The organism is Streptomyces sp. NPDC004667, assembly GCF_040609475.1.
Lineage (GTDB): Bacteria > Actinomycetota > Actinomycetes > Streptomycetales > Streptomycetaceae > Streptomyces.
The window spans coordinates 1-54,312 of sequence record NZ_JBEXKC010000032.1 but is presented as its reverse complement, the minus strand read 5'-3'; the positions used below and the strand labels follow the sequence as shown (position 1 = coordinate 54,312).

The following is a 54,312-nucleotide window of genomic DNA, read 5'->3' as shown; positions in this document are numbered from 1 at the left end:
GGGCTCTGCCAGAAACGGAATCAGATCCTCCCCTCCTGTCCGGGGCAACGTGGCTGGTGGCTAGGGGTCCTAGTGCCGCGTCAGGTGCGTGCCCGACCGGCTGCGGCGGGGGAATGCACGATCTTCCGGACGATTCAAGCCACGCCCTCGCGCCCCCCGGCGGTGCGGGGGACGCGGCTTGCCAGGCCGCTGCCGGGTTTCTAAGAATGGCGGCTCCTCCGGCGTCCTCGCGGTCCGGCGCCGGAAGGTTCGCGATCACCGAGTGAGGTCAGGCATGCGGAAGCACCGTAAGAAGACGCACCATCGGAAAATAATCGTCACCCTCGGGGCCCTGGCGCTCGTGGGCATACCGTCTGCCGCCATGGCGTGCCTGGGCCCGCAGGGCTCCGGCCCCGCGTCGGCCGGCGCCGCCGGGCACGACGGCCGGCCCTGGGGCGGCGCCCCTGCCTTCGGGGGCCCGGGTGCACAGCCGCCCGTGGAAGCCCCGGTCCAGGCGGCCGCCCCCGCGGCCCCCGCCGAGCCCGTCGCCGAACCGGCCTCCGAGCCGGCCTCCGAGCCGCCGGTGGAGCCCGCGGACGAGAGCGCGCCGACCGCCGAGCAGCCGCAGGCACCACAGCCCGCGCAGCAGCCGGCCGAGACGGCGGCCCCCGCGGCGCCCGCGACCCCCGAAGCCTCCGCGGCGCCCTCCGGCCCCGTGGCCGAGGTCGTCGCGCTCGTCAACAAGGAGCGTGCGGCGGTCGGGTGTCCGGCGGTCACGGTCAACGCGCAGCTCACCAAGGCCGCACAGGACCACAGTGCCGACCAGGCCGCCCACGCCACCATGTCCCACACCGGCTCCGACGGCTCCGATCCGGGGCAGCGCATCACCGCCGCCGGGTACGTGTGGAGGACGTACGGCGAGAACGTCGCCTACGGCTACCCCACGGCCGCGAAGGTCATGGAGGGCTGGATGAACAGCCCGGGCCACAAGCGGAACATCCTTGACTGCTCCTACAAGGAGATCGGGGTCGGCCTCGCGCAGCCGGGCCAGTACTGGACGCAGGACTTCGGCGCGGCCCGCTGACCCGCGCCGCCATCTCGGCGAACGCAACGAAGGCCCCGGCCTCCCTGAGGAGGCCGGGGCCTTTCGGCAGAGCGCTGGGCAGGCCTTGCACCTGCATTCCCCCACGGGAAGTGGGGTGTCTTTCCTTGGACCACCAACGCCGGTCCCACCACCGTGTTTCCACGGCTGCGAGAACAAGATCAGCATAACGCACGGATCCGGTCCCGCGCACCGGGCGGTCAGCGGCCCGTGGACACGGACGGCTTGTGACCCGGGTAGACGTGGCCGGGGGTGACGACGCTCGTGATCGCCTCGCCGAAGAGGGTGCTGGGTTCCTGGCCTCCGACGGTGACGTCGGTGTTCATCAGCACGACCATCGTCGCCTTCTCCTGCGGCAGGTAGACGGTCAGCGACTCGTACCCGGGGATCGACCCGTTGTGGCCGATCCAGCCCTGGACGTCGAAGATGCCCAGGCCGTAGCCGGCGCCGGGAATGCCGATGGGCCGGGTCTTGAGGCGTTCGGCCTGGGTGGCGGGCGTCAGCAGGGTGCCCGTGGCGACGGTCTTCGCCCAGCTGCGCAGGTCCTGGAGGTCGGAGATCATCGCTCCGGCCGACCAGGCCCAGGAGGGGTTCCAGTCGGTGGAGTCCTCGATCTTCCCACTGGCGGTCTGGTTCGTGTAGCCGTGTGCGTGCGGCCTCGGGAACTGCGCGCCGACCGGGAAGAGGGTGTGACGCAGCCCCGCGGGCTTCAGCACGTCCTGTGCGATGACGTCGCCGATCGGGCGGCCGGTGATCTTCTCCACCACCAGGCCCAGCAGGATCAGGTTGGTGTTGGAGTACTCGAACCTGGCGTCCGGGGCGAACCGCACCGGGTGCCTGAAGGAGTACCCGAGCAACTCCTGCGGGGTGAAGGGGCGGTCGGGGTCCGTGGTGAGCGCCTTGTCGAAGGCGGGGTCCTCGCTGTAGTTGAAGAGCCCGCTGCGCATGCCCGCGAGCTGGCGCAGGGTGATGCGGTCGCCGTTCGGCACTCCGGCGACGTACCGCCCGATGGGGTCGTCCAGGCCGGCCTTCTTCCGGTCGACGAGCCGCAGCAGGGCGGTGACCGTGAACGTCTTGGTCTCGCTGCCGATGCGGAACCTGAGGTCGGTCGTCATGGGGGCGGCCGTCGCCTCGTCGGCCACGCCGAAGGCCTTCACGTAACTGCCCTTGCCGGGCGCCCACAGGCCGACGATCACGCCCGGGACCCTGGTTTCGCGCAGGGTCCGGAGGACGGCGGCGTCGAGCTTCGCCGCGACGGCCGGGGTGAGCCTGGGGAAGCCGGTGTCCGCCGGCGGGGAGGGGGCCGCGCGGGTCGGCGCGGGCGCCCCGTACGCGGAACCCGCGGCGACCGGGGCGATGAGCACACCTGCGGCGGCAAAGGCCACACAGGCCCGGCGCAGCCCGACGGGGATCGGCTTCACGGCGCGGCCTCCTGCCGCCGGGAGCGGAACGACATCACCACCGTAGGGCCGCGCCACCCCGCCCGCGCGGTGAGCCGTGGACGACCGTCGGCGCGAAGGGCGGGATTCCCCTCCGCCGGTTCCCGTCCGCCGGCGGTGGGCGCGTCTACTCGCCCTTTCCACCGGCCTCCCGGAACTGCGCGCCGGGGCGCCGCCCCGGGGCGGGCGGGCCCGCGTGGACCAGCGCGGCGTAGCGGCCGCGCCGGTGGAGGAGGCTGGTGTGGGTGCCCGTCTCCACGATGCGCCCCTGGTCCAGGACGATGATCCGGTCGGCGTTGCGGACGGTGGAGAGCCGGTGCGCGATGGTGACGGTGGTACGGCCCGCGGAAAGGGCGTCGAGGGCTCGCTGGACGCTCGCCTCGGTGTACGTGTCCAGGGCGCTGGTGGCCTCGTCGAGGACCAGCAGCGGCGGATTCCTGAGCATGGTGCGCGCGATGGCCAGGCGCTGCTTCTCGCCTCCGGAGAAGCGGTATCCGCGTTCGCCGACGAGTGTGTCGTAGCCGTCGGGCAGGCGCGTGATCAGTTCGTGCAGGTGGGCGGCCTCGGCGGCGGCCGTCAGTTCGCGGTCGCTCGCCCCCGGTTTCGCGAAGCGGAGGTTGTCGGCGACGGTGGTGTGGAACAGGTGGACGTCCTGGGAGACCACCCCGACCGTCTCGGCGAGGTCGGCGAAGCTCAGGTCGCGGACATCGACGCCGTCGATGGTGACCCGGCCCCCGGTGGCGTCGTAGAGGCGGGGTATCAGGTAGCCGAGGGTCGTCTTGCCCGCTCCGGTGGCCCCGACCACGGCGAGTTTCCCTCCGGCGGGGAGGTCGAAGTCGATGTCGTGGAGGACGGGTCGCGTGCCGGGGTAGGCGAAGTGGACGTGTTCGAAGCGCAGACGGCCCGCCGGTGAGGCGATCCGGACGGGGTGGGCCGGTTCCCTGATGGAGCTCTCCAGGTCCAGGTACTCGAAGACCCTCTCGAACATGACGCGGGCGCTCTGGAATCCGATGGCGGACTGGAGGAGGGTGACGGTCGGGCCGAAGAGGCCCTGCTGGAGCGAGGTGAAGGCGACGATCGTGCCGACGGACACGGTGGGCCGCCCGTGGTCCCCCAGGGCCCCGGCGCTCCAGTAGAGGCCGATCGGCATGGCGGCGATCACCATGGAGACGGCCGACTGCCGCCGGCGGCCGACCGCGGTGGACCTGACGCTCAGGTCGGCGAGGTCGCGCGAGCGCCTCGCGAACTCGCTCACCACGGTGTCGGTCCGGCCCATCGTGCGTCCCAGGAGGAACCCGCTGACCGAGAGGGACTCCTCGACCAGGGTGGACATCACCGCGAGCAGGTTCTGCCGCTCACGGGTGAGGGCGCGGCGTTCGCCGCCGACGCGCCGGCTGAGCCAGACGAAGAGCGGGAGGACGGCGACGGACACCGCGGTCAGGCGCCAGTCCAGGGAGAACATCGCCACCAGGGTGGCGACCACCGTGATGGCTCCGGACACCACGGTGGTCGCTGTGCCGGTCACGGTGGCCTGCATGCCGCCGATGTCGTTCGAGATCCGGGACTGGACCTCCCCGGTCCGCGTCGAGGTGAAGAAGGACAGGGGCATGCGCTGGAGGTGGGAGAAGACCGCGTTGCGCAGGTCGTCCATGACCGCCTGGCCGAGGGACGCCGACAGGAAGGCCTGTGCGACGCCCATCGCGATGCCGGCCACGATCAGGAGGAGCATGGTCAGGGCCAGTGCGGTGAGCAGCCCGAGCCGGCCCTCGGGCAGCGCGACGTCCAGCATCGTCCGGAGGACGAACGGCGGCACGACGGCCGTGAGCGCCCCGCCCGCGACCAGCAGGACGACGGCCACCAGGCGGCCGCGGTAGGGGGTGAAGAGCCGTGCGATGCGGAGCAGCGGGACGGGCCGCGCGCCCGTGTGATCGGTGGCCATGCGGTCCCCCTCGTTTCGGTTCTGGCGTGGGTACGGTCCCCCGCTCCGGGGGCGCGGCGTGCGTCAGCCCACCGTCAGCAGGCCCTCGCGGACCAGGGTGTGCACGAGCAGCAGGCGGCCCGGCCGGTCCAGGTCGCCCGTGATCGAGGCCGCCGTGAAGGGGTCGTGTCCGCTCTCCAGCACGAAGCGCACCTCGTCGGCGACGTGGCGGGGCAGGCGGACGGTCTTGTTGTGGAAGGCCAGTTCCACGTGCTCGTGGGTGAGGGACACCCGCCAGCGCAGGTCCGGCCGCAGCCGAACGGGGGTGTCGCCGTCGAGCCCGGGCATCCGCTCCAGGTCGGTGAGGTGGCCGCGCAGTACGGGTGGGGCGATGGAGACGGCCCTTCTGACGGCGCGGTCCGTCAGTTCCCGTGGGGTCAGCCGGGTGCGTACGGCTTCCAGCAGCCCCTCGATCATCCGCTCGGCCTCCCGCCTGCGGCCCTCGTCGGAGGCGAACCCGATGGGCAGTCCCCTGCGCAGGGCCTCGTCTTCCTCCGCCAGGTCCTGCACGGCCTCGCCGAGGAGGGCGGGGAAGAGCACCGGATGGACGCCGAGGGTCAGGTGCAGGGAAGCCGTGTCGGTCGAGGTCGCGGCGTGCACCGTCCCCCGGGGCAGATAGAGCACGCTGCCGGGTTCGAGGTCGAACTCCTCCTCCGCCTCGGGAACGGGACGCGCCGCGCCATAGCGCTGGCTGCGCAGCGGCAGGGCGTCGGGCATGCCGTACAGCCGCCAGCTCTTGGTGCCGTGGGCCTGGAGGATGATGACGTCGTGGTTGTCGTAGTGCGGGTCGAATCCGCGGGCCCGCCCGCCGGGGGTGAGGTAGGCGTTCACCTGGAACCGGGCACCGACTTCGGCGCTCAGCCGGGTGGTCAGCCGTGTGAGGGGGTCCCAGCGCCGTTCCAGCGCGTTGAGGACGATGGTGGAACCGGAGCGGTACCGCTCGTACAGCATTTCCAGCCGGTCGGTACCGCCCAGCGCCGACACCGGAGTCTCCTGGCCTTCGGAGACCACCCGGATGTTGGAGAAATCCGGCCCCGAGCGACTCAGCAGCGCATCGACGTCGGAAAGGGTCAGTAATTCCGCGAAATGCCGCGGATCGTTCCTCGGGATGCGGAGGGGGCGCCGCTCCCAGTATTCGTTCCGGAATACCTCCGGATCCATCGGGCGAATGATGCGGGAAAGGGCGGAAGGGGGCTGCGCGGTGCGCGCAGCCGTCCCCCGGCCCGTAACGGTCGTCACAGGTTTCGAACTCCTCGAGGATTCGGTTCCGTTGCGGTGGCGGCCGGTCCGTCAGTCGGTGTCGTCGCCGAACCATCCGTCGTGACCGCCGGAGTCGTTGCTGTCGTTGTCGTCCCCTTCGTGGTTGCTGTTGTCGTGGGGCGGGACGAGGGCGCCGGCGGGGCGCACCACCGTGATGTCCTGCGGGTCGAGGTTCTTGCCCATTGCGGTGTCTCCTCGTGTCTGTCAGTCGGTGTCGTCCTGGACGGTGAACCGGTCCGCTCCGCCCGTCCGGGCCCGGCGGCCCGGTCATTCCGTGCGCTTCAGGATGACCACGGGCGACGGCGATCGTCTTGTACGGATGCGACCTGATATGGATGATCGGATTCCGCGGGGAACGCATGAATTCGGCAGCGCGGTTGGCTCAAGATCTCCTTTCCGGAGGAATAGGACTGGGACAGCATGTGCGTGCCCCGGAAGCCTCCTGCCCAGGAGAGTGAATTCATGCGCCGAGCGCGCTCGGACTCCAGTGGAATCAATTCCTTCAAGGCATGGCGCGCCCTGCCCGCACCCGGCCTGAGATCCGCCGTCCAGGTCTATGCGTGTTATGAATACGGTCCCGGCCACCACCAGAACCGGCTGGTGCTGCCCGACACCGTCGCGACGATCGGATTCGGCTTCGGTTCCCCCGTCCACACGCTCGACACGGCGGATCCGCGACGCAGCGTCAGCTGCTTCCACCGGGCCGACCTTCCGCTCACGAGCGCCCTGGTGGGCCGGCACGGGGGCGGGGTCCGGGGCATCGTGCTCCGGATGACCCCCATGGGCGCCTACAGCCTGTTCGGAACGCCCATGCACCACTGGGACCTGCCGTACCTGGATCCCGCCGACCTGCTGCCGCCCGCGCTGCGGCACCTGCCGGAGCAGCTCGAATCCGCTACGTGGCACGGCCAGGTCCGGATCCTGGACGCCCTGCTGCTGCCCCTGGTGGGCCGGGGGCCGGCGGTCTCGCCGGAGGTGGCCTGGTCCTGGCGGGAATTGCACCGGACCCACGGCCAGGTGAAGGTCAAGGAGCTCACGGCCGGGACCTACTGGAGCACACGGCACCTGGAACGGCGCTTCAGGGAACAGGTGGGACGCACCCCCTCCGCCATCGCCCGCATCCTGCGGCTCAGCCACGCGCTACGGCTGCAAGGGGCGGGCATGCCGCTGGCGAAGGTCGCGCAGCACGCCGGTTTCCACGACCAGTCGCACTACAACCACGTGTTCAAGGCCATGACGGGCATCACCCCGAGGGCGGTGCCCGCCGATCTCGTCGACTGGTCGCCCTCCACCGAGCCCCCTCGGGACGCGGCCTGACCCGGCCGGTCCGGGCGGCGCCCCGCCCGGCTTCACGGTGCGCCGGGCTCCTCCCCCGCCCCGGACCTGGCCAGGGCGAGCACCCCCGCGCAGATCAGGGCCAGACCCAGCAACTGGGGAACCAGCCACCAGTGCGTGCGCAGGTGCTCCTCGTACAGCAGGACCCCCAGCGCGACGCTGACGCCCGCGTCGCCGAGGGTCAGGGCGGGCTGCGAGGCGACCAGCGGCCCGCCCTGCATGGCGTGTTCGAGGAGCAGCACGGCGCAGATGCCGCTCGCGGCGAAGCCGTAGGTCTCCCAGGTCGTCAGGAACGCCCCGACGCCACCCTCGCTCAGCGCGTGCACCGCCGACTTCATGAGGGCCGCCGTGAGGGCGTAGCAGACGGCGGTGGCCGCGCCGAGGCAGCCGGCCCGCATCCGGCCCGGGGGCCGCCGCAGTCCTGCCGCCGCGAGCACGGCCACCGCCGCGGTGCACGCCGGCAGTGCCATCACCCACCGGTCGAGCGGAACGTGCGTACGGTTGCCCGTCGGCGAGGCGGCCACCAGTACGGTCCCCAGCCCCGCCACCACCGCGGCCACGGCCAGCCACAGCACCCCCGGCAGCCTGCTGCGCCCCACCAGCGAGGCGATCAGCAGGGCGAGCGGCAGCTCCAGCACGAACAGCGGCTGTACGAGGGACAGCGCGCCCGTCGCCAGCGCCGCGGCCTGGCCCACGCCTGCCGCGATCACCGCGAGGATTCCGCCGATCCACACGGGGCGGCGCAGCAGATCGAGGACGAGCCCGAAGCGGAAGCCGTCGCTCTGCGGCACCGTGAGCGAGGCCCTCCGCTGGAGGACCGTCGCGAGGGCGTTGCTGAACGCCGCGAACAGCGCGAAGAGGACCGGCAGTACGAAGCCCATGCCCCGATCCTCACCGCACCCGTGGCGGCGCGGCGCCGTGACACCGCGCGGTACGCGCGCGGCGGCGCCCATTCCCCCGTCCGGGTCCACGGACGGGGCGGCCCGCACGGCCCGTGTCAGGCCAGGTGGTCCGCGACGAGCTCGGCGAAGGCCTCCGGGGTGAGGACCGTGACCCCCAGTTCCCCGGCCTTGACCGCCTTCGAGCTCGGCTTCCCGCTCGGGGACGGGGCGCAGACCAGGTAGGCGGTCCTGGAGTTGACGCTGCTGCCCGCCTTGCCACCGGCCCGCTCGATCAGGGCGTTCATCTCCGAGCGTCCCAGTGTCTCCAGCGGTCCGCTCATCTTGCCGGTGACCACGACGGTGCGCCCGGCCAGGGGGCCCTCCGCGACGGGGCGCGGTTCCCGCGGCTCCTTCATGTTCACGCCGGCTTCGGCCAGCTTGTCGATGACGGGCGCCAGCAGGGCGACCTGCTCGACGATGACCGGGGCCTTCTCCCCGCCGATGCCGTCGACTTCCTGCAGGGCGGCGGCATCGGCCGCACGGATCGCGTCCATGCTCTCGAAGTGCGCGGCGATGCGGCGGGACATGCTCCGCCCGGTGCCGAGCACGCCCAGCGCGCAGAAGACGCGGCTCAGCGGGCGGGACTTGGCGGCCTCGATCTGCCCGGCGAGTCTGGCCCCGCGCTTGGCGCTGCCGGAGGCGACGGTGAGCTGCTCCTCGGTGAGGGTGAAGAGGTCGGCGACGTCGGCGACGTCACCGGAGTCGATCAGGGCCTTGACGTACGTCTTGCCGAGGCCGTCTATGTCGAGCATGTCGCGTCCGGCCGCGTACTCGATCAGGGCGGGCAGTGCACAGGCCGTGCCCTTGGCGCAGCGCCACCGCTCCTGGTCCTTGTTGATCTCGCCCGCGCAGTTCGGGCAGACCGTGGGCAGCGGTACCTCGCACGCCCCGGCGGGACGGAGGCCGGTCACCGGGGCCTGGACGCGGGGGATGATGTCGCCGGCCTTGTAGACCGTCACGGTGTCCCCGAGGTGGAGGTCGCGGCGGCGGATGTCGGCCGGGTTGTGCAGGGTGGCGCGGGTGACGGTGGATCCGTCGATGTCCACCGGTTCGAGGAGGGCCGTCGGGGCGAGGACGCCGGTGCGGCCCACGTCCCAGACCACGTCCTTCAGTACGGTCTGCCGCTCGACGGCCGGGAGTTTGAAGGCCGTCGCCCAGTGCGGGAACCGGCTGCCGAACCCGGCCGCGGCCTGCTCGGCCGCGTCGTTCGCCTTGATCACGACCCCGTCGATGCCGAACGGCAGGACGGGACGGAGCGCGGCGATCTCGTCGACCTTCCGCTGCGCCTCGGTGAGGGTGGCGACGACGTGCAGCCCGGCGGGCGTGGCGGCGGTGGTCCGCACCCCGGCCTCGGCGACGGCGGCCAGGACCTCGGCGTGCGTGGCGCCGGCGGGTGCGAGGGCGACGCCGTCCAGCTCGACCGCCCCGTACGCCCAGAAGGTCATCGCGAGCCGGTACGGGCGGTCCTTGGCGCGCAGGGTGCCGGCCGTGCCGTTGCGCGGGTTCGCGAAGACCTGCGCGCCGTGGGCGGCGCGGACCTCGTTGGCGGTCTCGAACTGCTGCTGGGTGAAGAGGACTTCGCCCCGCACCTCGAAGGTGAGCGGCACGGGCAGTTGCTCCGGCAGGCCCTCGATGGTGCCGATCACGTGGCTGACGTCCTCGCCGTGGGTGCCGTTGCCCCGGGTGACGATCCGTTCCAGCCGGCCGGCGCGGTAGCGGGCGGCGACGGCCGCGCCGTCCATCTTCGGTTCGACGGTGAACCCGCCGGCGGGCTCGTGGCCGAGACGGCGCTGCAGGGAGGCACCCCAGGCCGTGAGGCCGGCCGGGTCGAAGACGTTGTCGAGGCTGAGCAGCGGGGTGGTGTGCGCGACGTCGCCGGCCGGGGCGGCGCCGTCCCCGACCAGAGCGGTCGGGGAATCCGGGGCGACCTCGTCGGGGTGCGCCTGCTCCCAGGCCAGCACGGCGAGGCGGAGCCGGTCGTAGGTCGCGTCGTCGACGGGGCTGTCACCGTCGCCGTAGTACGCCCTCGACGCATCGCGCAGGCGGCCGAGCGCGGCTTCGTAGTCGTCGCGGCCGGACATGCTGGACAGCGCCTCATCGGCGTACGGGGTCTTCATGTCCTTGATCCTGCACCACGGGTCTGACAACGGCCCCCGGCCGGTCGGGGCGTCAGGCGGTCAGGGCGTCGGCGCCGCCCGGGGCGGGACGGACGGCGATGCGGGTGTACCACTCCGTGGCGAGGATCCGGTCCCGGGTTGCGGCGGGGAGGCGGGAGAGGATTCCCGGCAGCGGGCGTTCGCGTGCCGCTTCGCTCCGGTGCGCGGCGATGGCGGACCACTTCCGGTCGAGCCACGGGCGGACGTCGACCTTCGCCGTGACGTGCTCGTCGGGGACGCTGAGTACGGTCTTCCCCGCGCTCCGCAGGAGTGCGCCGAGCTCGCCGACGCCCGAGTGGGGGTGCGTGGCCAGGTAGAGGGCGCCGGGCAGCCACGGCTCCCCCGCCTCGGGGTGGAGGTGCTCCAGGCCGGCGGCGTACACGGCCGACAGGGTCGCCCGGTGGGTGCGGACGTGGTCGGGGTGGCCGGTCAGCTGGCCGTACCCGTCATGGGTGACCACCACATCGGGCCGGAACTCGCGCACCTGGCGCACGATCCGCGCCACCACCTCGTCCGGCGGCGCGTCGAGCAGCCGCGCCCGGCCGGGCGCCGACCCGGGCACGCGCGCGTCGGCGTACCCCAGCATCCTCGGCCCACCGGCACCGAGGAGGCGCAGGGCATCGGCGAGTTCGGGCGCGCGGTGGCTGTCCGGCGCCCAGGTCGTGGTGACGACGGCCGTACGCGCGCCCGTGGCGGCGTGGCGGGCGAGCACGCCGCCCGCGAGGAGGGACTCGTCGTCGGGGTGGGCGAAGACCGCGAGCAGGCTCGGTACGGGCATGGTTCCTCCGGTGCGGGAGCGGGGCCGGTGGCCGGGTCACCGGCCCGCTTCGGGGTCCGGTCGGCCGTCGCGCGGCGGCTGCTGCTGCGGGCCGGGCAGGAACTTGGCCGACTTCGCCGCGAACTGGCGCGCGAGGTACTCGGCCGCGTCGTCCGGCCGCATCCGGGCGAGCGCGACCAGGGCGGTGATGGCGGTGTCCGCGACCTCCGCCTGGACGTCCGACCAGCCGTGGCTGTACCCCTTCCTCGGGTTGGTGCCGCGGGCTCCGATCACGGCCTGGGCCGCCTCCCCGAACTCCTCGCCGATCTTGAGGACCTGGAGGGTCCACTGCTCCTCCGCGGAGACCCCCCGCTCGTCGTCGCGGCGCACGAAGGACGCGGCGAGCCGTTCGATGGCGGGCCAGAGGTCCTGCGTACCTGTCCCGGTCACGGGGATCTCGCTCACGCATGGCTCCCTTCAGGAGCAACGGCCTTCCGGGGAAGGGTAGTTCGGTCCGCCGCAGGCGGGTCGGTGATGACCAGTCTGGCCTGCGGGACGGCCCCGCGGGCCCGGACGGCACCGAACTCACACCTTCGCGTGGACACGGCCGATCGGCGTCGCGGCCCCGGGGGTGCGCGGGCCCGTCGGGGGTGTGGGACTCAGTGGTTGACGAAGGTGAGGTTGGTCGCGTCGTAGCGGGTGCCCGCGATCCGGTCCGGCGAGGCCGCGGCCTCGATGGCGGACAGGTCCTCGGGGGACAGTTCCACGGCCAGTGCGGCGAGGTTCTCCTCCAGGTAGCGCTGCCGCCGGGTGCCGGGGATCGGCACCACGTCCGCGCCCCGGCCCTGCACCCAGGCCAGGGCGAGCTGGCCGGTGGTGACCCCCTTGGCCGCGGCCAGCTCGTTCAGCTTCGCCACGATCGCGAGGTTGCGTTCGAGGTTGCCGTCGGCGAAGCGCGGCTGCGTGCGCCGCACGTCGTTCTCGGACAGCCCTTCGACGGACTGGTACTGCCCGGTCAGGAAGCCCCGCCCGAGCGGGGAGAACGGGACCAGGCCGATGCCGAGTTCGCGGCAGACCGGCGCGATCTCCGCCTCCAGGTCGCGGGTCCACAGCGACCACTCGCTCTGCAGCGCGGCGATCGGGTGTACCGCGTGGGCCCGCCGGATGGTCCGCGCGCCGGCCTCGGACAGCCCGAGGTGGCGGACCTTGCCCTCCTGGACCAGCTCGGCCATCGCCCCGACCGTCTCCTCGATCGGCACCCGCGGGTCGACCCGGTGCTGGTAGTAGAGGTCGATGTGGTCGACGCCGAGGCGGCGCAGCGACGCCTCGCACGCCTGCCGGACGTAGGCGGCGTCACCGCGGATCAGGGTGGGCTCGCCCAGGCGGTTGGCGAAGCCGAACTTGGTGGCCAGCACCACCTCGTCGCGGCGCCCCGCCACGGCCCGGCCGATCAACTCCTCGTTGTGCCCGGAGCCGTAGAAGTCGGAGGTGTCCAGGAGGGTCACCCCGAGATCGAGGGCACGGTGCAGGGTGGCGATCGACTGGGCGTCGTCCGAGGTGCCGTAACCGTGGCTCATGCCCATGCAGCCCAGCCCCTGCGCGGAGACGGCCAGTTCGCCCAGGTGCCGGGTGGGAAGGTCGGTCATGGTGATGCCTCCTGAGATCGCGTTCGTCTGCTCGGGACGCTAGGTGTTGGAGTGCACTCCATGTCAACCGACGTCGACGGCGGGGCGTGCGGCGAGCGGGCCCGGGGCCCCGCGCCCGGCGGGAGCCGGGGATGATGGGTCCATGTCGCAACCGTCCGTACCACGCAAGGCCCTCGGCCGACCTCCCCGCATCTCCCGTGAGGAGGTCATCGGGACGGCCCGGCGGATCGTCACCGACGAGGGGGTGGACCGGCTGACGATGCGCCGGCTGGCCGCCGAGATCGGCAGCACCCCGATGGCGCTGTACCACCACGTCCGCAACAAGGAGGAACTGCTCCTCCTGCTGCTGGACGACCACGCCACCCGGACGCTGCTCCGTCCCGAGACGTTGCCCGCCGACCCCCGCGAGCGGGTCGTCGTCGCCGCGGTCGCCGTCCACGGGGCGCTCGCCGCCTGCCCCTGGATCGTGGAGGTGCTGACGGCCGACGACCTCATGTCCGCCTCCGCGCTGTGGTTCGTCGAGCAGATCGTCGACGGGCTGGTCGCCTGCGGGCTGAGCCCCGAACGGGCCGTGCACGGCTACCGCGCGATCTGGTACTACACCGCCGGGGAGATCGTGGTCCGGGCCTCGGCGCAGCGGCGGCGTACGGACGACGACCGTACGACGCACCGGGAGCGGGTCTTCGCCGACCTCGCTCCGGACGAGCTGCCGCGGCTGGCCGAGCTCGCGGAGCGGTGGGCTCCGCTGACCGCCGAGGACACCTACCGGGACGGCCTGGACGCCCTGGTGGACGGCCTCCTGGCCCGCCGTTGACGGGTCCCGAAGCCGTGGGGCCCCAGCGCGGCCTCAGCCGTGGGGCGGGTGGAGGGCGATCGTCCAGGTGTGGACGGTGTACCGGCTCGAATGACCGGGCCGCGGCTCGGCGATGACCGCGGTGACGTTCCCGCCCTCGCGGCGCAGGGACACCGTCCGGCGGGGGTCCTCGTCGGCTGTGGCGGGCAGGAGCTCCGCGAGTACGGTGGCACCGAGCCGGCGGTCCACGGCGCGCAGCACCCCCGCGTCGAGGACGAGGATGGTGCCGTCCTCCAGGACCACGGGCCGCGGGGCCGACGGCCCGGTCAGGCGGGGGCCGCGTTCGATGACGCCGCCGGGCAGCAGGCGGACGACACGGCTGCCGGTCGGAAGGCTCCGGTCGGTCTCGACGACGCGGATGCCGGTGCCGATGACGTAATGGCCGTAGCTGCGCCAGGAGTCGACGAGGGCGGCGTCGCGGTCGTACTGCCGGGTGTCGAAGGCGTCGTACCCCTCCAGGCCGAGCAGGAAGCGGCCGCCGCCGAGGGCGGCGCCGCGCTTGCCGCGGAGTTCGGCGATCCGGGTGCCGTCCGCCAGGTCGAGGAGGAGGGCCGGGCCGAGGTGGCCCCAGGGGGTGTAGTCGAGGGAGTCCGTGGTGACCAGGACCCGGTCCCCGCTGAGGTGGGCGGCGTTGGGCAGGCCGGCGCAGCGGTGGGTCCATCGGGTGAGGCCCGAGCCGTCGACGCAGGTGATCCGGCCGACCGTGCCGTGGATGCGCAGGCCGTCCCGCGAGGCGAGCGGCCGGGCCTTCCCGGCGCGGTGGCGCCGGTCCGGCGGGAGGCCGGTCGCCTGCCGGTACTCGACGACGCCGACGCGCCAGGGCGCGGGGGGCGCGGGGCGCGCGGGAGACGCGGACGACGCGTCCTGCGCTCGGCCGCTCTGCTCGGGGTCCGCCATGCCCGCGATGGTAGCCGCCCCCGGCCTCCCCCCGGCCGCCGCGTCCGGACGGGCGGTCTCGTCCGCCTTCCGGGCCGTCACATCCGAGCGGCACCGGCCCGTGACCGCCCCCGCGGCCGTACGCCGTACGGTCGGCGTCCGCGCCGGGGCGGCCGGCTCCGCCGTCAGAGCCTGCGCGTTCCGCGCCAGGTCCAGCCCGCCGCGAGGACGGTGTCGCGCAGGGGGTGCTTCATGTCCCGGGTGTCGAGGCGGAACGTCTCGACCTTCTGCCGGCGGCCGTCGGCCCCCTTCTCGAAGGTCCACTCCTTCTGCACGCGGCGGATGGGGCCGCGGCCGTGTTCGCGCTGCACGGTCCGCCCGGGCGGGTTCCCGGCCCGGGTCACCGCCCACTGCTCGTCCATGGCCCGTACCTCGCGCTCCTCGGGGACCAGCCGCATCCAGATCTTGAAGGTCCGCTCCACCTGTCGCCGGGTCACGCCCGAACCGGTGGGGGGCTCCATGACCCGCCATTCCGCCACCAGGTGCGCTCCTTCGCCGGGTGTCTCGCGCACGCCGAACGGCACGCCCGTGCCGGTCAGCGCGAGCAGTGCCGCGCGCAGTTCCGTGGCGGGCACGGCCGGGGCACCGCCGTCCGGCCTCGTGGTGCCCATGTACCTGTCCCAGAGACGGCCCATGGTCAGGCCCCTTCGCCCGTGTCCGGGCGGACGCTGCGCACGAACGACCGGAAGTCGTCGACGACGGCGTCGTGCTGGGCGGCGGTGGCGGTCAGGGCGAGCCGGAGCACGGCCCGACGGCTGGGGTCGCGGGTGTCGACGAGGGCCAGGAACACCTGGGACTGGACCAGGTCGCGCCGGACGTCCCCGGCGACGGCGGAGAAGGTCATCCGCTGGGTGAGGGCGGGGGAATCCGCGGTCCCGGCCTGTTGGCGCCGGACCATCTGGACGGACTCGGCGACCTCGCGCAGCCGCCGCACCGAATCGTCGGCGAGGTCGACGAGGGTCGCGCCCTCGGGCGGGAAACCGCCGTCGACGGTGATGTTGGCGGCGAAGCCGGCGTCGGGCCGCGGGTGCACCGCGGCGAAGGCGACGCCGGGGTCGAACGCTTCCCGGTGGGCCGGGAGCCAGCCGTCGGGCAGGTGGAACTCGATCGGTACCGGCAGGGTGGTGGGCATCTCGGGCCCTCCTTCCAGGGGGGAGTACATCAGTCGAACCAGCCGGTGACGGTGTCCTTGACGTCGCCGGCGGTGTCACCCACGAGGTCGGCCACGTCTCCGGCGGCCTTGGTCACCTTGCCCGGGTCCACGGTGATTTCGAGGCCGACGGCGCCGCCGAGGCCCGGGGCGAGGCCGGCCTTGCCGCCGAGCTTCCACGCGCCGGTGTCCTTGTCCTTGCGCAGGCCCCAGGAGGCTTCCGCGCCCGCGCCGGCCCAGCCCTCGCCGGTCACGCCGACGCCGATGCCGCCGGCTTCCACGCCGGTGGCCCCGGATATCTTCGCTCCGGCGAAGGCCTTCGCGCCGACTCCGACCTCGGTCTTGGTCACCTTCGCGGTGGCCGAGGCCTCCGCGCCGGCGAATCCCTCGACGCGCCCGTAGCCGCCGACCTGTCCGTACTCGGCGCGGCCCTCGACCAGTGCCCTGATGCCCGCCGATGCCTCGGCCTTTCCGGAGACGCCCTGGTCGGTGAAGCCCCAGTTGGCGGTGGCGCGGGCACCGGCGTACATGTCGTCCACGCCGGAGAGCGTCCAGCGTCCGTCGGTCATGGAGCCCTTGGCGGTGGCGTGGAAGAGGTCGGCGTAGGCCTTGACCGAACCCTCCTTGCCGTACTTGGTGCCGCTGATGGAGAAGCCGGCGGCGGGCCCGGTGACCGTGGTGGGGTCGTGCCCGTCCGGCGGTACGGTGTCCGCCGACAGGGTCTTCGGCGCCTTGGAGAGGTCGCCCTCGGGGTGGGCGTTGAACCCGTTGAACGTTGCGTCGGCACCCCTGCCGAAGCCGTCCCTGTTGCTGTCGACGACGGCGGCGCTCAGCGCCGCCCTGACGTGCCGGTCGAGCTCGGACACGGCCCGCACCCGGTCGTCGATGTGCTTCTGCCACGCGCCGACGGCGTCGGAGATGCTCTTCCGGCCGTCGGGGTCGTGGTGGTAGGCGCTGCGTTCGGCCGGGGTGAGCCTGGCGTAGTCGAAGGCGACGCGTCCCTGCTCGGAGACGGTCATGCCGGCGGCCACCGCGTCGTCGCGGGCGCTCTCCAGCTTCTTCTTGAGGTCGGTGAAGCCCTCGTGCGCGTCACGGAGCAGGCTCGCGATGGCCTTGGCCTGCGTCTGCGCGGCGGCGTACTCGTAGCGGGTCGCCGTGAAACCGGAGTGGGCGGCCCCGGCGCTGACGCCGGACCAGTCCGGCCCTGTCGCGATCTTCTGGACGGATTCGCCGTAGCGGGTCTCGACCTTCTTCAGCTCGCCCGCCATCGAGTCCCACTTGCCTGCGGCCGTCGTGAGCAGGCCCAGGTCCGTGGTCATGACCTCGTAGTAGTTCAGCACCGCGGCTCCCCCTACAGACCGTTCAGCCCGGAGTTCGAGCCCGCCGTACGGAGCTGGTCGCCCACTCCCGTGTCGTTGCCGGTGATCAGACTGTTGGCACCGCGCAGCGCGCTCTTCTCGCCCGCCAGCCGGCCCATCAGGGTCTTCACCTGCTGGTCCCACGTGTCGGCCACCGTCTTCAGGCCGGCGGCGGTCTCCCAGCCGTCGAAGCCCTTGCCGGCGGCGCCGGTGGCGTCGTCGGCGTGCTCGGTGGCCTTCTTGGTGTTCGGCTGGAGCTCGGTCTCGATGGTGTTGGCGGCGGCCCTCTTCTCCGCGGGCGTCGAGGCGAAGTCCGGCGAGCCGCCCGGGGCGAACGGCCCCATCGGGCCCGGCGCCCCGTTCAGCCGCGTCCCCACCCGCCGGTCCGCGCCGCCCGCGCTCCCACCACTCCACAACTGGCCGGATTCATCTGGCATGTCGATTCTCCCCGTTGGCAGGCCACTGATCCTATGCATGACAACCGGACAGGAACCAAGCCCCCCTCGGCTCTACGGAAAACCCTCGCCGGATCCTTACGAAGCCGGTCCGGACCGGGCCTCGGCGGGGGTGGCCGACGCCTCCGGGAAAAGGGGGTGCCGGCTCGTTCCGGGCGGATTCCCCCGGGTACCGGACCGGTCGGCATGGCCGGTATCCGCCGCACCCGCGCCGAGGAACGCCGCCACGGTCGCCACGAAGCGGCCGGGATCGTCGATCCACGGGTAGTGGCCCGCTCCGGGCTGGACGACGAACGTGGCGTCGGGGAAGAGCTCCGCGAATGCGGCGACCATCGCGGGCGGGCTGTTCAGGTCGAACTCCCCGGCGAGCAGGAGGACCGGGGCCTCGAAGGTGCCGAGCGCCGCCCGGGTGGCCTCGGGGTCGAACGCTCCGTCGGCGCCGAAGTGGGCGACCGCGTCCGGGTTGCGCGGCTGCCCGGCCTCGTGGTGCTCACGCGCCGCGGCGTCCCACCGGCCGCAGAAGAAGGGGGCGAGGGCCGCCCGTTCGGCCGCTCCGCCGACGCCCCTGGAGACCTTCTCCAGCGCGGCGAAGGCCTCGGGGAACCACGGCTCGTCCTTCCGCAGCAGGGCCAGCTCGCGCCGCGTCGCACCACTGGCGTCGATGCCGACGGCCCGGGCGCCGGGGCCGATGAGGGCGAGCCTGCCGGTCCGCTCCGGGTACCGGGCCACGTACCGCGCCGCGAGGTTCGCGCCGCCGGAGTGGGCCAGCAGATCGGTCCGGGCGAGCCCGAGGTGCATACGCAGGGCCTCCACGTCGTCGACCAGGCGGTCGCACCGGTAGGAGGCGGTGTCTTCGGGGACGGCGGACCGGCCGGTGCCGCGCAGGTCCGGCAGGATCAGCCGGCGGTGCCGGGCCAGACCGCCGAGGTCGCCGAGGTAGCGCGAGTCCGCGGGGCCGCCGGGGAGGCAGAGCAGGGGGGCGCCGTCGCCGATCGTGCGGTAGGCGAGCAGCGTTCCGTCAGGTGCGGGGTACGTGGGCATGGCGTGGATCCTGCCATCCACAACCCGGTTCTACAACCAGGTTGTACACCCTGGTTGTAGAACCGGGTTATGACCACCGTCTCCCCCGGTGTATAACCGAGCCATGACAGGCACGACGGACCCCTCCCGGGCACTGACTGACCGCTCCGGGGCACTGAGCGAGGAGCAGGCGGGGCGGATCCTCGCCGAGATGAACGAGGTCATCCGGGCGGGCGAGGAGATGCGCAGGCTCCGCTCCGAGATGATCAAGGTGCTGGTGGGGCTGGGATGGACCCAGGAGCGGATCGCCCGGCTCACGGACATGAGCCAGCCCGCCGTGTCCAAGCAGGTGGTGAAGTACCGGGCGGAGGACCCCACGCCGACCCCGATGGAACTCTCCCTCCGCCAGCACGACGCGCCCTGGCTCGAAGGACGCCTGTGGGGCCTGGCCGAGGAGATCTCCGAGACCCTCGGCGCCACCGCCCGCTGCACCCGCCACGTCGACGCGTTCGCCCGCGGGCGCAAGCGCTTCACCCCGCGGACGGTGGACGAGCTGCGGCGCCTGGTCGAGGAGGACCTGCGGCAGCACCGGGCCGAGCTGCCCGTCGGCCACAGGGAGGCGTACGACGAGATCAGCCGCGGCCTCGACGTCCCTGCCGGGCCCCCCTCGGCCGCCACGGGGCCGGCCTCCGTCCGGCGTGCGCTGGCGCACCGCATCCAGCGCGACCGGCTCGGGGGTACGGCCTGACCCGGGGGGTCACTCCCCGCGCAGGGCGCCCCGCAGGCCGGACTGGCTGATGAGGATGCCCCCGTCCACGGGAAGGGTCACACCGGTGATCCAGGCGGCGTCGCGGGACGCCAGGAAGGCCACGGCCGCCGCGATGTCGTCGGGCAGGCCGACCCTGCCGAGCGGATAGTGCCCGGCCGCGGCCGCCAGCCCGGCCTCGCGCCCCGCCCAGCCGTCGGTGTGGACCGTACCGGGGGCGACCAGGTTCACGCGGACGCCCCGGGGCGCCGCGTGGCCGGCGAGCGTACGGGTCAGTCCGGCGAGGCCCGCCTTGGCCGCGCTGTAGGCGTGGTTGCCGAAGTCCTGCTCGCCGTTGACCGAACCGACGCTGACGATCGCGCCCCGGCGGCCGGGTGCCGCCGCGAGGTGCGGGAGGGCGGCGCGGGCGCAGCGGTAGGCGCCGGTGAGGGTGACGTCGAGGTCCCGTGCCCAGGTCTCGTCGGTCCCGTCCTCGAAGAGGGGGGTGTCCGGGTGGCAGGAGTGGGCGTTGTTGACCAGCACGTCGAGCGTGCCGAAGTGGCGGACCGCGTGGGCGACGGCCGCCTCGACGGCGGCGCGGTCGGCCACGTCGCAGCCCAGCGACTCGGCGGCGCCCCCGCGCTCCCGGATGCCGGCCGCCGCCTTTTCGGCCCGCTCCCCGTCCAGGTCGGTGACCAGCACCCGCGCGCCCTCGCCGGCCAGCCGTCCGGCGACGGCCTCACCGATGCCGCGCCCCGCACCCGTGACCAGTACGCCGTACCCCTCGAAACGTCGCATGCCCGCCTCCCTACCCACCCCCCGCACGCCCCGAACCGGGAGCCCCCTCGCCCGGCCCGGCTCCGCGCCGGGCGCAGAGGCCTCCGCCTCGAACCCTTAGGCTTGCGTTGATCATTGAGGAATACCGGGGCGGGAAACATGAACAAATGGGTTGCGGTCGCGGGTGTCACCACACTCGCCATGCTCGCCGTGGGGTGCGGTGCGAGCGCTGAGACGGCGCCGGGCGGCGGCGGCAAGCCGGGCGCTGCCGGCTCGCCCGACGCGGCCTCCCCCTCCCTCCCCAAGCAGGCGGACGGCGAGCTGGCGGCCGACAAGGGGACCCGGTACACGCACGTCGGTCTTCCCGTGATGGAGCAGCTCACCTGTGACAAGGGTGACGGCGGCTTCCGCTTCGGCAACGGCAAGGACGTGCGCCTGTCCGCGACCGACGACCTCCCCCTCCGTGAGGACAAGAGCGGCGGCGACCGAATCTCCTGCTTCGGATTCCCCCGCATCCAACTGAGCAAGGGCCCCATCACGGTCACCGCGCCGGACCTCATCGCCCGCACGAAACTGTTCGACCAGGTGGCGGACCCCAAGGCCACCCTGGACAAGGTCTTCGAGGAGTCACTGGGCGCCGGTAAGGGCGAACGGCCGCTCGTCGGCAAACCGACGGAGGTCAGCACCCCTACCGCGGTGATCAAGTGTCAGCAGAACGTCGCCGACAGCTTCCCGATGACGACCTGCTACTGGGCCGACCACGGCGCCGTCGGAGCGATCGACTACTTCCCGCCGGGCGGAAAGCACTTCTCCATGGTGCAAGCGGTCAAACGCACCAAGGAGTTCCTCAAGACGGCCCTGCAGCCCGCGTCCGCCTCCTGAGCCGTGCCGGGGGGGTACACCGTGCGGTGAGCTCGTTTCGGCCCGCGCCCGTCCGGCACGCCGCTACGCCGAAGCCGAAGCCACGGCACCGGCCAGGAGCCGCTCGCGGAAGCGGGCGGCTCCTGGCCGGTGATCCGTGACGGCTTACGGAGCCATCTCGTACGTCCCCGACAGGGCCTCGACCCGCTCCCACACCCGGGCCGAGCGGGCGTCGTCGACGACCGGGCGCCGCACCGCACCGAGCGCCCAGCCCTGCTGCTGCTCGGTGGCGGAGTCCTTGCCGTGCAGTTCCACCGCGTGCCCGGAGAAGTCGCGCACCAGGACGGCGAACAGCTCGTCCAGCACGTCCTCGTCGAGACCGGTCAGGCGAGCCTGCTCCAGGATGAGCTGACCGTGGACCACGAGCGCGAACAGCTGGCCGACGGCGAGCAGGAGGTCGAGGTCGCGGCTCTGCTCCTCGTCCGGAGCGGCGGTGGCGACGAACTCGCACAGGGCGTCGGCCTGCTCGCGGAAGCGGGCGACGTTCGGCACGGCGGCGTACGCGTCGTAGGCGGTGCGCCAGTCGTGGAAGCGTACGGATCCCAGTCCGCGGGCGGGGCCCTGCCGGAAGAGGAAGGCGTCGTCGGCCGCGTCGTGGCGGGTCGGTACGGGGGCGTACTCGACCGGCTCCAGGAGGTGGTTGCGCATGAACTTGAGGATCAGGGCGAGGTTGACGTGGACGGTGCCTTCGAGCTTGGGCAGCCCGCGGATCTCGACGGCCGCCTGGGCGAAGTAGGTGTCCTTCTCGAAGCCCTTGGCGGCGATGACGTCCCACATCAGGTCGATGACCTTCTCGCCCTCCGTGGTCACCTTCATCTTCGTCATCGGGTTGAAGAGCAGGTAACGACGGTCCTCGGGGCCGGCCGAGCGGAAGTAGTCGACGGCGCGGTCGCTGAAGAGCTTCATGCCGACGAGGCGGACGTAGGCGTCGGCCAGCTCCCGGCGCACGTGCGGGAACGCGGTGACCGGGCGGCCGTAGAGGACGCGGTTGTGCGCGTGGGTGACGGCCTCGTACATGGCGTGCTCGCAGATGCCGATGGACGCGGTGCAGAGGTTGAACTTGCCGACGTTGACGGTGTTCAGGGCCGCGTCGAAGGCGGCGCGGCCGGTGTGCAGGACGTCGGCGGCGGCCACGGGGTAGCCGTCCAGGCGGAACTCGCTCACGTACTTGGAGGAGTCCACGACGTTCTTCACCAGGTGGTACGCCGGGTGGCGGCTGTCGGCGGCGAAGAAGACGTACCCGTCCGGGCCTTCGACGTCGGTGCGACGGCCGAAGACGGAGACGAGTCCGGCGGCGTTGCCGTTGCCGATGTAGTACTTGGAGCCGGTGGCGCGGAAACCGCCGTCGCCGTCGGGCTCCAGCAGCATGTCCGTGGAGTAGATGTCGGCGCCGTGGGTCTTCTCGGACAGGCCGAAGGCGAACACCTCCCCCTGGGAGAGGAGTTCCGCCGCGCGGGTGCGGGCGGCGGCGTTGTCGCTCTGCCAGACCGGGCCGAGGCCGAGGATGGTGACCTGCCAGGCGTACCAGTAGTCGAGACCGTAGAAGCCGAAGATCTCGTTGAGGGCGGCGATCCGCGCGGTGTCCCAGCGCCGGTCCTCCTGCCCGGCCGCGGAGGCCGGGGTGAGGAAGGTGGCGAACAGGCTCTCCTTGGCGGCGAACGCGAGGAAGTCCCCGAGCCAGGCGCGGGTGCGGTAGTCCTCGATCAGCCGGCGCTTGCCGCGGGCCTCGAACCAGTCGACGGTGGCACGCAGCAGCCTGCGCGTCTCGGGGTCGAAGTGTGCCGGGTCGTACGTGTGAGGGTTGAACAGCAGGGCGTCGGCCATGGGGTTTCGCCTTCCTGAGGTTGCGGGACGAGGGGTGCGGTGCGGTTCAGGCGGGCGGGAGCGCCCCGCCGAGCCGGTGCAGGGTGGCGAGGACGTCGTCGAGCCAGGCGATGGTCATCCGTTCGTACGCGATGCCTCCGCGCAGCACGACGTGCTGGAGCTCCCGGCCCTGGTCGAGCGGTGCCGGCGCGTCGGGCCCGGTGAAGTCGCGCCGCTCTCCCGCGAGGTAGTGCGCGAGCCGGCCGCTGTGCACGGCGTGGTGGCGCTCGACCTCGCGGATCAGCGCGGCCGGGTCGTCGAAAGCCGCGCCGCGGATCTTCACGGCGAGGTCGTGGCGCATGGTTTCGGGTTCGATCGGTTCGTGGAGCCAACGGGAGAGGGCGGCGCTGCCGGGCGCGGCGACGGAGTACTCCTTCTTGTCCGGCCTGCCCTGTTGGGCCACCTCGCGGACGGCGAGCAGGCCGTCGCCCTCCATCCGCTTGAGCACGCGGTAGATCTGCTGGTGGGTGGCCGTCCAGAAGTAGCCGATGGAGCGTTCGAAGCGCCGGGCCAGCTCATAGCCGGAACCCGGCTTCTCCAGCAGGGAGACGAGGATCGCGTGTTCGAGCGCCATACCCCCGATCTTTCTATGCAACTCGTTGCATAGACAAGCGCGGGCGGCCCGGTGAGACGCGGCTCACCCGTGACCCGTAACCCGGCCCGGGGTGAATCGTTTCTCTCTACGTCGCAGATACACACCCGCGTCCCCCGCGGCATCAGCGGCACGAGGGCCCGGGGACCTCCATCACTCCCCGGGCCCTCGCTCTCCCGCCGGCCTCCGCCGCGCCGGTCCCCGCCGACGCGACCCCCGCCCCTAGAGTGGGCGCGGACGGTCGGCGAGCCGCACCTGGCGGGCGCGGGAGGAGGGTGCGGACACCGTGACGGCCCACGGCAACGGCACGGGCGGGCGGGAACTCTTCGACGTCCCGCGGGAGGTGTCGTACTTCAACACGGCGAGCATCGCCCCCACCCTGACGGCGTCCCTGGAAGCGGGCCGGGCAGCTCTCGCCTGGCGCGCCAGGCCCTGGGAGATCCGGACGGACGACTGGTTCGACGGCGCCGAGCGCCGCCGGACCCTGTTCGCCCCCCTCATCGGCGCGGCCCCCGGGGACATCGCCCTCATCCCGGCCACCAGCTACGGATGCGCCACCGCGGCCGCCAACGTGGCCGTGGGGCCCGGCCGGCACGTGGTCGTACTGGACGGCGAGTACCCGTCGGGCATCTACACCTGGCGCCGCCTCGCGGCCGAGCGCGGGGCGGAGCTGCGCACGGTGTCCCGCGGGCCGGGGCAGGGATGGACCGAGGCCGTACTGGAAGCGATCGGCGAGCGGACCGCCGTGGTGTCGGTACCGCAGGTCCACTGGACGGACGGGGCCTCCCTCGACCTGGTCGCCGTCTCCCGCGCGGCCCGCGCCGCCGGGGCGGCACTGGTGGTCGACGCCAGCCAGTCCGCCGGCGCCGTGCCCCTCGACGTACGCGAGGTCCGCCCCGACTTCCTCTTCGCGGTGGGCTACAAGTGGCTGCTCGGGCCGTTCGGACTGGGCTACCTCTACGTGGACGCCGCACACCACGGCGGCCGGCCGCTGGAGGAGAACTGGATCGTGCGCCGGGACGCGCGCGACTTCAGCCGGCTCGTCGACTACCGCGACGACTACCAGGACGGCGCCCGCCGCTTCGACGTGGGACAGCGCACCGAGTTCGAGCTCGCGCCCATGGCGGTGGCCGCGCTGGAGCAGATGAACGAGTGGACCCCGTCCGGGGTCGCCCGCGTCCTCGCCCGGCACACCGCCCGCATCGGCGAGGCCGCCCTGGCCGCGGGCTGGACGGTACCCGAGCCGCGCGGCCCCCACATGCTCGGCGTCCACCTGCCCGAGGGTGTACGGCCGCGCCTCATGGAGTACCTGGAGGCGCGGGGCATCCACACCGCCGCACGCGGCGACGCCCTGCGGATCAGTCCGCACATGCACACCACCGACGAGGACGTCGACCGGCTCACCGACGCGTTCCGCCGCCACCACTGATCCCGGAAAACGAAGAACCCCGGCCTCCCTGAGGAGGCCGGGGCCTTGATCGAGCGCTGGGCAGGCCTTGCACCTGCATCCCCCCACGGGAAGTGGGGTGTCTTTCCTTGGACCACCAACGCCTGTCCCACCATCGCGTTCCGCGGCGGTGAGCTCTAGATCAACTGTACCGCACCGATCCGGCCCCGGCGGACACCCCCGTCAGTCGACGTCGAGGTGGTAGGCACCGGCTCGGGCGTCGGCGAAGAGGGTGAACTGCACCTGCTCACCGCTCGGGTCGTCACCGGTGTCCACCTCGACCGGTTCGGCGTCAACCAGGACGTACTCTCCGTACCCTTCGAAGTCTCCCGGTCCGTCGGCCACACCGATGTGGATGGGCGTCTCGTCGGGCAGGTCTGCGAGTGCCGCGCGCAGCCGCGCCGCGGTCCACACCTGTGGGGCGTGGTCGAACATGTCAGCCATGCCCCGAGGTTAGGCCCGTTGCCCCTGCGCGCCTCCGCGCCGCGCCGGGCACACGCGGCGGTGGCGGCATACGGGTGGAACGACCGCGGGACGACGGCGCGACATCGGCTTTCTCCGGAACCCAAGAGTGCGGCGGATCTTCACGGAAGCGCAGTTGCGCCCGCGTGTTGGCGGGTAGCATCCGGCAGCAACACCGTGAGGTATGAGGAGAGTGAGCCGCAATGGCGAACGAGTCGGACACCACACCCATCCACAACGTGTACGCACAGCGGTTCGCCGCCGATCTGGAGACCAACCGCAAGGAACAGGAGTACGTCTCCGTCCAGATCGCGGAACTCGAAGTGCGTCTGGCGCAGTTGAAGGCGGACGAGAACTGGCTCCTCGGTATCCAGGGCACCCTGCCCTCGGAGGCGGAGAAGAAGCAGGCGGCCGAGGCTCAGGACGCACCGGCGGCGAACGTCGCGCCCGCCACGCCGGCGGCGTCCACGACCGGCCCGGCCTCCGGCGGTGTGCCGAAGCCCCGGCAGGCGAGGAAGGCCACGGGGGCGACCGCGCGCGCCAGGACGGCCACACCGGCCAGGAAGGCCGCCGCCGCGGCGGCCGACTCGAAGACCGAGGTGAAGACCGAGGCGAAGACCGAGGCCAAGACCGCGACGAAGGCGAAGGCCACCGCTCGCAAGTCCGCCGCCCCTAAGCCCGCGGCGGCCCCGAAGGCCTCCGAGCCGAAGGCCCGCAAGGCCGCGGAACCGCCGCTGCGCGAGCTGGTCCTGACCCTCCTGGTCGCAGCCGCGGAACCCCGCATGGTCAGCGAGGTCGCCTCCGCGCTGGCCGAGGCCCACCCCGGCCGCCCGACCTCCACCCAGGTGGTGCGCAACGCCCTCGAAGCGCTCGCCAAGAAGGGCTCCATCGAGAAGGAGCACAAGCAGGGCTCGGTGATGTACACCGCACCCCGGCCCACCGCTCCGGAACCGGCGGCCCCCGCCGCGGAGGCCGCCGGGGAGCCCGTCGCGGCTCCGGAGCCGGAGACCGTGGCCGCCGAGGCCTGACCTGCCCTCCGGGCACCGCACCCGGCCGGGGGTTCGCGCACGCACCGTGCACCCCGGCCGGTCGCCGGCCGGAGCGACGCCGGGCGTACGCGCCTCCCCCGGGACGGCAAAAGGCCCCGCCCTCCGTGAGGAGGCCGGGGCCTTGATCGAGCGCTGGGCAGGCCTTGCACCTGCATCCCCCCACGGGAAGTGGGGTGTCTTTCCTTGGACCACCAACGCGGGTCCCACCGCCGCTTCCGCGGCCGCAAGAACAAGATCAATGTAGCACGACGTCACCCCGGGCCCAAAGAGGAGCGCCGGGCGGGGTCGTGCCTACAATGGTGGAATGATCTTCATTGTGGTGAAATTCGCCGTCAAGCCCGAATACGTCGACCAGTGGCCCGAGAAGGTCGCGGAGTTCACCCGCGCCACCCGGGCCGAGCCGGGCAACCTGTGGTTCGAGTGGTCGCGCAGCCTGGAGGAGCCGGACACCTACGTACTGGTCGAGGCCTTCCAGGACGACGCGGCGGAGGCGCACGTGACCTCCGATCACTTCCGTGCCGCCCTGGAGGCGATGCGGCCGCTGGTCGCCCGCACGCCCGACATCGTCAGCACCACCATCGAGGGTGCCACCGGCTGGAGCCGGATGGGCGAGCTCCAGGTCGACTGACCGTCAGCTCCCGCCCCTCGCCCGCGCCCCGCCGGCCCACACGTCGGCGCGGGCCCGGGCCACGTAGGGCCGGGAAGCCAGGGTAACGGTGGCGGAGAGCAGGGCGACGAGGGCGATCGTGGCTCCGGGGGCGAGGTACTGGGCGGCGCCACCGGCGATCGCGGCGCCGAGGCCCTGACAGGTCATCCGGCCGGCGGACTCGACGCCCTGGACCTGTCCGCGGACCGCCTCGGGGGTCAGTTCGAGGAGCGCCTCCTGCAGGGGCAGGGTGGCGGCGAACCCGACGCCGGACACGAACACGGCCGCCGTGAGGACCGCGACGGGCGGGGAGAAGGCGAACAGCAGGTACGGGACCGCGAGCAGCAGCCGCAGGGCGAAGGCGTGGCGCCGGCGCCCCTCGGCCGTGAGCAGGCGCCCGACGACCAGGTCCCCGAGGAGCATGCCGGCCGACCCGGCGGCCAGGAGGGTACCGGCGTCCTGGGGTGCGTAGGAGATGAAAAGCGCCTCGCAGCCGACGATCAGTCCGTTGGGCACCCACAGGTTCAACAGCAGCGCCCGTCGGCCCGGGTGGGAGAAGAGCGCGATGTTCGTCGTCCAGGTCTGGCGCAGTCCGGGGCGGCGGGTCAGCCGGATGGAGCGTTCCCGGACGGTCGTCGCGACCACCACCAGGGAGAGTGCGGCCAGGGCCGTGGCGACGCCGATGAGCCCACGCGGGCTCGTGTACCGGAGCAACAGCGCTCCGACGGCGTAGCCGAGGATCGCCGTACCGCCCGAGGTGATGTTGATCAGGGAGCGTGCCAGTGCGTAGGCGGAGGCCGGCACGACCTCGGCCAGCAGCCCCATGCGGGTGCCGGTTCCCAGCGACTGGAAGAACCCGAGCAGCAGGAGCAGGGCGAACCTGACGGTCAGCGGGAGCCCCGGGACCGCCTGCGCGGCCACTCCGGCCAGGGTGAGGCACTGGAGTGCGACGAGGGTGCGGCGGGGGCGGCGGCCGTCCGCGACCGACATCAGGGTCAGCGCTCCGAGCACCGTGGCGAAAGTAGCGCCGTACATGGTGACGGCGGTGAGGAAGGGCGAACCGGTCTGCCGGTCGACCAGCGTGCCGAGGGCGAAGCCCGACAGGGTGGCGGCGGCGGCCGTCAGGGTGAATCCGGCGTAGAGACCGGCGAATTCTCGGGACCGGAGCAGGGCCCGGTATCCGGTGGGGGCGGGTGCGGGGCCGCCGTCGGCGGGGGCGCGGGACACGGAGTGGTCGGAAGGCATGAAAAAAGCCTCCGAACCTGCGCACCGGGTGCGCCGCCGAAGGCCAACTCCTGGATCATAGCAGGCTCATGGGCCAGGATCGGCCCCCGGACCGGGCCGCCCCCTACGCGAGGTCGGCCCGGATCCGGGCGCCGGCCCGGTGGGCCTAGGGTCCGAACGGGCCCGGCGGGGGGCCGCCGGCCGGGAGCGAGGCCTCCCTGAGTGCCGCGACCGCGTAAAGGGTGCCGTCGGTGCGGCCCGCGAGCAGGCCCCGTGGCGTGTGGACGCTCCACAGGTCCTCGGAGCCGGGTTCGGCCCTGCCGACGGGGAACGGGCGGGTGATGTCGGTGACGTCCCAGATGACGACGGCGCCGCCGGAGCGGGCCGCGCTGTAGACGCGGCCCATGCACTTGAAGACCCACGGATTCGAAGTGATCTCGCCGAGTCCCGGGGCGTGCACGCCCCGATCGGGCTTGGCGCCGGGAACCAGACCCAGCATTACGCCTCCATTACACAGTGTGTCTGCCTGGAATCCCATGGTAGTCACAATGCGCGGGCGCGAACCTCCCGTCAGCCTCCGTTCCCCCGCCAGATGTTGTCAAAAGCTGCCTCCTCGATGGCCCTCCGCTGCCGTACGGCGCCCAGTTCGACCACCGCGTCGTTGACGGCGGCCAGCACCGTGGCCACCGAGTCGTCGGCGACGTCCGGGACGTCCGGCGCGTCCGCGTGCGGGTGGCCCGGGATCCCCACGGCCTCCGCGAGCAGGACGAGGACGGGGTCCTCCGATGCCCAGCGGTCCGCGGCCCGGCGGCGGGCGAGCGAATCGGCGGGCACCAGCGGGCCGGCCCGGAAGGACATGCCGCGGCGCTGTTCCCGGACGAGCAGCCCGTCCGCCTCCAGCGCGGCCCGGTAGGCGCCGGACAGGTCGCGGCCCCTGCGCCACAGCCAGTCGGCCACCGGTTCGTAGGGCGCCTCCCGGACGAGCGCGGCGGCCGCCTCCGCCAGCAGACGGTCGGCCGGGGGCGCTCCCCCGCCCGGCACGATGCGGTCGCCGTCGAGGGCGACGGCCCCGGCGGCGAGGAGGTCGACCAGTTCGGCGCCCGCGAGCGCGAGCGACAGGTCGCCCTGTCCGGCGGGCGGTCCGGACGCCCTGTCCATGGTGACGATCAGCAAGTCCCGTGGTGTGGTCATGAAGTGCTCCACGTCCTCTCCTGGACCCGGCCGGGGCGGGCCGCGCCGTCGCCCCGTCGGGTGCGTCCGCGGGCCCTCGTCCGGGCACGCGCGTGCCCGAGCTTACGGAGCGCGGGCGGCCACGGCATGCGTCCGGGGCGGCGCGGCACCCCCGGACGGGGGTGTCGGCGGCGGCGTCGCCGGCGGGCAGCCCGTCCGCCGCTCCGGTCAAGGCCCCGCCTCTCTCCGAGGACGAGGCGCGCGGGGTCGTCAAGGACATCACCGCGAAGGTCGAGGCGGACAGCTTCGACGCCGAGTACTGGAAGGGGATCACCGAGGGCCCGCTGTTGGAGCAGCAGCTCGCCGTCGTGGAGACCGCCCGGAAGTACGGGACCGACCGGAAGCCCGGACCGGCCAACACCCCGGAGACGGACCCGGCCGTGCACACGTGGACCACCGGCAAGGACGACGGCGGCGACCGCTGGATCCTCGGCGCCCACGAGCTGTCCGGCCACACCGTGGGTGACGCCGAGAACGAGACCGTGCTGCGCTGGTCCCTGTTCCACCAGCAGCGGACGGGCTCCCCCTGGCGCGCGGGCTTCGTCGCGCGCGCCGAGGACGCGAAGGACCTGCCGCAGATCGCCGTCGGTGCCGACGGCCGGGCCGCCACCGGCGGGGACTTCTCGGGACTCGCCGCGAACCCGGCGGACGTCTGCGGGCGCTACGGCGACTACCTGCACACCGACGCCGGCGCGGGCGGTGTGAAGTGGAGCAAGGAGGTCGTCTCCCAGCGCGAGGCCTTCGCCGGCGGCCTCGAGGCCGAGCGCAGGAGCCTCGGCGACCCGGCCAGGCTCGAAGCCGGGGCCGAGAGGGGCTGACCGTGCTCAAGGTCCCTGCGGGCGCTGCCGGTGAGGTCTCCGTCGCGGCGCAGTCGCACCTGCCGTACTCCTTCGAGGGCACCAGGTACACCGGCTGACGGCGCGGCCCTACCCCCGGGCCGCTCCGGGATCCCCGGGAGCGGCCGCGGGCCGTCGCGCGCAGTGGCGGGCGACGGTGTCGGCGAAGGTGCGGGCCAGGGGGGAGAGGGCGTCCCAGCGGCGGACGGCCCAGCCCGCTCCCAGGGGCGGGAGGGCGGGGAGCGGGACCAGGCGCAGGTCCCCGTGACCGGGGCCGAGCCAGCCGGGGAGCGCGGGCACCAGGGCGCAGCCCAGTCCCAGCTCGGCCAGCAGGATCGCGGTGTCCCAGTCGGCGACGCTGGTGTCGAAGACGGCGCGGATGCCCGATTCCCTGAGCCAGTGGTCGAGGTGGGAGCGGGAGGTCGAGTTCTCGGGCAGTCCGACGATGCGGATGCCCTCCAGGTCGGCGGGGGCGATGGACGGGTTCGCGGCCAGGGGGTGTTCGGCGCTGACGGCCAGGACCCAGGGCAGTTCGACGACGGGACGCTGTTCGATGCCGCGCACCGGTTCGCCCATCGTGATCCAGGCGAGGTCGACCCGGCCCGCGGCCACCGCCCCGCAGCAGCCCCGGCTGGAGTTCTCCGTCTCGAACTCCAGGCTGACCTGCGGGAACCGGCGCCGGAAGTCGACGACGGCGGCGGACATGAAGTGACGGACCGTCGTGGCACCGGTGGTGATCCGGACGGATCCGCCGTCCCCGCGTACGAGGTCGTCGATGTCGCGCAGGGCGCGGTCGATGCTGCCGAGGCCTTCGTCGACCGCCATCCACAGGAGGTGTCCGGCCTGGGTGGGGGCCACGCCGCGGGGGTGGCGCTCCAGGAGGCTGAGGCCGAGCTCGCGTTCGAGTCGTTTCACGTGCTGGCTGACGGCCGATTGGGTGCAGTCCATGTCGCGGGCCACGGCGCTGAGCGAACCCGCCTTGCACACCGCGGAGAAGAATCGAAGATCGTCAAGGGTCACATCCCCAAGCTATCCCTTGGGTGACTGGAACCAAACCCTAGGATTGACTTGGATATTGGCCCTTGCCATGATCTTTCCCGGGCCCAGGGCGGCAACCCGGCAGGGGCCTGAGCACCGGTCCGGACCACCGCTCAGGACGCTGCCGGGTGTCGACCCGACCTCACCCGACTCGGGAAGGAACGATCCAGATGCCACGATCGGCCGACCGCGTATCCGCCGCCTTACGCCTCCTGGAGGAACTCGGCGCCTCCACCGCCGACCATCCGGGCGGCACCCTCGGCGCACACCTGCGACGCGTGCGGGAGCAGCTCGAACGCTGGGACGCCCGCCCCGCCCTCCAGCTTGCCGGACTGTGCCACGCCTTCTACGGAACCGACGGCTTCGCCACCGCACCCCTGCCGCTCGGACAGCGCTCCCGGCTGGCGGAGGTGATCGGCGCCGAAGCCGAATCGATCGTCTACTTCTACGCGAGCTGTGACCGCGACGCGTCCTATCCCACGCTGGCCGACGCCGGCTCGCCCTTCCGCGACCGGTTCACCGGCGCCCGGTTCGTCCCCACCCCGCGCCGCCGCAGGGACTTCGTGGAACTGACCGCCGCCAACGAGGTGGACATCGCGCGCGTCGACGGCGACTTCCGCGCGAGGCGGGGAGCCGACCTCCTGTCCATGTTCACCCGACTGCGACCGCTGCTGAGTCCGCCGGCCTGGCAGGACTGCGTGACGACACTCGCCCCTCCCCCATAGTTACTCAGACTTCCCTCAGTCATGTACCTTGAGGGAAGTTAAGGGTCCTCCCGTGCAGGGGTGCGGGGGCAGGCAGCGGAGGGCGACTGGGTGGACGGCGTGGCGCGGCAGCAGCTCTACTACTCGCTGGAACAGGTGGCGGACCTGCTGGGGCTGCACGTGCGGACCGTCCGGGGGTACGTCCGGGACGGCCGGCTGAAGGCCGCCCTCGTCGGGCGGCAGTACCGGGTCACCCACGAGGACCTGGAGGCCTTCACCGGCCTTCCCGCCCCCTCGCCCGCGCGCCCGGCGCGGCACACCGAGGTGTCGGGCATCGTACAGATCGACGCGATCGCCCCCGGCTCCGTCGACCGGCTGACCAATCTGCTGATGGCCGCCGTCGCGGGCCGCCGGAGCGAAGACCGGCTGCGCGTGGAGAGCGTCCACGACAGGGAACGCGCCACCCTCAAGATCATCGTCTTGGGCGGCCTGGACACCACGGCCGAACTCCTGCGGCTCATCGACTCGGTGATCGAGGACCTGGAATGATCCGGCGTCCGCCGGACCGCCCCACGACGAAAGGGACGCCTCCCATGGCTGACACGATCGAGGAACTCGCCGGCACCTGCGTCCTCGTCCGCTCGGGCGACGGGACTCCCGTCCACGACGAGCGCGATGCGACCGACCTGGTCGGCGAGGGGATGTTCCGGGGCGCGGAGTGGGTCGTGCTCCCGGCCGAGTGCCTGTCGGAGGACTTCTTCCGGCTGCGCACCCGTCTCGCGGGCGCCGTCGTCCAGAAGTTCGCCAACTACCGGATGGGGCTGGCGGTCATCGGTGACATCGCGCACCACATCGACGCCAGCGACTCCCTGCGGGACTTCGTCCGGGAGAGCAACCGCGGCACCCAGCTGTGGTTCCTGTCCGACACGGAGGCCTTCCGGACCCGGCTGGCGAGCCTTCGGGCCTGAGCGAGCCGGGGGCCCGAGGGAGCCGGGGCGGGTGGCCCGCCGAAGCGGGTGGCCGTCAGCCGAGCGCCGCCGCCAGGAGCGCCGCGGCCTTGGCCACGAGCGGGTTGTCGGCCACCGCGTCCGGGCGGTCGTGGGTCGTCAGAACGGCCATCACCACGGGCGGGCGGTGCGGGGGCCAGGCGACGCCGACGTCGTTGTTCGTGCCGTACGAGCCTCCGCCGGTCTTGTCGCCCAGGGTCCAGTCGGCGGGCAGGCCCCTGCGGAAGCGCTCGGTGCTCGTGGTGTTCGCCAGGAGCCATCCGGTGAGCCGCTCGCGGTCCCGCGCGGCGAGCGCGTCGCCGAGGACCAGCGCTTCGTAGGTCCGCCCGATGGCGCCCGCGGTGGTGGTGTCGGTCGTCCGGCCGGGCTCGGCGGAGTTCAGTTCGGGCTCCCAGCGGTCCAGCCGGGTGGTGCGGTCCCCCACCGACCGGCAGAAACGGGTGACCGCCTCCGGGCCTCCCAGCTCCCGCAGCAGCAGGTTCGCCGCGGCGTTGTCGCTCTGGCAGACCGCCGCGGCGCACAGCCGCTCGACGGTCATGCCGGCCGCCAGGTTCTCGGGCAGGCCGGTGACGGGACCGAATCCGGAATCCTTCACTTCCCGATCGGTGTAGAAGAGGCGCTTCGCCAGGAACTCCCCGTCGCGGTCGAGGTCGCGCAGGACCGCGGCGACGGCGAGGGTCTTGAAGGCCGAGCACATCGGAAAACGCTCCTCCGCCCGGTGGAGCACGGTCCGGCCGGTGGCCGTGTCCCGGGCGTACACCCCCAGGCGGGCGGAGTGTTCCCGTTCGAGGGCGCGCAGCTCCCGCAGGACGTCCCCCTTCGCCGGCGGCGCCGAGGAGGCCGGGGAGGCCGCGGACCCGCCCAGGGGGATCCCCGCCACCACCGCTCCCGCTGTGGCGGTCAGCACGGCACGACGGGTCGGACGGGCTCCTGTGGTCCCCACGATGCGCTCCCCTACGGCTCTTGCGGTCCCCGTACGCCCTTCAGAACGCACCGGGCGGCCCGCCGGTTCCCTTCCGCACCGCCGGTCCGCCGTGCATCGTCGCGTCGAGCCAGGCCCGGTAGGCGGGGACCGAGGTCCATATTCCGGGACCGTCGCCGCACTTGGGGTCCACGGCGTGGTCGCCGTCGCCGGAGGTGGCGCCGACGAGCCTCCAACGGCCGCCGGTCCGCTGGATCTGCGGACCGCCGGAGTCTCCGTAGCAGGCCATGGCGCCGGGCTCCCGGCTGGTCGTGCACAGCTCGTCGGCGGCCTTCAGTCCGAGGCAGACGGTGGGGGCGGCGCTTCGCGTGTCCAGCTCCTGCAGCCGCTCGGACAACACCCAGTCCTCGGCGGTCTGTACGTCGGCCAGGGCTCCGAAGCCGAGGATGCGCGTGTCGGCGCCCACCCGGGGCGCCCGTGCGGCGATCTCGATCGGCTGCTGCGGGACCGGACGGTCCAGCCGGAGCAGGGCGATGTCGTCGTGCGAGCGGCCCTCCCGCCCGTCGTAGCCGGGGTGGACGACCTTCTCGACGATGGTGCGGACCGTGCCGCCCGAGTGCCGGCGCTCGCTGCCGACCCTGACGGTGCCCGCCGGGTGGGAGGTCGCCGTCTCCTCGGCGCAGTGGGCGGCGGTGACCACCCAGTCGCGGGCGATCAGCGATCCGCCGCACACCCCCTCGATCCGTTCGGAGCCGTAGACGTAGGTCATCGGGATGGACACCATGAACGGGTAGGGCCCGGCGGCGTCGTGCCCGTTGACGATGGCCCGGGCGCCGCCGCTCGTCGCGGTCGCGCACAGCGCGGCGACCATCCCGATCACGGCGACCCGTACCGGCGTACGGCGCGGCCGGCGGGTGCGGGCGGCGGCCGGGGGCCGGCACGGGACCGGCTCGGTGGCAGCGGACATGGTGGCGCCCTTCCCTTCTCCGGGACGGGAGCGCCGTGGCGGCTGGGGCCCGGGGCGGGCCCGGAGCCGCGGCGCGTGGACCGGTCCCCGGCGGGTGGTGGGCCGCGCCGGTGGGGAAGGCCCACCATGCCACCGTAAGCGGATCCCGGCCCCGCCGGCCACGCGGCCGGGCCTCGGACCGCTCGTCCGGATCCGGGCGTGACCCCGCCCCCGGACGCTCGTTGAACGGGGAGGTCAGCGAAGTGCACGGAGCCCCGGGATGGTGTCCCGGGGCTCCGTGGTGGGCGGGGGCCGCCGCGGTCCGCGTCCAGGAGGGCCTCAGTAGTCGAGCTTGTACGTCACGTCCTTCGGGATCGGAGTCGGCGAGGCGTAGGGGTAGACGAGCCTGATCTTCGTGAAGCGCCGCAGATCGGGAGCGGCCGGCCACTGGTCCGGGTCACTCAGGGTTACCTTCACCGGATAGGAACGGAACCGGCCGGTCGCACAGTCGGGCCGGCAGTCGTTCGCCATGTCGATTCCGGTGGCCGTCGCGGTCCGCCGACCCCAGCTGTCCCAGTGCAGCCGGACGAGGCGGTTGTTGCCGTCGCCGCAGGCCAGCACGTAGTCGTCGGGGCGCACCTGGGCCTGCTGGAAGCAGTCGACGAGCACCACGGGGTCCTGCTCCGGTGGGGCCGCGGGTCGCGCGGCCGCCGGAACGGCCGCCACGGCCAGGGCGGCGGCCGCGCACAGCACGGTGGCCGTCCGCAGGCCGCTCCGGGGCGTGCGGATGAGCCGTTCGTCTCCTGAAGCGTCCACGGAGCCTCCCTCGCCCGTCCGGACTGCTGTCGGCCCTGAGGCCATGCCCAGCTTCCCCCACTCGGGCGAACCGCGCACCCGCAGGGAACCTCGACGGCTCTGCCGGAACGCCCTGGAGGATCTTCGTTCAGGCCTCCTCCGGTGCGGCGACGGCCTCCTCACCGGCGGCGAGGAATTCGGCGACCCGGCGGTCGATCTCCGCGGGCGCCGCGGTGGGCAGCGCGAAGTGCGTCAGGTGGGCGAGGGTTTCGACGCGGGCGTGCGGTACGGCCCTGCGGGCGCGGGCCGCGACCTTCGCCGCGTCGTGGGCGCCGCTGCGGCCCGCGAGGAGGACCAGGACCGGGACGGCCGGCGCGGCGGGGTCCGGGCGGCGGCCGACGACCAGCTTGCGGTCCGGGAACCCCGATGCCGCCAGCGCGTAGAGCCGCTTCCACTGCGGATCGGTGTCCGTGCCCGCCGTCTCGCGGTCCAGGAAGGCGAGGGCGCGGGCCGCCGTCGGGCGCACCAGTACCGGCAGGGACCGCAGCAGGAAGGCCGGGCGGTAGCCGGCGAAGCACTGGGTCGGGTCGAGCAGCACCAGCCGGTCGACGCGCCGCGCGGCGTGCAGGGCGTACGTCAGGGCGATCCAGGCGCCGTAGGAATGGCCCAGCAGGTGCGCGCGGGATGCGCCGAGGCCGTCCAGCAGTGCGTCCAGCCAGCCCATGAGGTCGGCGGTGGTGCGCAGCGGGCGCCCCCGGCGCGTGCTGCGGCCGGCGTCTCCGAGGATGTCGACGGCGAGTACCCGATGACGCGCCCCGAGGGCACGGGCGTTGGCGAACCAGACCGCACCGGTGGCGCCGCCGCCGTGCAGCAGGAGGAGCGGGGTGGCCTCGGCGGGCCCGTGGGCGTGGACCCGGGTGGTGCCGTACGGGGTGGGGACATCGATCTCGGTGGTGCCCTCGGGCCAGCGGGCGAGCAGTGCGTCGTAGGCGGCGAAGAACTCCTGGGATCCGGTCACGTCCAACTCCTCGGCAGGGGGCATCGGTCGACCGATTCTCCCGTTCGGCGCGGTACCGGGTCGGCGGGAGATGCCGGTGCCGACGGGCGGCGGTGGCGTCCGGTGTGCGGATTCAGGTGAAATGGGCGGTGTCCGTATCCACTCGCCGGTCGTGCACCATCCCGGGGGAGCCCGTGTACCAGCCTCAGCCTCGTCGTCCCGCTCATTCGTTACGCGCGGAGGCGGCGTTCCACACGCGCCTCGACGACGTCGGCGCGCAGCTCCTCGAACCCGTCTGGCTCGGCAACGCCACCCCGCACCGGGTCCGCTGCGCGGCCGGCCATCTGTGCGCCCCGCGCCCGTCGAACGTCCAGCAGGGACAGGGCCTGTGCCGGACCTGCGCGCGCAAGGACCCGGCCGCCGCCTCGGCGGCCTTCGTGGAGCGTCTGGCGGCCGTCGGCGCGGTGCTCCTCGAATCCCTCTGGCTCGGCGTCCACTCGCCCCACCTCATCCGCTGCGCCGCGGGCCACATCAGCCGCCGTCGGCCGTCCGCGGTGCGCCGCAGCGGCCGGGTCTGCCGCGCCTGCCCGCGCTCCGGGGGCGCTCCGGGTGTTGGTCCCTAGCGGTGGTGCGTGCCGCGCGATGCCCGGCCAATCACCGGGGAGGCAAGCGCTGTTGCTGCGGGGCGCCCCCTTCGGACGGGGACGCCGACGGGCGGGGTAGAGTCGCGGGGGATCGTCTCGTACGGGCGATCGCCGCCGTGTCCGCGCTCCGCGGTGCGGCGAGCCGCGGTCCTGACCCGGCCCGCTTCGACCTCTGCCCCCAGGAGCCACCCATGGCGCGCTCGCTCGACGGTCTCGTCTTCGTCCCGGTGGCCGATCAGGCGCCCGGCCAGGTCGGCCTGCAGACCCGTTTCGAGTACCACGAGCGGGACGGCCACGTCTGGGCCGAGTACCGGGGCGGGGATGTCGTCAGGGGGCACCTGGTCGGTACCCGGTCCGGTGACACCGTCGATTTCCGCTACGTCCAGCTCCGGCTCGACGGCACGACCGCGTCCGGGCACTGCGTCTCGCTCGTGAGGGCCCTCGCCGACGGACGGCTGCGCCTGGAGGAGACCTGGACGTGGGAGTCCCAGGAGGGGAGCGGCACCAGCGTCGTCGAGCAGCCTGCGGCCTGAGGCCGCGGTCGTCTCCGGCCGGGCGGCCGTCTCCCGCCGCCCGTCCGCCCGGGACCGCCGGCCGCCGCACGGTCACAGGCGGAGGACGACCAGGGCGGTGTCGTCGGTGATGCCGGCGGGCGGGACCAGGTCGATCAGGAGGGCGTCGGCCAGTCTTTCGGGGTCGGCGCTCCGGTGGCGGATGACGGAGTCGGCGAGCCGGCGCAGGCCGATGTCGATGTCCTCGTGGCGCCGCTCGACGAGTCCGTCGGTGTAGAGGACGAGGGTGGAGCCCTCGGTGAAGCCGGTCCGGCTCTGGGGGCGGCTCACGTGTTCGGGGCGGGCGCCCAGTGGGGGGTCGGTCGCCCGGTCGAGGAAGGTCACGGTGCCGTCGGGGTGGCAGAGCACCGGTGGGAGGTGACCGGCGCTGCTGTAGGTGAGGGTGTGGCCGGACCAGTCGATGAAGACCGACACGGCGGTGGCGGACTCGGCGCCCTTGACGAAGCGGGCGTAGAGGCCCAGGACCTCCAGGGCCTGGGCGGGGCCCTCCGCGACCCGGGAGGCGGCGGACAGGGCGCTGCGGAGCTGGCCCATGACACCGGCGGCGGGCAGTCCGTGGCCGACGACGTCCCCGACGGCGACCGCGGTGTACCGACGGCCGGGCAGGTCGAACAGGTCGTACCAGTCGCCGCACACGTTGAGGGATCCGGTGGCGGGCCGGTAGCGCACAGCGGCGCTGTGGTGACCCAGCGGGTCGGACTCGGGCAGCATCGCCCGCTGGAGGTGGAGTGCGACCTCGCGTTCGCGCGCGTGGGCCTCGCGCAGGCGCTGGTTGAGCTCCTGGAGCTCCCGGGCCCGGGTGTAGAGCTCCGCTTCCAGGACCCTGGCCCGGTCTCCGCCGCCGCGGGTGCCGCGGGCGCGGATGAGTTCCGTGACCTCCTCGACCCGGTGGAGCACGAGCAGCACGGAGGCGTCCGGGCCGAACACCGGTACGTTCACCGGGCTCCAGTAGCGCTCCTCCCAGGTCCCCGGCTGGTCGGGGTCCTCCACGTCGTAGCGCTGCAGGGCCATGCTGTCGGCTTCCCCGGTGGTGGCGACCCTGCGCAGGGACGCGAGCAGGTTGCGCATGCCGGTGGCGGCCGGGTCGTCGGGGTTGTCGGGGAAGACGTCGAAGACGTAGCGGCCCAGGATCTCCTCCCGCGCGCGGCCCGACAGCCGCAGGTAGGCCTCGTTGGCGTCGGCGAACACGAGGTCCCTGGTCAGCAGGGCGACCGCGCCCGGCAGGGCCCGGAAGACCGCTTCGAAGTCGATACCGGTAGCGCCCACACACTCCACCTGCCCGCGTGCGACCGTTCGGCCTTGCACTCCTCTCACCATAGGCAGGACGGGGGAATCCGACCCGGTGGCACGCGCGGCCGACTGCTCGGGGTCACCGGCGCACCGACCCGCCCCCGCGTACGCGAGCCGGGGCGCGTGGGCTCGCGGGGCGGCTCCGGGCGCGAAGGGGTGGGTGTTCGGTGCCCCGCGGCTGGGCAGTCATCCGCGGCACCACCGAGCCACCGAGCCACCGAGCCACCGAGCCACCGACACGAGGGTCGGCAAAGGCGGGGCTCGACAACACTTTACCCACCCCTGATGGCATGCCCGCGTCAAATCTGTAAGGCTTCCGGCAGTTGTCGCCCCGACCCGGGCGCCACCGCACCCATCTCACCACCGCGCTCGCGCGAGCGACGCGCACAGCCCCCGGCCGCCCTCCGGCGCACCCTCGCCGTCCGGGCGGTCACCGAGCAGGCCGGGATCCCGGCCGCCTCAAAGGAGTTCCGTGTGAGATCCACCCCCCACAAGGCCCTCGCGACGACCGTGCTGGCCGTCGCCGCGCTGGCCGCCGCCTCGGTCACCGCCACCCCCGCGACCGCCGCACCGGCCCCCGCCCCGCGGGCCGCCGCCTGCACCCCGGCCCAGGTCGTCACCAACGGCGGTTTCGAGAGCGGCACTTCGCCCTGGAGCCAGTCGCAGGCCGGCCTCATCACCAACCGAGCCGGCCAGAACGCCCACGGCGGGTCCTCCTTCGCCTGGCTGAACGGCGTCGGCAGCACGCACACCGACACGCTGTCCCAGAGCGTCACGATCCCCTCCGGATGCAGCAGCGCCACCCTCACCTTCTGGCTGCACATCGACACCGCCGAGACCACCACGTCCACGAAGTACGACAAGCTGACTGCGAAGATCGGCAGCACGACGCTCGCGACCTACTCGAACCTGGACAGGAACACCGGCTACGTACAGAAGTCCTTCGACGTCTCGGCCTTCGCCGGCCAGACGGTGAGCGTCGCCTTCACCGGGACCGAGGACTCCAGCCTCCGGACGAGCTTCGTGGTCGACGACGTGGCCCTCGACACCTCCGGCGGCACCACCCCGCCCGGGGACTCCACCCGTACCCCGTCCGCCCCCTCGTACACCGTCAGCCTCAGCAGCAACACCGCGGGAACCGGCTGGACCGGGCACGAGAGCGCCACCTTCACCAACTCCTCGGCCACCGCGCTCAGCGAGGTGTACCTGCGGCTGTGGGACAACTACCACGGCACCTGCTCCGCCATGCCGATCACGGTCACCAACGTCACCGGGGGCACCGCGGGCGCGCTCAGCGTCGGCTGCACGGCCCTCAAGATCGACCTGCCCGCCCCGCTGACCCAGGGGCAGAGCGCCACGATCGGCTTCGACCTCGGCATCACCGTGCCCAGCGGCGCCGACCGCTTCGGCTACGACGGTGCCTTCAGCATGCTCGGCAACGCCCTGCCCGTGCTCGCGGTCAGGGACGGGGCGGGCTGGCACCTGGACCCGTACACCAACAACGGGGAGTCCTTCTACTCCCTGGCCTCCGACTTCAAGGTCACCCTGGACCACCCGAGTACCCTGCTCGTACCGGCCACCGGCGCCTCCGTCGACACCCCCGGGACCAGCGGGCGCACGATCACCACCGCCACCGCCACCAAGGTCCGCGACTTCGCCTGGGCGGCCGGTCCGTTCAGCAAGATCTCCGGCACCTCGGCCGGCGGCACCCCGGTCAACATCTACTCCGTCTCGGGCATCAGTTCGTCCGACGCGCAGTCGATGCTCAGCACCGCCACGTCCGCGGTGGACGCCCACTCGGCCCGCTTCGGGGCGTATCCGTACGGCGAGCTGGACGCGGTGATCGACAACAACTACTGGTTCGGCGGGATGGAGTACCCCGGGTTCGTCCTGGACCTGGTCAGCACCACGGCACTCACCCACGAGATCGCGCACCAGTGGTGGTACGGCATCGTCGGCGATGACGAGTACACCAGCCCCTGGCTGGACGAGGCCTTCACCGACTACGCCACCGACCTGGCGCAGAACAAGACCGGAACCGGCTGCTGGAACAGCGTCTCCTGGGCTTCTTCGGCCGAGAAGATCACCAACAACATGGGTTACTGGGACGCCCACTCCTCCCGGTACTCCACCGTCGTCTACGGCTACGGCAAGTGCGCCCTGCACGATCTGCGGCGCGTCCTCGGTGACACCGCGATGGCCAAGGTCCTCAAGGACTACGCCACTTCGCACTGGTACGGGGTCTCGACCACGGCCGAGTTCAAGGCGGCCGCCCAGGCGGCCACGGCCACGGACCTGACCTCCTTCTGGACCCAGCACCGCATCGACGGCTGACGGTCCGTCCCGGTCCGCCGCGGTGGGCGCCCGCCCGGGCGTCACCCGCGGCGGGCGCGTGGCCGGGCTGCGGGTGCGTGGGCCGGGTGGGTGGCGGGCCGGTGAACGGCCCGTGTGACCATGGCGCGTCGGCACAACCGCACCTCACGGGGGACCCAGCCATGCGCACGCGCACCACCACCGCCACGACCCGTCTGGCCGCCGCGCTCACCGCGCTGCTCGTCCTGGCGGGCTGCAGCTCGTCGGGCGAGGAGCCGCACGGGAAGGCCGGTTCCGCCGCGTCGGCCCCCGCACCCGCGCAAGGCGGTGCGGGCGGGTACGAGGGGCCCCGGCCACAGGACCAGAACCTCCTCGCCTGGACCGGTGACCCCAATGACGCCGGGCACGTCACCGCCCAGTCGGCCGCGGGGGTCGGCGGGCGCGTCACCCTGGTACGGATCGTGCTGCGCGAACAGATCACGTGGTCGAACATCTGGCTGGGCCTGGCCGGCATCGACCCGGGCGCACAGCTCTCCAACTGCTACCTGGGCGTCTACGACGACAAGGGCGCCCTGCTCTCGGCCACCGCGGACATCTCCCCGCAGCTGATGACGGAGGCGATCGCCAAACCGCTGCCCCTGGCCAAGCCGTTCACCGCCGCCCCGGGGACCTACTTCATCGCCCTCCTGCTCAACGGCAACTGGGCCACCAACGCCCTCACCCTGAAGTCCACGGGCGCCGGAATCTCGGTCAACGCCGGCCTGACGCCGCCCAGGCTCCGCTACAGCACCGTCCTGACCGGCCAGACCTCGCTGCCGGCCACCCTGAACCTCGGTGAGCAGGCGACGAGCACCATCAACACCGGCTGGGCCAGCCAGTGGTACGCGGTTTCCTAGGCGGCGTCCGGGCGGGCTCGACGGCCACCGCACTTGACCTCAATCCGAGTTGAGGTCTCAGACTGATCCGCATGGACACCGAAGCCGTAGACATCAAGGCCATCGAACAGGTCGTCGCCACCGTCGAGCGCACCCAGCGCGCCAAGGACGCCGAGGGGTTCCTCGCGCTCTTCCACCCCGACGCCCTCTGGACCACCGCGCACGGCAAGGTCCTCATCGGCTTCGACGCGATAGCCGAGTTCACCCGCGCCGTCCTGCCCCGGGCGAACTGGGACGGCGAGGTCACCTACGAGGCGGTGCACACGCAGTTCCTGCGGCCCGACGTCGCGGCCGTCAAGGTCCGGCAGGTCTACCGTTCGGCCGAGGGCGACACGGAGGGCGCCCCGCTGTACGTCATGACCAAGCAGGAGGACGGGACCTGGCTGCTGAACGCCTGCCAGAACACCGAGGTGCGGGGCGGCTAGCCGGGCGTCCGGACCGTCGTGGTCGTGCCGGTCCAGGCGATCTCGAAGTACGTGACGCGTTCGTCCTCTCCCACGGGCCACATGCCGGCAGCCGTCATGACGCGGTGGGAGGCGGTGTTCTCGTGATCGGCGTCGCCCCGTACGCACGTCACGCCGTGGGCCCGCGCGCACACGAGCAGCGCGCGGAGGGCTTCGGAGGCGTACCCCCGGCCCCGCGCCGAGGGGACGAGACCGTAGCCGATCGTGACGCGGCCGTGCTCGTCCGCGGGGCCGTGGAAGCCCGCGCCGCCGATCGCGGCGCCGTCCTCGCGGCGGCGGATCTCATAGGTGCCGAAGGGCCCGGGGTCCCCGGTGTCCGCGAGGGTCCGCAGGAAGCGCTCGGCGGCGACGACATCGCCGTCGGCGGGGTATCCGGTCGCCCATCGGGCGCCGCGGGGCGGCTCGCCCGCCGCCAGCCGCCCGGCCTCGTCGCCGGTCATCGGATGGAGCACGAGCCGCGCCGTCACCAGATCTCCCATGGCAGGAGGACTATCACGCCGGGTGCCCGGCGCGCACGGGAACCGTCCGGCCCGGTCGGCCGGGCCGGACGGACCGGCCGGGCCCGTGCTCAGTGGCCGAACTCGAACCAGTTGACGTTCACGAAGTCGGCCGGCTGGCCGCTGGTGAAGGTCAGGTAGACGTCGTGGGTGCCGGTGACTCCCGAGATGTTCGCCGGGACGGTCCGCCAGCTCTGCCAGCCACCGGTGTCGGCGACGGCGAAGCTGCCGATCGGGGGGTTCGTGCGGCTGTCCAGGCGTACCTCGACCAGTCCGCTGACCCCGCCCGCCGCCCCGCTCGCGACGCGGGCCCGGAACTGGGTCGCGGCCGAGGTGCCGAAGTCGACCCCCCGGTAGCGGGCCCAGTCGCCATGGGCGGCCGAGCCGACGTCCTGGCCGCCGCCGGTGTCGGTGGTGGTCTCGGTCGCCAGGCCCGCCTGGCCGTCGTAGGACTCCGCCTGGATCGCCGCGTAGGCGTCACGGCCTCCGGTCGGCGGGGTGGGGGTCGTGGGCGGGGTGGTGGGCGGGGTGGTGGTGCCCGTGCCGCTCTGCCAGACCGCCACGTAGTCCACCGTCATGGGGTGACCGGGCTCGGTGCCGGCGTCCGGGCCGCCGCCGAAGGCCCCGGGGAACGCCCCGCCCATGGCGACGTTCAGGATGAGGAAGAAGCCGTGGCCGGTCGCCGCATTCCAGGTGGCGGTGTCCATCCGGTCCGCGCGGACGGTGTGGAAGGTGACGCCGTCGAGGGAGAAGCGGACCTCTTCGGGGCTGGTGCCGCGGTCCCATTCGGCGGCGTAGGTGTGGAAGCCGCCCTGGCAGGTGGTCGGTGAGCAGACCCGCTGCCCGCCGATGCCGGTGGTCTCATTGCACGGTCCGCCGGGGCTGGTGCCACAGTGCATCGTGGCCCACTCGTTGTTGATGCCCTGGACGTTCTCCATGATGTCGATCTCGCCGATGCCGGGCCAGTTCCACCAGTTGCCCCGGTAGGGGGCTCCCAGCATCCAGAAGGCGGGCCAGTAGCCCTTGGCCGCCGCGCCGGTGACGTCCGGCATCCGGACGCGGGCCTCGACGCGCAGCCTGCCGCCGGCGGGCGGGCGGAAGTCGGAGCGCCTGGTCTCGACGCGGCCCGAGGACCAGTTGCCGGCGCCGTCGCGCCGCGGGGTGATCCGCAGGTTGCCCGCGCCGTCGAGGGAGACGTTGGACGGGTCGGCGGTCATCGTCTCGATCTCGCCCGTGCCGAAGCCGGCCGGGCCGCCCGGGTAGCTCGTCCCGGTCGTGTACTGCCAGTCGGCGCCGTTGATCCCGGATCCCGCCGGACCGTTGAAGTCGTCACGGAAGACCGAGGTCCATCCGGCCGGGTCGGCGGGTACGGAGGCGTCCGCGGGGATGGCGACGATCACGGCGGCGGCCGGCAGGAGCAGTGCGGCGACGGCGAGGGCCGCTCGCCTCAGGAGTCCTCGTTGTGGGGGTCCGACTCTCATGGGAACCCTTTCTGGGGGTTGGCCGGTGGGGGGATGAGAGCGCTCTCATGGAACGGGTGCGCCGCTACTGTGCTCCTCCGCCCCACAGGCGGGCAAGAGGTGAACACGTAAAACCCGGGCGCGGTCCGGAGCCTTCACCTACTGAACGACGCCGCCGCGCGCGATGACGTCGGCGTACCAGCGGGCGCTGTCCTTCGGTGTCCGCCGCTGGGACGCGAAGTCGACGTGGACCATGCCGAACCGCTTGCCGTAGCCGTGCGCCCACTCGAAGTTGTCCAGCAGCGACCACAGGAAGTACCCGCGTACGTCGGCCCCCCGCCCGATCGCCCGGTGTACGGCGGCCAGGTGGGCCCGGAGGTAGGCGATCCGTTCCGGGTCGCGGACCCGGCCGGCCGGGTCCGCGTAGTCGTCGTACGCCGCCCCGTTCTCGGTGACCAGCAGCGGTACGCCGGGCAGCTCCTCGGCGAGCGCGGTGAGCAGCCCGTAGAGCCCCTCCGCGTCGATCGGCCAGTCCATGGCGGTCCGGGGGCCGGGGAGGCGCGGGAAGCGCACGTGCCCTTCGGCCGCGGGCCAGGGCGAGGGCGCCGGGCAGTCGCCCGCCGCGACGACGGTCGGGGCGTAGTAGTTGACGCCGAGGGAGTCGACCGGCGCGGAGGCGGTCCGCAGGTCGCCGTCGCGCACGAAGGACCAGTCGGTGAGCGGTGCCGTGTCGCGGACCAGGTCCTGCGGGAGCCGTGCGTGGAAGACGGGGTCGAGGAAGATCCGGTTGCCGAGGGCGTCGATCCTGCGGGCGGCGTCGCGGTCGGCCGCGGAGTCCGTCAGCGGGCGCACGGCGTGCAGGTTGAGGGTCAGGGAGACCTCGGCCGAGGGCGCCGCGCAGGCGCGCAGCGCCTGGACGGCACGCCCGTGGGCGAGGTTGAGGTGGTGGGCGGCGCGCAGGGCGGCGGCCGGGTCGGTGCGGCCCGGGGCGTGTTCCCCCGAGGCGTAGCCCAGGAAGGCGCTGCACCAGGGCTCGTTGAGGGTCGTCCAGGTCGCCACCCGGTCGCCGAGGGCCCCGGCGGTGAGGGAGGCGTACTCGGCGAAGCGGTCGGCCGTCTCCCGTCGGGGCCAGCCGCCCGCGTCCTCCAGTTCCTGGGGCAGGTCCCAGTGGTAGAGCGTGGCGACCGGGCGGATCCCGGCGTCCAGGAGCGTGTCGGTGAGACGGCGGTAGAAGTCCAGGCCCTGCGGGGAGCCCGGGCCGCGGCCGGTCGGCTGGACCCGGGGCCAGGAGACGGAGAAGCGGTAGTCGCTCACCCCGAGGCGCTTCATGAGGGTGACGTCCTCGCGCATGCGGTGGTAGTGGTCGGCGGCGATGTCTCCGGTGTCGCCGTTGCGGACCTTGCCGGGGGTGTGGCTGAAGGTGTCCCAGATGGACGGGGTGCGGCCGTCCTCGGTGGCCGCGCCCTCGATCTGGTAGGCGGCGGTGGCCGTCCCCCAGCGGAATCCCCGGGGGAATCGCAGGAGCGGCGTGGTGTCGGGTCGTGCGTCGACGGCGGTCATCGGAGGGGAACTCCCGGGGTGTGTCAGGGTGAACGAACGGAACGGAACGGAACGGCGGGCGGGTACGGGTGCGAGGGGCGCGGCGTCAGCCCTTGACCGCGCCCTGCATGATGCCGCCGACGATCTGACGGCCGAGGAGGCCGAAGACCAGCAGGACGGGAAGGGTGCCGAGCAGGGTGCCGGCCATGATCACGGACTGGTCGTGGACGTAGCCGCCGCCCAGCTGGCGGAGCGCGACCTGCACGGTCGGTTCCTGCGAGGAGAGCGCGACGACGGGCCAGAAGAAGTCGTTCCACGCCGTCATGAAGGTGAGCAGGCCGAGCACGGCCATGCCGGGCCGGGCGATCGGCAGCACCACGGACCGGAAGATGCGGGCCGTGGAGGCTCCGTCGACGCGGGCCGCTTCGATCAGTTCGTCGGGCAGGGACTGGACGAGGAACTGCCTCATGAAGAACACCCCGAAGGCCGATACGAGTCCGGGCAGGACGACGGCCTGGAGCTGGTTGACCCAGTGGAGCCGGGCGATCAGCATGAAGAGCGGGACCACCGCGAGCTGCGGCGGGATCATCATGGTGGACACGGTGAGGGTGAGCAGCAGCCCCCGCCCCCGGAAGCGCAGTTTGGCGAAGGCGAAGCCGGCGAGGGTGGAGCACAGGACGGTGCCGACGGTGATCGAGCCGGAGACGATCAGGGAGTTGAGCAGGGCCTTGCCGATGTCGGCCTCCTCCAGGACCTGCCGGAGGTTGTCCATCAGGTCCGGGCCGGGCAGCAGCGAGGGCGGGGTCCTCGCGAGGTCCGCGTTGGAACGGCTGGCCGCGACGATCGTCCAGTAGAACGGGAACGCCGAGACCAGCACGGCGGCGGTCAGCACCGCGTACGCGAGCCGGCCGCCGCGGCGCGGTCCGCCGGAGCGGCGGCGCCGGCGGACGGGGGCGGCGGGCCGGCCGGCGGCCGCCCGGCGCGGGGGTGGGGCCGTGACGGCGGTCATCGGGTGGCCTCCCTGCGGGAACGGCTGCGGACGAGGAGGGCGTTGGCGCCGACCAGTACCAGGATGAGCAGGAACATCACCCAGGCGATCGCGGCGGCGCGGCCCAGGTGGAAGAAGCCCCAGCCCTGTTCGTACAGGTAGAGGCCGAGGGTCTGGTACTGGTGCGAGATGCCCCCCGAGACGGAGCCTTCGAAGAGCAGCGGTTCGCCGAAGAGCTGGGTGGCGCCGATGGTCGAGACGACGGCGGTGAAGACGATCGTGGGGCGCAGTCCGGGCAGGGTGACGTGGACGAACTGCCGCCAGCCGGAGGCCCCGTCCAGTTCGGCGGCCTCGTAGAGCTCGGCCGGGATGCTCTGCATGCCGGCCAGGTAGATCAGGGCGTTGTAGCCGGTCCAGCGCCACACCACGATCGAGGAGACGGCGAGCTGGGAGGCGACGGTGCCGGTCTGCCAGTCCACCGGGCCGATGCCGGTGAGGCCGAGGAGCTGGTTGACGAGACCGAAGTCGCGGCCGAAGAGCTGGGCGAAGACGAGGGTGGCGGCGGCGACCGAGGTGGCGTACGGGAGCAGGACGGCGGTGCGGAAGAAGGTGCGGGCGCGCAGGCGGCGGTTGAGCAGGTGGGCGAGGCCGAGGGCCATGGCGAGCTGGGGGACGGTGGAGAGGACCCCGATGGTGAAGGTGTTGCGCAGCGCGGTCCAGAAGTAGCTGTCGGAGAAGAGCGCCGCGTAGTTGCCCAGGCCCCTCCACTGCATCGCTCCGGGCGTCTGGAGTTCGACGCGGTAGAGGGAGACGTAGGCGGTGTAGAGGAGCGGGAAGAGGCCGAAGGCGGCGAAGAGGGTGAAGAACGGGGCGACGTAGGCGTACGGGGCCAGGGAGCGCCGGGCCCGTCGGACGGGGGGCGGGGGTCCGGTGCCGGTGCCTGCGGCGGCGGTGGCGGGTGCTGGGTGGGTCATCGGCGGGCCCTTCGGGGGCGACGGCGGGAGCGGTGTCGGCGGCGCGCGCGGCTGGAGGCGGGAGCGGCGGCGGGGGCGGTGTCGGCAGCAGGAGCGGGGGCGGTCGGCGGCGGGGGCGGTGTCGGCGGGGGTCAGCCGGTGGCGTTGCGTACGCCCTTCTTCGCGGTCTCCCACGCCTTGTCCGGTGCGGTGCCCTTGCGCTCGACCTCGCTGAGCGCGTTCGTGATCTGGTCGGCGATGGTCTTGTCTGCGGCTCCGAGCACCTGGACGGGTGCGGCCTTGGCGGCGTCGCCGAAGATGCGGCCGGTGGGGGCCTGCGAGAAGTAGGGGTCCTTGACGTCGGCGACCTTGGCGATCGCGCCGGTGGAGGAGGGGAAGGAGCCCTGCTTCTCGAAGAGCCGGGCCTGCTGTTCGGGGGCGGTGAGCCACTGGATGAGCGCGTAGGCCTCCTTCTTGTGCTTCGCGGCGCGCGGGACCGCGAGGTAGGAGCCGCCCCAGTTCCCGGCGCCGCCCGGCAGCGCGGCGACGTCCCACTTGCCCGCGCCGGCGTCGCCCGCCTGGCCCTTGATGTAGCCGAGCATCCAGGCGGGGCACGGGAGGGTGGCGAAGGAACCGGCGGCGAAGGCCTGGTTCCACGGCGGGGACCACTGGTCGAGCTTGGCGCTCAGTCCGTCCCGGGCGGCGCGCACGGAGGTGTCCCACGCCGTCCTGACGGCCGGGTTGGTCTCGTAGACCAGCGCGCCGGCGGCGTCGTAGTAACGTTCCTTCGCCTGTCCGGTCATGACGGCGTAGAGGCTGCCGACGCTGTCCAGCCAGGCGCTCTTGTCGGGGGCGTGGTCGCGGTAGCGCCGGCCCAGCTCCAGGTACCCGTCCCAGGTGGACCACTGGGCGGCGAGCTCCTCGCGTCCGGTGGGCAGTCCGGCCTTCTCGAACAGGTCGCGGCGGTAGCACATGGCCTCGGGTCCCACGTCGGTGCCCAGGCCCAGCACCTTGCCGTCCTTGGTGGTGGCCGCCGCCCACTTGGCGTCGGCGAAGGAGTTCCGCAGCGCGCCGGCCCCGTAGGCGGTGAGGTCCTCGAACCTGTCCGCCTGCTGCTGGGTCACCGCGGCGATCCGGCCGACTTCGACGCCCTGTACGTCGGCGAGGCCTCCCCCGCCCGCGAGCCGGGTCTGCAGGGACTTCCAGTAGTCCTGTTCGTCCTCGGTGTCCGTCTGCTTGACCGTGATTTCCGGGTGCAGCTTCTCGTACTCCGCGTAGAGCCCGGCCTCCTTGTAGCCGAACGAGCCGAAGAGGTCGACGGTGACGGTGACCCTGCCCCCGGCGCCCGCAGCGGCGCCCTCGGGGTCCGCGCCGGATCCGCAGGCGGCCAGCAGGGCCCCGGCGAGGGCGACCGCGCCGAGGCGCAGGGCGACGCTCCGGGTTCTGGCGGGGGTGGTGCCGGCACGGATGCCGGTGGTGGTGGCGGCTCGGGATCTGGGCATGGCTGATCTCCCCTGGGTTCGGCGTACACGATTGAGAGCGCTCTCAGACACTGCGTCTGGAGAGTGCCCCGCCCGGATCTTCCCGTCAAGACATGAACGCGTAACGGCTCTGCGGGCAGGCGTGGTTGACCGCCGGAAGGCGGGTCCGGGGAGGCGGCCCGGACGGGGCGCCGGGGGCGGACGGGGAACCCGGGGGCGGGCGGGGTGCCCGGGACGGGCGCCCGGACGGGACGCCTCGCGCGCCGGGTCAGGCCGAGTCGCGGCGCACCAGCGCGGTCGGAGTGATCAGGGAGGTCGGGGTGATGATCCCCCCGCGGTCGCGGTCCAGAGCGCCCAGCAGCAGCCGGGCCATCATCCGACCCATGCCCTCGATGTCCTGGTGGACGGTGGTCAGCGGCGGATCGGCGCACTCGGCCACCGACCGCATGTCGTCGAAGCCGACCAGGGCGACGTCCTGCGGTACGCGCCGGCCCCGCTCCCGCAGGACGCGCAGCGCACCGACCGCCATCTGGTCACTGGCGGCGAAGACGGCGTCGAGTCGCGGATGCCGCTCCAGCAGGTCCGCCATCGCCCGCGCCCCGCCCTCCACCGTGAAATCGCCTTCGGCCACCATCGGCGGGCAGGCGGGCGGCAGGGCGTCCCGGTAGCCGTCGAGGCGGTCGGTCGCCGAGGTCATGTCGTCGGGGCCGGCGATGTGCGCGATGCGGGTGCGGCCGATGCCGACGAGGTGGTGTACGGCCAGCCGCGCCCCGCCCCGGTTGTCGGCGTCGACGTACGTCACTCCGGCGGGTCCGCCCGGGGCCGGGGTCCACGCGGGTCGGCCGCCGTACACGGTGGGCAGCCCGATGCGGGCCGCGATCGCGGGGAGCGGGTCGTCGGTGTGCAGGGAGAAGGCGAGCGCCCCGTCGACGTGGCCGCCGGCCAGGTAACGGGCGATCCGCTCGTAGTCATCCGGCCCTTCCACCAGCAGCAGCACCAACTGGGTGTCGTGGGCGGTGAGTTCCTTGCTGATGCCGCGGACCTGCTGGGAGAAGTAGGGGTCGGAGAAGATGCGGACCTCCGGCTCGGCGATGATGACCGCCACGGCCCCGGTGCGCCGGGTGACGAGGGTCCGGGCCGCCGGGTTGGGTACGTAGCCCAGTTCGGCCACGGCTTCGCGCACCTTGTCCGCGACGGGCTGCCGCACCCCCGCACCGCCGTTGACCACACGTGAGACCGTCGCCCGGGAAACCCCGGCGCGCGCGGCGACGGCTTCCAGAGTGGGTCGGTGTCCGGTGGGTTGCTCCGGCACGGCGGGCTCCATTCCTGTCGCGGTCGGCAGCAGAGCGGCTGCGTCGGGACCTGCAGGGTATCCGGTGTCCGGCGGCCCGGAGAGCGCTCCCGCCCCAACGGACCGGGCTGGTGCTTTCGGGGGAACCGGTGGCGCGCGCCGGTGCGGAGGCTCCGCACGCGCGCGGCCGGGTCGGCACTCTTGGCAGTCGGCCGCCTGCTGTCGGCCGTCGGGACGCATACCGGGAGGACGGCGCGTGTTCAGCGACACGAGGGCATTCAGCGGATTCGCCGTGGACGACATCCAGCGGGCGAAGGAATTCTACGGCGAGACCCTCGGCCTGCGGGTGACCGAGGAGCACGGCCTGCTCACCCTCCACATCGCGGGTGGCACGGAGATCCTCGTGTACCCGAAGGACGACCACGCTCCGGCCGGTTTCACCGTGCTCAACTTCCCCGTCGAGGACATCGACGCCGCCGTCGACCGGCTGGCCGGGCGCGGCATCCGCTTCGAGCGGTACCCCGGCTTCGAGCAGGACGAGAAGGGGGTCGTCCGCCAGGGGGGCCCGCTCATCGCCTGGTTCACCGATCCCGCGGGCAACATCCTCTCCGTCCTCCAGCCGTCGTAGCGGCCGCGCCGCACGGACGACGGCCGCCGTACCGCCCCGGGCGGGGCGGTACGGCGGCCGGTTGTGGGAGGAGCCGGGATCAGCAGGCGAAGTCGACCCTGCGGAACGAGGCGTAGTGGTCGGCGGTGTAGTAGTCCTCCTGCCACTGCTGCCCGGTGATGATCCGGCGGGCGCCGCGCGTGGGCGAGCCGGGGGTGATGACGGTGTACTCGTGGTAGTAGCCCGTGGTGTGACCGGGCAGCAGGCCCTCGCGGTTCTGGAAGACGACGCCGTCCTGGGAGTACGGGAACGGTCCGCCCTGGTCGATGAGGTCGAGGGTGTCGTGCGCCTGGGAGGGCAGCGCGGAGTAACAGATCCTGCCCACCGCCTTCACCGATACGGAGGAGGCGGTGGCGGCTGCGGTGGCGGGGGAAACGGGAGCCGCGGCGGCGACGGGTCCCGCGATGAGGGTGGCGGCGGCGGCTGCGACGCCGGCGAGGGCGACGAGGCGCGGGGGGATTCTCATGGCGCCATGATGACGCGCGTAGAGCCGCGGCCGTCAACGCCAACTGCGTTGATTTTCTTGCCTGTTCACGACAAGGGCACCTACCGGAACGCGGGCGCCCCCGGGCCGTAACCCCTACGCCACCCGGGGTGCGGCCCGGGCCCGCACGGCGGCGCCCGGGATGCCCGGCCGGCGGGTCTCGGGCAGGCTGGGGCCATGGAGCATGCGCCGATCGTCGTGCACAGGATCGCCTCGTCGGGTGGCCGGCGGGTGACGATCAGGGTCCAGGGCCACGAGACCGCCCTGGGGATCGCCCACGCGGATTCCGACGTGATCGAGTTCCTGCGACGGATCGAGGTGCCCGATCCGGACGAGCTGGTCCTCGGCGACGCGCGGGTGATCGAGTGGCAGGGGGACGCCCCGCACCAGTACGAGGCGGAGACCGGGCCGCCGCCCGCCGACCTCCCGTAGCCGCCCGGGGCGGACGCGGGGCCCGCCCATCGGGTCGCGCGCGGTCAGTGCAGGATGCTCACGGCCCGGGCGATGACGAGGAGGGAGGTCAGCAGGGCCGCGACGGACTGGATGGCCATCAGGAACTTCGCGCGCGGGGACAGGGGCATGGTGTCGGTCGGGCTGAAGGCCGTGGAGTTCGTGAGGGACACGTAGAGGTAGTCGACCAGGGTGGGGACCCAGTCGGAGGCCCCGCTCGCACCGGCGGCGACCTCGCCGACGGCGTCGTCGTTCTCGTCCTGGGAGAACCGGAAGTCCGCCAGTGGCAGCTCCTCGCGCGGGAGTTGGGTGCGGCTGACCGGGCCCCCGCGGTCCATCTCCCAGAAGGCGAGCCCGAAGGCGACGACGTTGGTGATCCAGACCTGGAACGCCGCGACCAGCAGCGCGCGCCCGTCGGCGACCTGGGCGTGGAGCAGCTCGTGGACGAGGATGCCCAGCGCCACGAGATTGCTGGCGACGATGACCAGGACCAGCGCCAGGGACAGGAAGCGGAAGGTGGCGGTCTGACGGGTCAGCCGTCGCGGGTTGATGGCGATGAGCGGCAGCAGGAGCAGCAGCTCCAGGGCGGGCACCAGGTACCGCGGGGTGATCAGCAGCAGTTGCCGCGGCAGGACCAGGTAGAGGAGTGCCGCGATGAGCGTGGCCAGCACGGCGGGCCACCTCGACTCGCCGCGGCGCTCGTGGCGGGGGTGCAGGGTGTGCGCGTCGGCGCGGCTCCGCGACATCGGTCCCCGTCCTCCTCCTCACTCGCTGCGGCCCGCCCCGTGCACCCAGTGTGACGGTCGAGCGGCCGCGCGGCGCGGTACGGCGCGGCCCTCGCGAGGACGGTTCAGTACTGCGTGCGGTGCCGGCCCCCACGGGGCGCGGGGACGGTGGTCAGGCGGGTGCGGGTGCGGCGGACGGAGGGGTTGCGCCTCGCCGGGATGTCGGGGCCGGCGGCGATCAGGGCGATGACCACGACGACCAGACCGATGATGAGAACGGCGAACAGGGACATGTTCCTGCCTTTCGTCGCATTCTGATGACTTGTCACTATTTCGTGTCACCAAATTCGCGCCCGGTAAACACGTCGGGTGAGGAAACGCGTGTACGCCCCCTCACCCGTACCGCCGCCGGGGACACCGCGCGCGTGGGGCATGATCAGGGCATGTCTGATCGCATCATTGCCGCCTGCGACGGGGCGGCGAAGGGTAATCCCGGGCCGGCCGGATGGGCGTGGGTCGTCGCGGACGCCCAGGGGCGCCCGGAGCGCTGGGAGGCCGGCCCACTGGGCCGGGCCACCAACAACGTCGGTGAACTCACCGCGCTGCAGCGGCTGTTGGAGGCGCTCACGCCCGGAACGGCCGTCGAGGTGCGGATGGACTCCCAGTACGCCATGAAGGCGGTGACGCAGTGGCTCCCCGCGTGGAAGCGCAACGGGTGGAAGACCGCGGCCGGAAAGCCGGTGGCCAACCGGGAGCTCGTCGAACGCATCGACGGGCTGCTGGGCGAGCGGGACGTGGAATTCCGCTACGTTCCCGCCCACCGCGCGGACGGTGACCACCTCAACGCCATCGCCGACCAGGCGGCCAGCGACGCCGCCGTCACCCAACAGGCCGCCGGAACCGCCCTCGGCAATGCGGACCTGCCGGTCCCGGCCCCCGCGCGCAGCACCCCGGCCCGCACTGCCCCGGCGCGCGCCGGATCGGCCCGCCGGG

General features: G+C 73.0%; 58 protein-coding genes. 20 read left to right on the top strand and 38 right to left on the bottom strand.

Annotation, left to right across the window (positions count from 1 at the left end):
- The first annotated feature begins 361 nt into the window (after positions 1-361).
- Positions 362-1,063: a CAP domain-containing protein gene (locus tag ABZW32_RS19765; RefSeq protein WP_356217559.1), complete on the top strand. Its 702-nt coding sequence runs from the start codon at positions 362-364 to the stop codon at positions 1,061-1,063.
- A gap of 218 nt (positions 1,064-1,281) precedes the next feature.
- Here the strand turns inward: ABZW32_RS19765 and ABZW32_RS19760 are convergent, their stop codons facing one another.
- The 4 genes from ABZW32_RS19760 to ABZW32_RS19745 form a co-directional block, all read right to left on the bottom strand.
- Positions 1,282-2,502 carry a serine hydrolase domain-containing protein gene (locus ABZW32_RS19760; protein WP_356217557.1) on the bottom strand — a complete coding sequence of 407 codons (1,221 nt, stop codon included), beginning with the start codon at positions 2,500-2,502 and terminating at the stop codon, positions 1,282-1,284.
- A gap of 145 nt (positions 2,503-2,647) precedes the next feature.
- A complete protein-coding gene (locus ABZW32_RS19755; protein WP_356217555.1) occupies positions 2,648-4,459 on the bottom strand; it encodes an ABC transporter ATP-binding protein in 1,812 nt (603 codons plus the stop codon).
- Positions 4,460-4,522: 63 nt separating this feature from the next.
- Positions 4,523-5,659, bottom strand: coding sequence for a cupin domain-containing protein (locus ABZW32_RS19750; protein WP_356217553.1), 1,137 nt, complete (start codon positions 5,657-5,659; stop codon positions 4,523-4,525).
- Positions 5,660-5,788: 129 nt separating this feature from the next.
- The gene (locus ABZW32_RS19745) at positions 5,789-5,941 is read right to left on the bottom strand and encodes a hypothetical protein (RefSeq protein ID WP_356217551.1); all 153 of its coding nucleotides are present in this window, start codon (positions 5,939-5,941) and stop codon (positions 5,789-5,791) included.
- Between the two features lie 279 nt (positions 5,942-6,220).
- Here ABZW32_RS19745 and ABZW32_RS19740 point away from each other — a divergent pair, with 279 nt between their 5' ends.
- Positions 6,221-7,075 carry a helix-turn-helix transcriptional regulator gene (locus ABZW32_RS19740; protein WP_356217549.1) on the top strand — a complete coding sequence of 285 codons (855 nt, stop codon included), beginning with the start codon at positions 6,221-6,223 and terminating at the stop codon, positions 7,073-7,075.
- 32 nt (positions 7,076-7,107) lie between these two features.
- On the opposite strand, the gene ABZW32_RS19735 is transcribed toward ABZW32_RS19740, so the two are convergent.
- From ABZW32_RS19735 to ABZW32_RS19715, 5 genes are all read right to left on the bottom strand, one after another.
- Positions 7,108-7,974: a DMT family transporter gene (locus tag ABZW32_RS19735; protein ID WP_356217547.1), complete on the bottom strand. Its 867-nt coding sequence runs from the start codon at positions 7,972-7,974 to the stop codon at positions 7,108-7,110.
- Between the two features lie 116 nt (positions 7,975-8,090).
- Positions 8,091-10,151: an NAD-dependent DNA ligase LigA gene (ligA, locus tag ABZW32_RS19730; protein ID WP_356217545.1), complete on the bottom strand. Its 2,061-nt coding sequence runs from the start codon at positions 10,149-10,151 to the stop codon at positions 8,091-8,093.
- Between the two features lie 52 nt (positions 10,152-10,203).
- A complete protein-coding gene (locus tag ABZW32_RS19725) occupies positions 10,204-10,968 on the bottom strand; it encodes a PIG-L deacetylase family protein (RefSeq protein WP_356217544.1) in 765 nt (254 codons plus the stop codon).
- A gap of 36 nt (positions 10,969-11,004) precedes the next feature.
- Positions 11,005-11,412 (bottom strand): MazG-like family protein, encoded by a 408-nt coding sequence (locus ABZW32_RS19720; protein ID WP_356217542.1) that lies wholly within the window; start codon positions 11,410-11,412, stop codon positions 11,005-11,007.
- A gap of 194 nt (positions 11,413-11,606) precedes the next feature.
- The gene (locus tag ABZW32_RS19715; protein ID WP_356217541.1) at positions 11,607-12,593 is read right to left on the bottom strand and encodes an aldo/keto reductase; all 987 of its coding nucleotides are present in this window, start codon (positions 12,591-12,593) and stop codon (positions 11,607-11,609) included.
- Between the two features lie 142 nt (positions 12,594-12,735).
- On the opposite strand from ABZW32_RS19715, the gene ABZW32_RS19710 reads away from it, so the two are divergent.
- Positions 12,736-13,407, top strand: a complete 672-nt coding sequence (locus ABZW32_RS19710) for a TetR/AcrR family transcriptional regulator (protein ID WP_356217539.1) — start codon at positions 12,736-12,738, stop codon at positions 13,405-13,407.
- 33 nt (positions 13,408-13,440) lie between these two features.
- Here ABZW32_RS19710 and ABZW32_RS19705 read toward each other — a convergent pair whose 3' ends face one another.
- The 6 genes from ABZW32_RS19705 to ABZW32_RS19680 all read right to left on the bottom strand — a co-directional run bounded on the left by ABZW32_RS19705 (position 13,441) and on the right by ABZW32_RS19680 (position 18,386).
- Positions 13,441-14,343 (bottom strand): hypothetical protein, encoded by a 903-nt coding sequence (locus ABZW32_RS19705; protein ID WP_356217537.1) that lies wholly within the window; start codon positions 14,341-14,343, stop codon positions 13,441-13,443.
- Positions 14,344-14,507: 164 nt separating this feature from the next.
- Positions 14,508-14,993 carry a hypothetical protein gene (locus tag ABZW32_RS19700; protein WP_356217536.1) on the bottom strand — a complete coding sequence of 162 codons (486 nt, stop codon included), beginning with the start codon at positions 14,991-14,993 and terminating at the stop codon, positions 14,508-14,510.
- A gap of 26 nt (positions 14,994-15,019) precedes the next feature.
- Positions 15,020-15,514 carry a hypothetical protein gene (locus ABZW32_RS19695; RefSeq protein WP_356217534.1) on the bottom strand — a complete coding sequence of 165 codons (495 nt, stop codon included), beginning with the start codon at positions 15,512-15,514 and terminating at the stop codon, positions 15,020-15,022.
- Positions 15,515-15,543: 29 nt separating this feature from the next.
- The gene (locus ABZW32_RS19690) at positions 15,544-16,872 is read right to left on the bottom strand and encodes a hypothetical protein (RefSeq protein WP_356217532.1); all 1,329 of its coding nucleotides are present in this window, start codon (positions 16,870-16,872) and stop codon (positions 15,544-15,546) included.
- An 11-nt stretch (positions 16,873-16,883) separates the two neighbouring features.
- The gene (locus ABZW32_RS19685) at positions 16,884-17,327 is read right to left on the bottom strand and encodes a hypothetical protein (RefSeq protein WP_356217530.1); all 444 of its coding nucleotides are present in this window, start codon (positions 17,325-17,327) and stop codon (positions 16,884-16,886) included.
- 96 nt (positions 17,328-17,423) lie between these two features.
- The gene (locus ABZW32_RS19680; RefSeq protein WP_356217528.1) at positions 17,424-18,386 is read right to left on the bottom strand and encodes an alpha/beta hydrolase; all 963 of its coding nucleotides are present in this window, start codon (positions 18,384-18,386) and stop codon (positions 17,424-17,426) included.
- Between the two features lie 103 nt (positions 18,387-18,489).
- Between ABZW32_RS19680 and ABZW32_RS19675 the strand changes: the two genes are divergently transcribed.
- On the top strand, positions 18,490-19,113 hold the full coding sequence (locus ABZW32_RS19675) for a sigma-70 family RNA polymerase sigma factor (protein WP_356217526.1): 624 nt from the start codon (positions 18,490-18,492) through the stop codon (positions 19,111-19,113).
- 9 nt (positions 19,114-19,122) lie between these two features.
- Here ABZW32_RS19675 and ABZW32_RS19670 read toward each other — a convergent pair whose 3' ends face one another.
- Positions 19,123-19,908, bottom strand: coding sequence for an SDR family NAD(P)-dependent oxidoreductase (locus ABZW32_RS19670; RefSeq protein WP_356217525.1), 786 nt, complete (start codon positions 19,906-19,908; stop codon positions 19,123-19,125).
- Between the two features lie 138 nt (positions 19,909-20,046).
- Between ABZW32_RS19670 and ABZW32_RS19665 the strand changes: the two genes are divergently transcribed.
- Positions 20,047-20,769, top strand: coding sequence for a hypothetical protein (locus ABZW32_RS19665; protein ID WP_356217523.1), 723 nt, complete (start codon positions 20,047-20,049; stop codon positions 20,767-20,769).
- A gap of 144 nt (positions 20,770-20,913) precedes the next feature.
- Here ABZW32_RS19665 and ABZW32_RS19660 read toward each other — a convergent pair whose 3' ends face one another.
- Complete coding sequence (locus ABZW32_RS19660; RefSeq protein WP_356217521.1) at positions 20,914-22,632, bottom strand: acyl-CoA dehydrogenase family protein; 1,719 nt, start codon at positions 22,630-22,632, stop codon at positions 20,914-20,916.
- A 46-nt stretch (positions 22,633-22,678) separates the two neighbouring features.
- Positions 22,679-23,245 carry a PadR family transcriptional regulator gene (locus ABZW32_RS19655; protein ID WP_356217519.1) on the bottom strand — a complete coding sequence of 189 codons (567 nt, stop codon included), beginning with the start codon at positions 23,243-23,245 and terminating at the stop codon, positions 22,679-22,681.
- A gap of 304 nt (positions 23,246-23,549) precedes the next feature.
- On the opposite strand from ABZW32_RS19655, the gene ABZW32_RS19650 reads away from it, so the two are divergent.
- Positions 23,550-24,692, top strand: a complete 1,143-nt coding sequence (locus ABZW32_RS19650; RefSeq protein ID WP_356217517.1) for an aminotransferase class V-fold PLP-dependent enzyme — start codon at positions 23,550-23,552, stop codon at positions 24,690-24,692.
- Positions 24,693-24,893: 201 nt separating this feature from the next.
- Here the strand turns inward: ABZW32_RS19650 and ABZW32_RS19645 are convergent, their stop codons facing one another.
- Positions 24,894-25,154, bottom strand: coding sequence for a DUF6225 family protein (locus tag ABZW32_RS19645; protein ID WP_266847357.1), 261 nt, complete (start codon positions 25,152-25,154; stop codon positions 24,894-24,896).
- 221 nt (positions 25,155-25,375) lie between these two features.
- On the opposite strand from ABZW32_RS19645, the gene ABZW32_RS19640 reads away from it, so the two are divergent.
- Together ABZW32_RS19640 and ABZW32_RS19635 are read left to right on the top strand one after the other, a co-directional pair.
- Positions 25,376-26,200, top strand: coding sequence for a hypothetical protein (locus ABZW32_RS19640; RefSeq protein WP_356217515.1), 825 nt, complete (start codon positions 25,376-25,378; stop codon positions 26,198-26,200).
- Between the two features lie 325 nt (positions 26,201-26,525).
- A complete protein-coding gene (locus ABZW32_RS19635) occupies positions 26,526-26,849 on the top strand; it encodes a putative quinol monooxygenase (protein ID WP_356217513.1) in 324 nt (107 codons plus the stop codon).
- A 3-nt stretch (positions 26,850-26,852) separates the two neighbouring features.
- Here the strand turns inward: ABZW32_RS19635 and ABZW32_RS19630 are convergent, their stop codons facing one another.
- The 3 genes from ABZW32_RS19630 to ABZW32_RS19620 form a co-directional block, all read right to left on the bottom strand.
- On the bottom strand, positions 26,853-28,112 hold the full coding sequence (locus ABZW32_RS19630; RefSeq protein ID WP_356217511.1) for an MFS transporter: 1,260 nt from the start codon (positions 28,110-28,112) through the stop codon (positions 26,853-26,855).
- Between the two features lie 145 nt (positions 28,113-28,257).
- Entirely contained in the window at positions 28,258-28,590 is a 333-nt protein-coding gene (locus tag ABZW32_RS19625) for a hypothetical protein (protein ID WP_356217509.1), read from the bottom strand.
- A 71-nt stretch (positions 28,591-28,661) separates the two neighbouring features.
- Positions 28,662-29,282 carry a GPP34 family phosphoprotein gene (locus ABZW32_RS19620; RefSeq protein ID WP_356217507.1) on the bottom strand — a complete coding sequence of 207 codons (621 nt, stop codon included), beginning with the start codon at positions 29,280-29,282 and terminating at the stop codon, positions 28,662-28,664.
- Between the two features lie 161 nt (positions 29,283-29,443).
- Here ABZW32_RS19620 and ABZW32_RS19615 point away from each other — a divergent pair, with 161 nt between their 5' ends.
- Complete coding sequence (locus ABZW32_RS19615; protein WP_356217505.1) at positions 29,444-30,139, top strand: hypothetical protein; 696 nt, start codon at positions 29,444-29,446, stop codon at positions 30,137-30,139.
- 108 nt (positions 30,140-30,247) lie between these two features.
- Here ABZW32_RS19615 and ABZW32_RS19610 read toward each other — a convergent pair whose 3' ends face one another.
- A complete protein-coding gene (locus tag ABZW32_RS19610; protein ID WP_356217503.1) occupies positions 30,248-31,177 on the bottom strand; it encodes a LysR family transcriptional regulator in 930 nt (309 codons plus the stop codon).
- Between the two features lie 188 nt (positions 31,178-31,365).
- On the opposite strand from ABZW32_RS19610, the gene ABZW32_RS19605 reads away from it, so the two are divergent.
- From ABZW32_RS19605 to ABZW32_RS19595, 3 genes are read left to right on the top strand one after another with little or no spacing between them, the layout of a single operon-like run.
- Positions 31,366-31,920, top strand: coding sequence for a DUF6817 domain-containing protein (locus ABZW32_RS19605; protein ID WP_356217502.1), 555 nt, complete (start codon positions 31,366-31,368; stop codon positions 31,918-31,920).
- A gap of 60 nt (positions 31,921-31,980) precedes the next feature.
- A complete protein-coding gene (locus tag ABZW32_RS19600) occupies positions 31,981-32,448 on the top strand; it encodes a helix-turn-helix domain-containing protein (protein ID WP_356217500.1) in 468 nt (155 codons plus the stop codon).
- Between the two features lie 44 nt (positions 32,449-32,492).
- Complete coding sequence (locus ABZW32_RS19595; protein WP_356217498.1) at positions 32,493-32,867, top strand: DUF4180 domain-containing protein; 375 nt, start codon at positions 32,493-32,495, stop codon at positions 32,865-32,867.
- Between the two features lie 55 nt (positions 32,868-32,922).
- Here ABZW32_RS19595 and bla read toward each other — a convergent pair whose 3' ends face one another.
- The 4 genes from bla to ABZW32_RS19575 form a co-directional block, all read right to left on the bottom strand.
- Complete coding sequence (gene bla / locus ABZW32_RS19590; protein WP_356217496.1) at positions 32,923-33,849, bottom strand: class A beta-lactamase; 927 nt, start codon at positions 33,847-33,849, stop codon at positions 32,923-32,925.
- A 40-nt stretch (positions 33,850-33,889) separates the two neighbouring features.
- Positions 33,890-34,795, bottom strand: a complete 906-nt coding sequence (locus ABZW32_RS19585; protein WP_356217494.1) for a serine protease — start codon at positions 34,793-34,795, stop codon at positions 33,890-33,892.
- A gap of 318 nt (positions 34,796-35,113) precedes the next feature.
- The gene (locus ABZW32_RS19580; protein ID WP_356217492.1) at positions 35,114-35,590 is read right to left on the bottom strand and encodes a hypothetical protein; all 477 of its coding nucleotides are present in this window, start codon (positions 35,588-35,590) and stop codon (positions 35,114-35,116) included.
- 127 nt (positions 35,591-35,717) lie between these two features.
- Positions 35,718-36,611, bottom strand: a complete 894-nt coding sequence (locus ABZW32_RS19575; protein ID WP_356217491.1) for an alpha/beta hydrolase — start codon at positions 36,609-36,611, stop codon at positions 35,718-35,720.
- 149 nt (positions 36,612-36,760) lie between these two features.
- Between ABZW32_RS19575 and ABZW32_RS19570 the strand changes: the two genes are divergently transcribed.
- Positions 36,761-37,189, top strand: coding sequence for a hypothetical protein (locus tag ABZW32_RS19570; RefSeq protein ID WP_356217490.1), 429 nt, complete (start codon positions 36,761-36,763; stop codon positions 37,187-37,189).
- A 212-nt stretch (positions 37,190-37,401) separates the two neighbouring features.
- Positions 37,402-37,743 carry a hypothetical protein gene (locus ABZW32_RS19565; protein ID WP_356217489.1) on the top strand — a complete coding sequence of 114 codons (342 nt, stop codon included), beginning with the start codon at positions 37,402-37,404 and terminating at the stop codon, positions 37,741-37,743.
- Between the two features lie 72 nt (positions 37,744-37,815).
- Here ABZW32_RS19565 and ABZW32_RS19560 read toward each other — a convergent pair whose 3' ends face one another.
- Complete coding sequence (locus ABZW32_RS19560) at positions 37,816-39,048, bottom strand: SpoIIE family protein phosphatase (RefSeq protein ID WP_356217488.1); 1,233 nt, start codon at positions 39,046-39,048, stop codon at positions 37,816-37,818.
- A 498-nt stretch (positions 39,049-39,546) separates the two neighbouring features.
- Between ABZW32_RS19560 and ABZW32_RS19555 the strand changes: the two genes are divergently transcribed.
- From ABZW32_RS19555 to ABZW32_RS19545, 3 genes are all read left to right on the top strand, one after another.
- A complete protein-coding gene (locus ABZW32_RS19555) occupies positions 39,547-41,406 on the top strand; it encodes a M1 family aminopeptidase (RefSeq protein WP_356217486.1) in 1,860 nt (619 codons plus the stop codon).
- 161 nt (positions 41,407-41,567) lie between these two features.
- Positions 41,568-42,281 carry a hypothetical protein gene (locus ABZW32_RS19550; RefSeq protein ID WP_356217484.1) on the top strand — a complete coding sequence of 238 codons (714 nt, stop codon included), beginning with the start codon at positions 41,568-41,570 and terminating at the stop codon, positions 42,279-42,281.
- Between the two features lie 71 nt (positions 42,282-42,352).
- Positions 42,353-42,745: an SgcJ/EcaC family oxidoreductase gene (locus ABZW32_RS19545; RefSeq protein ID WP_356217482.1), complete on the top strand. Its 393-nt coding sequence runs from the start codon at positions 42,353-42,355 to the stop codon at positions 42,743-42,745.
- On the opposite strand, the gene ABZW32_RS19540 is transcribed toward ABZW32_RS19545, so the two are convergent.
- From ABZW32_RS19540 to ABZW32_RS19510, 7 genes are all read right to left on the bottom strand, one after another.
- Positions 42,742-43,263 (bottom strand): GNAT family protein, encoded by a 522-nt coding sequence (locus ABZW32_RS19540; RefSeq protein ID WP_356217481.1) that lies wholly within the window; start codon positions 43,261-43,263, stop codon positions 42,742-42,744. The genes ABZW32_RS19545 and ABZW32_RS19540 overlap by 4 nt on opposite strands.
- Before the next feature lie 89 nt (positions 43,264-43,352).
- Entirely contained in the window at positions 43,353-44,762 is a 1,410-nt protein-coding gene (locus ABZW32_RS19535; RefSeq protein ID WP_356217479.1) for a glycoside hydrolase family 16 protein, read from the bottom strand.
- 138 nt (positions 44,763-44,900) lie between these two features.
- Positions 44,901-46,301 (bottom strand): GH1 family beta-glucosidase, encoded by a 1,401-nt coding sequence (locus ABZW32_RS19530; RefSeq protein WP_356217478.1) that lies wholly within the window; start codon positions 46,299-46,301, stop codon positions 44,901-44,903.
- Between the two features lie 85 nt (positions 46,302-46,386).
- The gene (locus ABZW32_RS19525) at positions 46,387-47,172 is read right to left on the bottom strand and encodes a carbohydrate ABC transporter permease (protein ID WP_356217594.1); all 786 of its coding nucleotides are present in this window, start codon (positions 47,170-47,172) and stop codon (positions 46,387-46,389) included.
- A 113-nt stretch (positions 47,173-47,285) separates the two neighbouring features.
- On the bottom strand, positions 47,286-48,242 hold the full coding sequence (locus tag ABZW32_RS19520) for a sugar ABC transporter permease (RefSeq protein ID WP_356217477.1): 957 nt from the start codon (positions 48,240-48,242) through the stop codon (positions 47,286-47,288).
- A gap of 131 nt (positions 48,243-48,373) precedes the next feature.
- Positions 48,374-49,723, bottom strand: a complete 1,350-nt coding sequence (locus ABZW32_RS19515; protein ID WP_356217475.1) for an extracellular solute-binding protein — start codon at positions 49,721-49,723, stop codon at positions 48,374-48,376.
- A 247-nt stretch (positions 49,724-49,970) separates the two neighbouring features.
- Complete coding sequence (locus tag ABZW32_RS19510; RefSeq protein ID WP_356217474.1) at positions 49,971-51,014, bottom strand: LacI family DNA-binding transcriptional regulator; 1,044 nt, start codon at positions 51,012-51,014, stop codon at positions 49,971-49,973.
- Positions 51,015-51,249: 235 nt separating this feature from the next.
- Between ABZW32_RS19510 and ABZW32_RS19505 the strand changes: the two genes are divergently transcribed.
- Complete coding sequence (locus tag ABZW32_RS19505) at positions 51,250-51,621, top strand: VOC family protein (protein ID WP_356217472.1); 372 nt, start codon at positions 51,250-51,252, stop codon at positions 51,619-51,621.
- 79 nt (positions 51,622-51,700) lie between these two features.
- On the opposite strand, the gene ABZW32_RS19500 is transcribed toward ABZW32_RS19505, so the two are convergent.
- The gene (locus ABZW32_RS19500; RefSeq protein WP_356217471.1) at positions 51,701-52,126 is read right to left on the bottom strand and encodes a ribonuclease domain-containing protein; all 426 of its coding nucleotides are present in this window, start codon (positions 52,124-52,126) and stop codon (positions 51,701-51,703) included.
- Between the two features lie 195 nt (positions 52,127-52,321).
- Between ABZW32_RS19500 and ABZW32_RS19495 the strand changes: the two genes are divergently transcribed.
- On the top strand, positions 52,322-52,576 hold the full coding sequence (locus tag ABZW32_RS19495) for a hypothetical protein (protein WP_356217469.1): 255 nt from the start codon (positions 52,322-52,324) through the stop codon (positions 52,574-52,576).
- 44 nt (positions 52,577-52,620) lie between these two features.
- Here the strand turns inward: ABZW32_RS19495 and ABZW32_RS19490 are convergent, their stop codons facing one another.
- Together ABZW32_RS19490 and ABZW32_RS19485 are read right to left on the bottom strand one after the other, a co-directional pair.
- On the bottom strand, positions 52,621-53,340 hold the full coding sequence (locus ABZW32_RS19490; protein WP_356217467.1) for a hypothetical protein: 720 nt from the start codon (positions 53,338-53,340) through the stop codon (positions 52,621-52,623).
- Positions 53,341-53,444: 104 nt separating this feature from the next.
- The gene (locus ABZW32_RS19485; protein WP_356217465.1) at positions 53,445-53,612 is read right to left on the bottom strand and encodes a hypothetical protein; all 168 of its coding nucleotides are present in this window, start codon (positions 53,610-53,612) and stop codon (positions 53,445-53,447) included.
- 150 nt (positions 53,613-53,762) lie between these two features.
- On the opposite strand from ABZW32_RS19485, the gene ABZW32_RS19480 reads away from it, so the two are divergent.
- On the top strand, positions 53,763-54,312 hold a 550-nt coding region (locus ABZW32_RS19480), incomplete at its 3' end, for a ribonuclease H (protein ID WP_356217463.1).

What these genes read in the sequence shown, in the direction of transcription:
- ABZW32_RS19765 (WP_356217559.1), top strand. Translation starts at nt 362, where the DNA reads ATGGCGTGCCTGGGCCCGCAGGGCTCCGGCCCCGCGTCGGCCGGCGCC.
- ABZW32_RS19755 (WP_356217555.1), bottom strand. Translation starts at nt 4,459, where the DNA reads ATGGCCACCGATCACACGGGCGCGCGGCCCGTCCCGCTGCTCCGCATC.
- ABZW32_RS19750 (WP_356217553.1), bottom strand. Translation starts at nt 5,659, where the DNA reads ATGGATCCGGAGGTATTCCGGAACGAATACTGGGAGCGGCGCCCCCTC.
- ABZW32_RS19745 (WP_356217551.1), bottom strand. Translation starts at nt 5,941, where the DNA reads ATGGGCAAGAACCTCGACCCGCAGGACATCACGGTGGTGCGCCCCGCC.
- ABZW32_RS19740 (WP_356217549.1), top strand. Translation starts at nt 6,221, where the DNA reads ATGCGCCGAGCGCGCTCGGACTCCAGTGGAATCAATTCCTTCAAGGCA.
- ABZW32_RS19735 (WP_356217547.1), bottom strand. Translation starts at nt 7,974, where the DNA reads ATGGGCTTCGTACTGCCGGTCCTCTTCGCGCTGTTCGCGGCGTTCAGC.
- ligA (WP_356217545.1), bottom strand. Translation starts at nt 10,151, where the DNA reads ATGAAGACCCCGTACGCCGATGAGGCGCTGTCCAGCATGTCCGGCCGC.
- ABZW32_RS19725 (WP_356217544.1), bottom strand. Translation starts at nt 10,968, where the DNA reads ATGCCCGTACCGAGCCTGCTCGCGGTCTTCGCCCACCCCGACGACGAG.
- ABZW32_RS19715 (WP_356217541.1), bottom strand. Translation starts at nt 12,593, where the DNA reads ATGACCGACCTTCCCACCCGGCACCTGGGCGAACTGGCCGTCTCCGCG.
- ABZW32_RS19710 (WP_356217539.1), top strand. Translation starts at nt 12,736, where the DNA reads ATGTCGCAACCGTCCGTACCACGCAAGGCCCTCGGCCGACCTCCCCGC.
- ABZW32_RS19705 (WP_356217537.1), bottom strand. Translation starts at nt 14,343, where the DNA reads ATGGCGGACCCCGAGCAGAGCGGCCGAGCGCAGGACGCGTCGTCCGCG.
- ABZW32_RS19700 (WP_356217536.1), bottom strand. Translation starts at nt 14,993, where the DNA reads ATGGGCACCACGAGGCCGGACGGCGGTGCCCCGGCCGTGCCCGCCACG.
- ABZW32_RS19695 (WP_356217534.1), bottom strand. Translation starts at nt 15,514, where the DNA reads ATGCCCACCACCCTGCCGGTACCGATCGAGTTCCACCTGCCCGACGGC.
- ABZW32_RS19685 (WP_356217530.1), bottom strand. Translation starts at nt 17,327, where the DNA reads ATGCCAGATGAATCCGGCCAGTTGTGGAGTGGTGGGAGCGCGGGCGGC.
- ABZW32_RS19680 (WP_356217528.1), bottom strand. Translation starts at nt 18,386, where the DNA reads ATGCCCACGTACCCCGCACCTGACGGAACGCTGCTCGCCTACCGCACG.
- ABZW32_RS19675 (WP_356217526.1), top strand. Translation starts at nt 18,490, where the DNA reads ATGACAGGCACGACGGACCCCTCCCGGGCACTGACTGACCGCTCCGGG.
- ABZW32_RS19670 (WP_356217525.1), bottom strand. Translation starts at nt 19,908, where the DNA reads ATGCGACGTTTCGAGGGGTACGGCGTACTGGTCACGGGTGCGGGGCGC.
- ABZW32_RS19665 (WP_356217523.1), top strand. Translation starts at nt 20,047, where the DNA reads ATGAACAAATGGGTTGCGGTCGCGGGTGTCACCACACTCGCCATGCTC.
- ABZW32_RS19660 (WP_356217521.1), bottom strand. Translation starts at nt 22,632, where the DNA reads ATGGCCGACGCCCTGCTGTTCAACCCTCACACGTACGACCCGGCACAC.
- ABZW32_RS19655 (WP_356217519.1), bottom strand. Translation starts at nt 23,245, where the DNA reads ATGGCGCTCGAACACGCGATCCTCGTCTCCCTGCTGGAGAAGCCGGGT.
- ABZW32_RS19645 (WP_266847357.1), bottom strand. Translation starts at nt 25,154, where the DNA reads ATGGCTGACATGTTCGACCACGCCCCACAGGTGTGGACCGCGGCGCGG.
- ABZW32_RS19640 (WP_356217515.1), top strand. Translation starts at nt 25,376, where the DNA reads ATGGCGAACGAGTCGGACACCACACCCATCCACAACGTGTACGCACAG.
- ABZW32_RS19635 (WP_356217513.1), top strand. Translation starts at nt 26,526, where the DNA reads ATGATCTTCATTGTGGTGAAATTCGCCGTCAAGCCCGAATACGTCGAC.
- ABZW32_RS19630 (WP_356217511.1), bottom strand. Translation starts at nt 28,112, where the DNA reads ATGCCTTCCGACCACTCCGTGTCCCGCGCCCCCGCCGACGGCGGCCCC.
- ABZW32_RS19625 (WP_356217509.1), bottom strand. Translation starts at nt 28,590, where the DNA reads ATGCTGGGTCTGGTTCCCGGCGCCAAGCCCGATCGGGGCGTGCACGCC.
- ABZW32_RS19620 (WP_356217507.1), bottom strand. Translation starts at nt 29,282, where the DNA reads ATGACCACACCACGGGACTTGCTGATCGTCACCATGGACAGGGCGTCC.
- ABZW32_RS19605 (WP_356217502.1), top strand. Translation starts at nt 31,366, where the DNA reads ATGCCACGATCGGCCGACCGCGTATCCGCCGCCTTACGCCTCCTGGAG.
- ABZW32_RS19595 (WP_356217498.1), top strand. Translation starts at nt 32,493, where the DNA reads ATGGCTGACACGATCGAGGAACTCGCCGGCACCTGCGTCCTCGTCCGC.
- ABZW32_RS19585 (WP_356217494.1), bottom strand. Translation starts at nt 34,795, where the DNA reads ATGTCCGCTGCCACCGAGCCGGTCCCGTGCCGGCCCCCGGCCGCCGCC.
- ABZW32_RS19575 (WP_356217491.1), bottom strand. Translation starts at nt 36,611, where the DNA reads ATGCCCCCTGCCGAGGAGTTGGACGTGACCGGATCCCAGGAGTTCTTC.
- ABZW32_RS19565 (WP_356217489.1), top strand. Translation starts at nt 37,402, where the DNA reads ATGGCGCGCTCGCTCGACGGTCTCGTCTTCGTCCCGGTGGCCGATCAG.
- ABZW32_RS19550 (WP_356217484.1), top strand. Translation starts at nt 41,568, where the DNA reads ATGCGCACGCGCACCACCACCGCCACGACCCGTCTGGCCGCCGCGCTC.
- ABZW32_RS19545 (WP_356217482.1), top strand. Translation starts at nt 42,353, where the DNA reads ATGGACACCGAAGCCGTAGACATCAAGGCCATCGAACAGGTCGTCGCC.
- ABZW32_RS19540 (WP_356217481.1), bottom strand. Translation starts at nt 43,263, where the DNA reads ATGGGAGATCTGGTGACGGCGCGGCTCGTGCTCCATCCGATGACCGGC.
- ABZW32_RS19535 (WP_356217479.1), bottom strand. Translation starts at nt 44,762, where the DNA reads ATGAGAGTCGGACCCCCACAACGAGGACTCCTGAGGCGAGCGGCCCTC.
- ABZW32_RS19530 (WP_356217478.1), bottom strand. Translation starts at nt 46,301, where the DNA reads ATGACCGCCGTCGACGCACGACCCGACACCACGCCGCTCCTGCGATTC.
- ABZW32_RS19520 (WP_356217477.1), bottom strand. Translation starts at nt 48,242, where the DNA reads ATGACCCACCCAGCACCCGCCACCGCCGCCGCAGGCACCGGCACCGGA.
- ABZW32_RS19515 (WP_356217475.1), bottom strand. Translation starts at nt 49,723, where the DNA reads ATGCCCAGATCCCGAGCCGCCACCACCACCGGCATCCGTGCCGGCACC.
- ABZW32_RS19500 (WP_356217471.1), bottom strand. Translation starts at nt 52,126, where the DNA reads ATGAGAATCCCCCCGCGCCTCGTCGCCCTCGCCGGCGTCGCAGCCGCC.
- ABZW32_RS19495 (WP_356217469.1), top strand. Translation starts at nt 52,322, where the DNA reads ATGGAGCATGCGCCGATCGTCGTGCACAGGATCGCCTCGTCGGGTGGC.
- ABZW32_RS19490 (WP_356217467.1), bottom strand. Translation starts at nt 53,340, where the DNA reads ATGTCGCGGAGCCGCGCCGACGCGCACACCCTGCACCCCCGCCACGAG.
- ABZW32_RS19485 (WP_356217465.1), bottom strand. Translation starts at nt 53,612, where the DNA reads ATGTCCCTGTTCGCCGTTCTCATCATCGGTCTGGTCGTCGTGGTCATC.